Source organism: Paenibacillus sp. A3M_27_13, assembly GCF_024213315.1.
Classification (GTDB): domain Bacteria; phylum Bacillota; class Bacilli; order Paenibacillales; family Paenibacillaceae; genus Paenibacillus; species Paenibacillus polymyxa_B.
In genome coordinates, this window is sequence record NZ_JANAVE010000014.1 from 1 (window position 1) to 57671 (window position 57671).

At 46.6% G+C, this 57671-nt stretch carries 58 protein-coding genes, 1 tRNA gene, 1 other RNA gene and 1 riboswitch (1 of these 61 running past the window's edge); of the genes, 20 read left to right on the forward strand and 40 right to left on the reverse strand.

The window, feature by feature from the left end; all coding sequences use genetic code 11:
- Positions 1-306 precede the first annotated feature (306 nt).
- From NLX82_RS26445 to rpoE, 14 genes are all read right to left on the reverse strand, one after another.
- Positions 307-582, reverse strand: coding sequence for a pro-sigmaK processing inhibitor BofA family protein (locus tag NLX82_RS26445; RefSeq protein WP_025719099.1), 276 nt, complete (start codon positions 580-582; stop codon positions 307-309).
- The gene (locus NLX82_RS26450) at positions 579-890 is read right to left on the reverse strand and encodes a DUF2508 family protein (protein WP_025676300.1); all 312 of its coding nucleotides are present in this window, start codon (positions 888-890) and stop codon (positions 579-581) included. Before NLX82_RS26450 ends, NLX82_RS26445 begins: the two co-directional genes overlap by 4 nt.
- Before the next feature lie 214 nt (positions 891-1104).
- Positions 1105-1704 (reverse strand): recombination mediator RecR, encoded by a 600-nt coding sequence (recR, locus tag NLX82_RS26455; protein WP_013308227.1) that lies wholly within the window; start codon positions 1702-1704, stop codon positions 1105-1107.
- 27 nt (positions 1705-1731) lie between these two features.
- Positions 1732-2043, reverse strand: coding sequence for a YbaB/EbfC family nucleoid-associated protein (locus NLX82_RS26460; protein WP_013308226.1), 312 nt, complete (start codon positions 2041-2043; stop codon positions 1732-1734).
- 43 nt (positions 2044-2086) lie between these two features.
- The gene (dnaX, locus tag NLX82_RS26465; RefSeq protein WP_254349272.1) at positions 2087-3838 is read right to left on the reverse strand and encodes a DNA polymerase III subunit gamma/tau; all 1752 of its coding nucleotides are present in this window, start codon (positions 3836-3838) and stop codon (positions 2087-2089) included.
- Between the two features lie 158 nt (positions 3839-3996).
- Positions 3997-4263: signal recognition particle sRNA large type (ffs, locus tag NLX82_RS26470), an RNA gene on the reverse strand.
- Positions 4264-4373: 110 nt separating this feature from the next.
- Positions 4374-4571 (reverse strand): 50S ribosomal protein L31, encoded by a 198-nt coding sequence (gene rpmE, locus NLX82_RS26475; RefSeq protein ID WP_025719104.1) that lies wholly within the window; start codon positions 4569-4571, stop codon positions 4374-4376.
- Between the two features lie 156 nt (positions 4572-4727).
- The gene (locus NLX82_RS26480) at positions 4728-5999 is read right to left on the reverse strand and encodes a radical SAM family protein (protein ID WP_053324367.1); all 1272 of its coding nucleotides are present in this window, start codon (positions 5997-5999) and stop codon (positions 4728-4730) included.
- Positions 6000-6094: 95 nt separating this feature from the next.
- On the reverse strand, positions 6095-7432 hold the full coding sequence (gene rho, locus NLX82_RS26485) for a transcription termination factor Rho (RefSeq protein ID WP_028542569.1): 1338 nt from the start codon (positions 7430-7432) through the stop codon (positions 6095-6097).
- Positions 7433-7690: 258 nt separating this feature from the next.
- The gene (locus NLX82_RS26490) at positions 7691-8944 is read right to left on the reverse strand and encodes a UDP-N-acetylglucosamine 1-carboxyvinyltransferase (protein WP_013308220.1); all 1254 of its coding nucleotides are present in this window, start codon (positions 8942-8944) and stop codon (positions 7691-7693) included.
- A 227-nt stretch (positions 8945-9171) separates the two neighbouring features.
- Positions 9172-10026 (reverse strand): class II fructose-1,6-bisphosphate aldolase, encoded by an 855-nt coding sequence (gene fba, locus NLX82_RS26495; RefSeq protein WP_013308219.1) that lies wholly within the window; start codon positions 10024-10026, stop codon positions 9172-9174.
- A 247-nt stretch (positions 10027-10273) separates the two neighbouring features.
- Complete coding sequence (locus NLX82_RS26500) at positions 10274-10642, reverse strand: response regulator (protein WP_013308218.1); 369 nt, start codon at positions 10640-10642, stop codon at positions 10274-10276.
- 213 nt (positions 10643-10855) lie between these two features.
- Positions 10856-12457 (reverse strand): CTP synthase, encoded by a 1602-nt coding sequence (locus NLX82_RS26505; protein ID WP_028542570.1) that lies wholly within the window; start codon positions 12455-12457, stop codon positions 10856-10858.
- 403 nt (positions 12458-12860) lie between these two features.
- The gene (gene rpoE, locus NLX82_RS26510) at positions 12861-13412 is read right to left on the reverse strand and encodes a DNA-directed RNA polymerase subunit delta (RefSeq protein WP_013308216.1); all 552 of its coding nucleotides are present in this window, start codon (positions 13410-13412) and stop codon (positions 12861-12863) included.
- Between the two features lie 404 nt (positions 13413-13816).
- Here rpoE and NLX82_RS26515 point away from each other — a divergent pair, with 404 nt between their 5' ends.
- The gene (locus NLX82_RS26515; protein WP_053324366.1) at positions 13817-14977 is read left to right on the forward strand and encodes a S8 family peptidase; all 1161 of its coding nucleotides are present in this window, start codon (positions 13817-13819) and stop codon (positions 14975-14977) included.
- A 14-nt stretch (positions 14978-14991) separates the two neighbouring features.
- Here NLX82_RS26515 and NLX82_RS26520 read toward each other — a convergent pair whose 3' ends face one another.
- Genes NLX82_RS26520 through NLX82_RS26535 form a run of 4 tightly spaced genes read right to left on the reverse strand, consistent with a single transcriptional unit; the run spans position 14992 to position 20138 of the window.
- Positions 14992-16377 carry an MBL fold metallo-hydrolase gene (locus tag NLX82_RS26520; RefSeq protein ID WP_254349273.1) on the reverse strand — a complete coding sequence of 462 codons (1386 nt, stop codon included), beginning with the start codon at positions 16375-16377 and terminating at the stop codon, positions 14992-14994.
- Entirely contained in the window at positions 16374-18044 is a 1671-nt protein-coding gene (locus NLX82_RS26525) for an ABC transporter permease (RefSeq protein ID WP_254349274.1), read from the reverse strand. Before NLX82_RS26525 ends, NLX82_RS26520 begins: the two co-directional genes overlap by 4 nt.
- 4 nt (positions 18045-18048) lie before the next feature.
- Entirely contained in the window at positions 18049-19119 is a 1071-nt protein-coding gene (locus NLX82_RS26530; protein WP_254349275.1) for an ABC transporter substrate-binding protein, read from the reverse strand.
- A gap of 20 nt (positions 19120-19139) precedes the next feature.
- A complete protein-coding gene (locus tag NLX82_RS26535) occupies positions 19140-20138 on the reverse strand; it encodes an ABC transporter ATP-binding protein (protein WP_071559508.1) in 999 nt (332 codons plus the stop codon).
- 202 nt (positions 20139-20340) lie between these two features.
- On the opposite strand from NLX82_RS26535, the gene NLX82_RS26540 reads away from it, so the two are divergent.
- Both NLX82_RS26540 and NLX82_RS26545 read left to right on the forward strand, forming a co-directional pair.
- Positions 20341-21234: a LysR family transcriptional regulator gene (locus NLX82_RS26540; RefSeq protein ID WP_076295928.1), complete on the forward strand. Its 894-nt coding sequence runs from the start codon at positions 20341-20343 to the stop codon at positions 21232-21234.
- Between the two features lie 126 nt (positions 21235-21360).
- On the forward strand, positions 21361-22221 hold the full coding sequence (locus tag NLX82_RS26545) for a hypothetical protein (protein ID WP_071559510.1): 861 nt from the start codon (positions 21361-21363) through the stop codon (positions 22219-22221).
- Positions 22222-22333: 112 nt separating this feature from the next.
- Here NLX82_RS26545 and argS read toward each other — a convergent pair whose 3' ends face one another.
- The 3 genes from argS to NLX82_RS26560 form a co-directional block, all read right to left on the reverse strand.
- The gene (argS, locus tag NLX82_RS26550; protein WP_028542578.1) at positions 22334-24013 is read right to left on the reverse strand and encodes an arginine--tRNA ligase; all 1680 of its coding nucleotides are present in this window, start codon (positions 24011-24013) and stop codon (positions 22334-22336) included.
- A 2-nt stretch (positions 24014-24015) separates the two neighbouring features.
- A complete protein-coding gene (locus NLX82_RS26555) occupies positions 24016-24450 on the reverse strand; it encodes a YwiB family protein (protein ID WP_013308207.1) in 435 nt (144 codons plus the stop codon).
- A 92-nt stretch (positions 24451-24542) separates the two neighbouring features.
- Positions 24543-25433, reverse strand: coding sequence for a LysR family transcriptional regulator (locus NLX82_RS26560; RefSeq protein WP_028542580.1), 891 nt, complete (start codon positions 25431-25433; stop codon positions 24543-24545).
- 153 nt (positions 25434-25586) lie between these two features.
- On the opposite strand from NLX82_RS26560, the gene NLX82_RS26565 reads away from it, so the two are divergent.
- The 4 genes from NLX82_RS26565 to NLX82_RS26580 all read left to right on the forward strand — a co-directional run bounded on the left by NLX82_RS26565 (position 25587) and on the right by NLX82_RS26580 (position 30197).
- Entirely contained in the window at positions 25587-27341 is a 1755-nt protein-coding gene (locus NLX82_RS26565) for an ABC transporter ATP-binding protein (protein WP_254349276.1), read from the forward strand.
- A complete protein-coding gene (locus NLX82_RS26570; protein WP_071639059.1) occupies positions 27338-29077 on the forward strand; it encodes an ABC transporter ATP-binding protein in 1740 nt (579 codons plus the stop codon). The genes NLX82_RS26565 and NLX82_RS26570 overlap by 4 nt, the downstream gene beginning before the upstream one ends.
- Positions 29078-29287: 210 nt before the next feature.
- A complete protein-coding gene (locus NLX82_RS26575) occupies positions 29288-29602 on the forward strand; it encodes a MazG-like family protein (RefSeq protein ID WP_254349277.1) in 315 nt (104 codons plus the stop codon).
- A gap of 13 nt (positions 29603-29615) precedes the next feature.
- Complete coding sequence (locus NLX82_RS26580) at positions 29616-30197, forward strand: LOG family protein (protein ID WP_254349278.1); 582 nt, start codon at positions 29616-29618, stop codon at positions 30195-30197.
- 214 nt (positions 30198-30411) lie between these two features.
- On the opposite strand, the gene NLX82_RS26585 is transcribed toward NLX82_RS26580, so the two are convergent.
- Together NLX82_RS26585 and speE are read right to left on the reverse strand one after the other, a co-directional pair.
- Positions 30412-31704, reverse strand: coding sequence for an MFS transporter (locus NLX82_RS26585; RefSeq protein WP_053324353.1), 1293 nt, complete (start codon positions 31702-31704; stop codon positions 30412-30414).
- Positions 31705-31973: 269 nt separating this feature from the next.
- Positions 31974-32801 carry a polyamine aminopropyltransferase gene (gene speE, locus NLX82_RS26590; RefSeq protein ID WP_053324352.1) on the reverse strand — a complete coding sequence of 276 codons (828 nt, stop codon included), beginning with the start codon at positions 32799-32801 and terminating at the stop codon, positions 31974-31976.
- A 282-nt stretch (positions 32802-33083) separates the two neighbouring features.
- Between speE and NLX82_RS26595 the strand changes: the two genes are divergently transcribed.
- A complete protein-coding gene (locus NLX82_RS26595) occupies positions 33084-35141 on the forward strand; it encodes a transglycosylase domain-containing protein (RefSeq protein ID WP_076295924.1) in 2058 nt (685 codons plus the stop codon).
- A gap of 146 nt (positions 35142-35287) precedes the next feature.
- Here NLX82_RS26595 and NLX82_RS26600 read toward each other — a convergent pair whose 3' ends face one another.
- Positions 35288-35752, reverse strand: coding sequence for a hypothetical protein (locus tag NLX82_RS26600; RefSeq protein WP_028542587.1), 465 nt, complete (start codon positions 35750-35752; stop codon positions 35288-35290).
- Between the two features lie 109 nt (positions 35753-35861).
- Complete coding sequence (locus tag NLX82_RS26605) at positions 35862-36935, reverse strand: hypothetical protein (RefSeq protein ID WP_076295923.1); 1074 nt, start codon at positions 36933-36935, stop codon at positions 35862-35864.
- A gap of 118 nt (positions 36936-37053) precedes the next feature.
- Here NLX82_RS26605 and NLX82_RS26610 point away from each other — a divergent pair, with 118 nt between their 5' ends.
- Together NLX82_RS26610 and NLX82_RS26615 are read left to right on the forward strand one after the other, a co-directional pair.
- Entirely contained in the window at positions 37054-37446 is a 393-nt protein-coding gene (locus tag NLX82_RS26610) for a VOC family protein (RefSeq protein ID WP_076295922.1), read from the forward strand.
- Between the two features lie 118 nt (positions 37447-37564).
- A complete protein-coding gene (locus NLX82_RS26615) occupies positions 37565-38377 on the forward strand; it encodes a pentapeptide repeat-containing protein (RefSeq protein WP_053324349.1) in 813 nt (270 codons plus the stop codon).
- Positions 38378-38692: 315 nt separating this feature from the next.
- Here the strand turns inward: NLX82_RS26615 and NLX82_RS26620 are convergent, their stop codons facing one another.
- Together NLX82_RS26620 and NLX82_RS26625 are read right to left on the reverse strand one after the other, a co-directional pair.
- Positions 38693-39043: a YunG family protein gene (locus NLX82_RS26620; protein WP_028542592.1), complete on the reverse strand. Its 351-nt coding sequence runs from the start codon at positions 39041-39043 to the stop codon at positions 38693-38695.
- Between the two features lie 61 nt (positions 39044-39104).
- Positions 39105-39650: a histidine phosphatase family protein gene (locus tag NLX82_RS26625; protein ID WP_076295921.1), complete on the reverse strand. Its 546-nt coding sequence runs from the start codon at positions 39648-39650 to the stop codon at positions 39105-39107.
- Positions 39651-39791: 141 nt separating this feature from the next.
- Between NLX82_RS26625 and NLX82_RS26630 the strand changes: the two genes are divergently transcribed.
- Positions 39792-40541 (forward strand): MBL fold metallo-hydrolase, encoded by a 750-nt coding sequence (locus NLX82_RS26630; RefSeq protein ID WP_076295920.1) that lies wholly within the window; start codon positions 39792-39794, stop codon positions 40539-40541.
- A gap of 99 nt (positions 40542-40640) precedes the next feature.
- Here the strand turns inward: NLX82_RS26630 and NLX82_RS26635 are convergent, their stop codons facing one another.
- Complete coding sequence (locus NLX82_RS26635; protein WP_025723771.1) at positions 40641-41147, reverse strand: PTS sugar transporter subunit IIA; 507 nt, start codon at positions 41145-41147, stop codon at positions 40641-40643.
- A 304-nt stretch (positions 41148-41451) separates the two neighbouring features.
- Here NLX82_RS26635 and NLX82_RS26640 point away from each other — a divergent pair, with 304 nt between their 5' ends.
- Positions 41452-41811 carry a winged helix-turn-helix transcriptional regulator gene (locus NLX82_RS26640; RefSeq protein ID WP_025723772.1) on the forward strand — a complete coding sequence of 120 codons (360 nt, stop codon included), beginning with the start codon at positions 41452-41454 and terminating at the stop codon, positions 41809-41811.
- 9 nt (positions 41812-41820) lie between these two features.
- Here NLX82_RS26640 and NLX82_RS26645 read toward each other — a convergent pair whose 3' ends face one another.
- Both NLX82_RS26645 and NLX82_RS26650 read right to left on the reverse strand, forming a co-directional pair.
- The gene (locus NLX82_RS26645; RefSeq protein ID WP_028542595.1) at positions 41821-42372 is read right to left on the reverse strand and encodes an NAD(P)H-dependent oxidoreductase; all 552 of its coding nucleotides are present in this window, start codon (positions 42370-42372) and stop codon (positions 41821-41823) included.
- Between the two features lie 170 nt (positions 42373-42542).
- Complete coding sequence (locus NLX82_RS26650; RefSeq protein WP_028542596.1) at positions 42543-43049, reverse strand: YwhD family protein; 507 nt, start codon at positions 43047-43049, stop codon at positions 42543-42545.
- Positions 43050-43173: 124 nt separating this feature from the next.
- Between NLX82_RS26650 and NLX82_RS26655 the strand changes: the two genes are divergently transcribed.
- From NLX82_RS26655 to NLX82_RS26670, 4 genes are all read left to right on the forward strand, one after another.
- The gene (locus NLX82_RS26655; protein WP_076295919.1) at positions 43174-45186 is read left to right on the forward strand and encodes a M1 family metallopeptidase; all 2013 of its coding nucleotides are present in this window, start codon (positions 43174-43176) and stop codon (positions 45184-45186) included.
- Between the two features lie 11 nt (positions 45187-45197).
- Positions 45198-46025 carry a hypothetical protein gene (locus NLX82_RS26660; protein WP_069080576.1) on the forward strand — a complete coding sequence of 276 codons (828 nt, stop codon included), beginning with the start codon at positions 45198-45200 and terminating at the stop codon, positions 46023-46025.
- Between the two features lie 276 nt (positions 46026-46301).
- Positions 46302-46439, forward strand: a riboswitch (cyclic di-AMP (ydaO/yuaA leader).
- Between the two features lie 5 nt (positions 46440-46444).
- Entirely contained in the window at positions 46445-46945 is a 501-nt protein-coding gene (locus NLX82_RS26665; RefSeq protein WP_025723776.1) for a C40 family peptidase, read from the forward strand.
- Positions 46946-47248: 303 nt separating this feature from the next.
- Complete coding sequence (locus NLX82_RS26670) at positions 47249-47755, forward strand: GNAT family N-acetyltransferase (protein ID WP_069080575.1); 507 nt, start codon at positions 47249-47251, stop codon at positions 47753-47755.
- Positions 47756-47833: 78 nt separating this feature from the next.
- Here the strand turns inward: NLX82_RS26670 and NLX82_RS26675 are convergent, their stop codons facing one another.
- Together NLX82_RS26675 and NLX82_RS26680 are read right to left on the reverse strand one after the other, a co-directional pair.
- Positions 47834-48133, reverse strand: a complete 300-nt coding sequence (locus tag NLX82_RS26675) for a 4a-hydroxytetrahydrobiopterin dehydratase (protein WP_007428083.1) — start codon at positions 48131-48133, stop codon at positions 47834-47836.
- A gap of 117 nt (positions 48134-48250) precedes the next feature.
- A complete protein-coding gene (locus NLX82_RS26680) occupies positions 48251-48544 on the reverse strand; it encodes a hypothetical protein (protein ID WP_028542600.1) in 294 nt (97 codons plus the stop codon).
- Between the two features lie 187 nt (positions 48545-48731).
- On the opposite strand from NLX82_RS26680, the gene motA reads away from it, so the two are divergent.
- Positions 48732-49526 carry a flagellar motor stator protein MotA gene (motA, locus tag NLX82_RS26685; RefSeq protein ID WP_028542601.1) on the forward strand — a complete coding sequence of 265 codons (795 nt, stop codon included), beginning with the start codon at positions 48732-48734 and terminating at the stop codon, positions 49524-49526.
- On the forward strand, positions 49519-50346 hold the full coding sequence (gene motB, locus NLX82_RS26690; protein ID WP_025723781.1) for a flagellar motor protein MotB: 828 nt from the start codon (positions 49519-49521) through the stop codon (positions 50344-50346). The genes motA and motB overlap by 8 nt, the downstream gene beginning before the upstream one ends.
- 135 nt (positions 50347-50481) lie before the next feature.
- Here motB and rluF read toward each other — a convergent pair whose 3' ends face one another.
- Entirely contained in the window at positions 50482-51183 is a 702-nt protein-coding gene (rluF, locus tag NLX82_RS26695) for a 23S rRNA pseudouridine(2604) synthase RluF (RefSeq protein ID WP_028542602.1), read from the reverse strand.
- Between the two features lie 51 nt (positions 51184-51234).
- Positions 51235-53511, reverse strand: a complete 2277-nt coding sequence (locus NLX82_RS26700) for a PAS domain S-box protein (protein ID WP_028542603.1) — start codon at positions 53509-53511, stop codon at positions 51235-51237.
- A gap of 328 nt (positions 53512-53839) precedes the next feature.
- On the opposite strand from NLX82_RS26700, the gene tadA reads away from it, so the two are divergent.
- Together tadA and NLX82_RS26710 are read left to right on the forward strand one after the other, a co-directional pair.
- Positions 53840-54340: a tRNA adenosine(34) deaminase TadA gene (gene tadA, locus NLX82_RS26705; protein ID WP_069080574.1), complete on the forward strand. Its 501-nt coding sequence runs from the start codon at positions 53840-53842 to the stop codon at positions 54338-54340.
- Between the two features lie 60 nt (positions 54341-54400).
- Complete coding sequence (locus NLX82_RS26710) at positions 54401-54967, forward strand: GNAT family N-acetyltransferase (RefSeq protein ID WP_053324342.1); 567 nt, start codon at positions 54401-54403, stop codon at positions 54965-54967.
- Positions 54968-55082: 115 nt separating this feature from the next.
- On the opposite strand, the gene NLX82_RS26715 is transcribed toward NLX82_RS26710, so the two are convergent.
- The 6 genes from NLX82_RS26715 to serS form a co-directional block, all read right to left on the reverse strand.
- Positions 55083-56159: a hypothetical protein gene (locus tag NLX82_RS26715; RefSeq protein WP_028542606.1), complete on the reverse strand. Its 1077-nt coding sequence runs from the start codon at positions 56157-56159 to the stop codon at positions 55083-55085.
- A 198-nt stretch (positions 56160-56357) separates the two neighbouring features.
- The gene (locus NLX82_RS26720; protein ID WP_025720032.1) at positions 56358-56513 is read right to left on the reverse strand and encodes a small acid-soluble spore protein P; all 156 of its coding nucleotides are present in this window, start codon (positions 56511-56513) and stop codon (positions 56358-56360) included.
- Positions 56514-56585: 72 nt separating this feature from the next.
- Positions 56586-56756 carry a hypothetical protein gene (locus NLX82_RS26725; RefSeq protein WP_254349279.1) on the reverse strand — a complete coding sequence of 57 codons (171 nt, stop codon included), beginning with the start codon at positions 56754-56756 and terminating at the stop codon, positions 56586-56588.
- A 28-nt stretch (positions 56757-56784) separates the two neighbouring features.
- Positions 56785-57126, reverse strand: coding sequence for a hypothetical protein (locus NLX82_RS26730; RefSeq protein ID WP_013308177.1), 342 nt, complete (start codon positions 57124-57126; stop codon positions 56785-56787).
- A 144-nt stretch (positions 57127-57270) separates the two neighbouring features.
- Positions 57271-57359 (reverse strand) — tRNA-Ser (locus tag NLX82_RS26735).
- A gap of 88 nt (positions 57360-57447) precedes the next feature.
- Positions 57448-57671, reverse strand: the 3' end of a protein-coding gene (serS, locus tag NLX82_RS26740) for a serine--tRNA ligase (protein WP_069080573.1). 1060 nt of this gene lie beyond the right edge of the window; only the last 224 of its 1284 coding nucleotides appear in the window; the start codon falls outside the window, past its right edge; the stop codon is at positions 57448-57450.

A 57671-nucleotide genomic window follows, 5' to 3' on the forward strand; every position in this document is an offset into this window, starting at 1 on the left:
AGATAAAAATATCTCTTGTTTGATTTTGCGAACAAAATCGTTTTACTCACTCGTTGTTCAGTTTTCAAAGATCAAACCTGCATTATGTCTTACTTTGTTTCACCACCGCATCTCAGCGGCGACTTGATTAATATAACACACATTCAGGATTTAAGTCAACACTTTTTTTAAAATTATTTTTTAATTTCATTCAAATGTTGTTCTCACAAAAAATTCCCGGGCTTTAAGGGCCGAGAATTAATGTATCACATTTTTGAATTCGCCGTCAACTATATTTTAAAAATAGAAACAATAACATTTAAGTTTTCATATGGCCTGTCCGAATAATACTATTTTCAATCCCAGTAAAAGGACAATCCCAGGCAAACCTAATATCGTTACCGCCCCCATTGTCACTGGATTGATCGGGATGTACACCTGCGTAATCCACCCTGAATAATTGATAACATACAATGCGATGGCCGCCAGGCCCATATGCGCCCCGAATACTACAAGCCAGCCGATACCCAAACGTTTTTTTAAGATTAGAAATAGTAGCATCCCGACACAGGCAATCAGAACAAGCCAGACCGCCCCTTTCATTCAGCTCTCCGCTTGTGAACACGATCCGTATCATTGGCATACCCAGGTTCATCTGCAGGCAGATGGAAACGATGCAGGCCTTGCTGTTTCGCGCTTTTTAAATGTATCTGATATTTACGTTCTGCAGCTTCTAGAACAAATATAGCGTAGTCGATCTCATCTTTACCCGTAGCTTCATGAAATAAACGATGCGCTCTTAGCCATTCCGCATGCGAAGCCCGAATCTGGGCAAACAACTCCTGCCGATACTCCGCTTCTGATTTGCCATTCTCCTGACGACGGAAATTTTGTTTCATCCGTTCCCACATCCGTTCATCCTCCTCACAAGCTGAATTATGTGCACAGTCTGCAAGACTACCTTATTCATACTTATTGAACTAAGGACAAACTTAGAACCAGGAACGATCTATACTGCCATCTATCACGGCAAATAAAAAAGGAGCCGTAGCGGCTCCCCCAAGTAAGTCAAGAATGCCCAAAGGACATTTCAGACTCCCTATTTATAACGTATAAATACACCTATTAATTGAGCTCTCTACGGCCTTCCAACGCTTTGGACAGGGTAACCTCGTCGGCATACTCCAAATCTCCACCCACTGGCAATCCATGAGCAATACGAGTAACCTTGATTTCAAAAGGACGCACTAGCCGAGAAATGTACATGGCCGTGGCCTCTCCTTCAATGTTCGGGTTCGTAGCTAAAATCAGCTCCTTGACGCGTTCATCACTGAGTCTGTTCAGCAATTCCTTGAGTTTGATATCCTCAGGACCAATTCCCTCCATAGGAGATATCGCCCCATGAAGCACATGGTAAAAACCATTAAACTCTTTGGTACGCTCCATAGCCACCAAATCCTTGGAATCCTGAACAACACAAATGACGGAGGTATCCCTCGTCTTATCCTGACAGATCCGACAAGGATCTGTGTCCGTAATGTTGCCGCAGACTGAACAGAAGTGAAGATTGCGTTTTACATTGACCAGCGCTTTGGCAAAGTCAATCACATCATCTTCCTTCATTTTCAGTACGTGAAAAGCCAACCGGGCAGCCGTCTTCGGCCCTACTCCCGGCAGGCGCGTAAAAGCATCAATTAGCTTTGCAATCGGCTCCGGATAATACAATAGCGTGTTTCTCCTTTATGCAGCAGACTAGAACAAGCCCGGAATTTTCATGCCGCCTGTAAATTTACCCATATCATCATTAGCCAGTTCATCTGCTTTGGACAAAGCATCATTGACAGCAGTCAGCACAAGATCTTGCAGCATTTCTACATCATCAGGATCTACAGCTTCCGGTTTGATCGTGATGGACAACACTTTTTTATGTCCATTTACCTCCACCGTCACAACACCGCCGCCAGAAGTTCCTTCGATTACTTTTCCGCCAAGCTCCTCTTGGGCTTTCAGCATTTGTTCCTGCATTTTTTTCACTTGCTTCATCATTTGGTTCATATTGTTCATTTCAATCATCTCCTTTAATGAAGTATACATCTAGAAACTTGATTCAATCTTTAATGACTACTAGGTCTTCCCCGAAAAGTTGAATAGCTTCATCAATCCAGGGCTCCTTGGACTTTCCCGGCGCATCATGCTCCGGCTCCAGTTGCAATTCTTCGGCAGGCTGGTCGGAAACTCCTTCAATCGCAGCATTCCAATCCTTTTGCATCATCGTTACTAAACGATAAGGATGACCCAACTGCTCATGCAATACCTTCTCGATGACCTGCTTATTGGCAGGCTTTTCGGTAGTTTCACGATGAATATTGTTCTTAAATGCAACCAGCACACTGTCCTCTAACACAGAAACTGGCTCACCATCCATAAACCAAGCATGAACCGTAACTTTTGCCTCTTTTACCCCTTGCAAAATCTGGCTCCACTTACGTCCTGCTGCTGCGAATGCTTCGCTCGACTTCTCAGCGATATAGCGATCCAACTGAGAAGGAAGCTTGGCTGGCGCTGAAATCCGCGGAGCAGGGGCACGCCCCCCGGAAGCCTGACGACCACCCGACGATGCTTCCTGTCCCGCTCCAGCGCCCAATCCACCTTGCAGCACGCGCTCCAGTTTCTTTTCCAGCTCAGCAAGCTGACGCTTCAACATTACCACATCTTCCTGATCAGCTGCTGCGCCAGAGCGTTGTGCGGTCGGCTGAGCAACAGTTCCTGCTTCCCCCGGAATACTGCACAGCTTCAATAGAGCTACCTCAAACAAGGTTTGTGGCTGTACGGCATATTTCATCTCGCTCTGATAACGATTAAGGGTGTCAATCATCGCAAAGAGTTGCTCCTTGGTAAAAGCATCTGCCACTTCCTTAAATCGCTCTGGATCCAGCACTCGCTCCGTCATTTTGGTCGCCTGAGGCACCATCTTGATCATTAGCAGATCTCGGAAATAGTACAGAAGATTCTCCATGCACTTATCCGCACTTTTACCTTCCTGCATAAAGTTCTCGATCATTTGGAGCACCGTGCCCACATCTTCTTTCAGCAATGCCAAGGCAAGCTTACCGAATTGCTCGGACGCAATACCTCCCGTCATATCCAGCACCTGCTGATAAGTAACCCGACCATCTGTAAACGAGGATATCTGATCTAAAACGCTAACCGCATCTCGCATCCCACCATCTGAAAGACGCGCAATGTACTGCAGTGCATCCGAATCAGCCTGTATGTTCTCCTGTTGACATATCAGGTCAAGCCGCTCTGTCTGTTCTTCCAGCGATACCCGCCGGAAGTCAAACCGCTGGCAACGTGAAATAATTGTTGCCGGAATCCGATGTGGTTCAGTCGTAGCCAATATGAACATCACGTGTGGCGGCGGCTCTTCCAGCGTCTTGAGCAGCGCATTGAACGCTTCCGTCGTCAGCATGTGCACTTCATCAATGATATAAACCTTGTGCCGCACTTCTGTGGGCGCATATTTGACTTTATCGCGCAAATCACGAATCTCTTCAACGCCCCGGTTGGAGGCTGCATCAATCTCCTGTACATCCATGACCGCTCCGGCCGTGATCCGTTTACAGGCTTCGCATTCGTTGCAAGGTTCCGGCGCAGGTCCATGCTCACAGTTGATTGCCTTGGCCAAAATTTTGGCCGCACTCGTCTTACCTGTTCCTCGTGGACCGCTGAACAGGTAGGCATGGGACGTGCGATTTTCGCGGATGGCATTCTGCAATGTCTGGATAATATGCTGTTGTCCTACCATGTCCTTGAAAGCCTGCGGCCGCCAAGCACGGTACAACGCTATATGTTCCAATGCGCGTTACCCTCTTTCCCATTCACTTTCATGACCATTCATGGTCACTTCATTATACTATACTCCCGTCCGAATCTAAACCAGACACCTTCCAATTTATAAAACACAAAAAAACATCTTCGCAATGATTGCCAAGATGTTCTAATTACCAATATATACCGTGCACCTGTTATTGATCGTTGTGATCCGAGCGGCAATCCTGAACAACAACTCGGGCTAGGCAACCCTCCGGCACAAGAGTGGACCTGCTTATGGCTGCTTCCTTCCGGACCTGACCAGGTTCACAAGTACTCATTGCGGAGGACCCAGCCGTCAACATTGTGCGCAGGGACCAGCCTCACATCAACAACACCTCTAACAGGAATTCAACCTCGCTATAGCGGATTGCGAGTTACAGGGCACCGCTACCTCCCCATCTAGCACGGTGAAAATAAGTATATCTTAAGGCCGCATAAAAAGCAAATACACATTATTACAAAAAGAGCCCTCTGCAGTTGCAGAAGGCTCTAATAACTTTATAACCTGCGGTAATCCATTAGATACCGTATTTCTTTTTGAAACGATCCACGCGTCCACCAGCATCAATAAATTTCTGCTTGCCTGTGAAGAATGGGTGGCAGGCGGAGCAAATCTCCACACGCAGAGATCCTTTCACAGAACCAGTTTCAAACGAATTTCCGCAAGCACAAGTGACATTAGTTACGTTAAAATTTGGTTGAATAGCTTGTTGCATTGAACTTTCACCTCTTTCCGCCCTGAACGTCCTATCAGTCCAGAGTTGTATGAACACATGTTCACATTATAGCACTTGAATATGAGCGTTTCAACAACTCTTTTCTGCATTCAAAGATGGCATAAAATAGGTGTGTTTCAAGTTACATCGACCATTTTAGGCCTTGGCAAATTTGGGACGTGCCAGCCCTTGTGGCGGTACATGAGTGTAAGAACCGATGACTACATCAGGCAGCTCCTCACGATAAATCTCAAGCATTTGCTTCATACCAAGAATCTCACCTTGAGCAGGTGGAATCAACTCCAGATAGCTTTCAGGATCGATATTCAAGTTACGCATTTGAATCAGCTTGAGCTTAGTACGTTTGGCAAATTCAATCATTGCCTCAATTTCTTCCTCTCGGTCAGTTACACCCGGAAAAATCAAATAGTTAATCGACGTATATACTCCCTGCTCAGAAGCATAACGAAGTGATTTTTCCACATTAGCCAACGTGTAGCCGCGCGGCTTGTAATACGCATTGTAGTGATCGTCCAGTGCACTAATGGTACTGACGCGCATCAGATCAAGACCCGCATCCACGATTCCCCGGATATGATCGTTCAATCCCGCATTCGTATTAATATTGATGTATCCCATATCGGTAATGGAACGCACCTCTTTGATCGAATCAATAATCAGTTTGGCTTGTGTGGAAGGCTCACCTTCGCAACCTTGGCCAAAACTGATGATGGACTCCGGTGTCTTCAAATGTTCCAGCATAACTTCTACAATTTCTTCGACGCGAGGACGGAAGTTCATTCTTGTCTGCGGAGATACGAAACCACTGTCATCCGGCTGTTCAGATATACACCCAAAGCAACCCGCATTACAAGAATAAGATACCGGAACTCCTCCTTCCCAGCGATTCAGGAATGTGTTCGAGGAAGTAAGACATTCGTAGCCCAGCGCACAGTTAGACAAATGTTGGTACAGCCGATTTTCGGGATATTGCTCCGTCATCCGCTGCACACCCAATTTAACTTGATGACGGTCACAGTTTTCCGGATTCCACTTGGATGGACTGTCACTCTGCTCTGCCGTTACATAAAATGCCCCGTCTTTCCAGACTACGGCCGAATAACCGAACAAGGGAAGTTTGTACTCCTTATCGGTCTTCACATATCCCGGCAGGCACAAGCGTGTAAAACCTTGCGGCAATAAAGCCCCTACTGCTTGCATATCTCCGGGAAGAGAAACCATTTCCCCTGTTTCAGGGTTCATACCGACCGGGCGAGTGCTGGGTAGGCTTACCAATGTAGCTCCTTCCGGTAACGGAATAAGCTCATCCTCCATGATTTCAACAATCATGTCTGCACTACGGGCAAGCCCATACAAAGAAGCATGATCATATACATTGCCTTTTTCGTCGGCATACACCAAATACATTATGGAGCTCCTTTCGCTCCGTTAAGCCTACGCCATTAACAAAATGAATGGTAACGACTGTGTGCTTACGGAACAGATAAAATACATGAAGGGTTTTAGTTGGTTGTGGCCGGGACTGACGCTGTGGTAGAACGCGCCGTTCTCCGTTGTTGCCCACCAGAACTGCTTTGCGAGCCACTGGAAGAAGGTGCCGTCAAATCAAACGAAGCCAAAAACTCAGCATTAGTTTTGCTATTACGCAGCTTTTTGAGGAAGCCTTCCACAAATTCATGGCTTTCCGTCATATTTTTACGAATGGCCCAGATGGTATCCAATTCTTCCTTATTCAACAACACTTCCTCACGGCGTGTGCCGGAACGACGAATATCAATCGCAGGAAAGATACGACGTTCTGCCAGCTTGCGGTCCAAATGCAGCTCCATGTTGCCTGTACCTTTAAACTCCTCATAGATGATATCGTCCATGCGTGATCCTGTGTCAATCAGCGCTGTAGCAAGAATCGTCAAGCTACCGCCTTCCTCCACATTCCGAGCCGCACCAAAAAAGCGCTTTGGACGGTGAAATGCCGCCGGATCAATACCCCCGCTCAAAGTACGACCAGAAGGAGGGATAACGAGATTGTACGCACGAGCCAAACGTGTGATGCTATCCAGCAGGATGACAACATCCTTTTTATGTTCTACGAGACGCAGTGCACGCTCCAACACGAGTTCTGCCACTTTGATGTGATTTTCAGGAAGTTCGTCAAATGTAGAGGCCACAACTTCACCTTTAACAGAACGCTGCATGTCGGTCACTTCTTCGGGGCGTTCATCAATCAACAAGACAAAAAGCTCGATCTCGGGATTGTTGGTAGAAATGCTATTGGCAATTTCTTTGAGGAGAAGCGTCTTCCCAGCTTTGGGAGGTGCTACAATGAGTCCGCGCTGTCCAAGTCCGACAGGGGCCAGTACATCCATAATTCTCGTAGACAAATGGTTGGGGGAAGTTTCAAGGACTAATTTGGTTTGCGGATACAGTGGAGTCAGTGCAGGAAAATGTAGCCGCTCAGCAGCTTGCTCAGGACTTCTTCCATTGACGGCGTTAACTTGAAGCAATCCAAAATATCGTTCATTCTCTTTTGGCGTTCGGCATTTACCGGAAACAAGATCGCCTGTCCTCAAGTCAAACTTGCGGATTTGTGAAGCAGAGATGTAAATATCTTCGGTACTCGGGAGATAATTGATCGGCCTCAGAAAGCCGTAACCTTCGGGAAGGATTTCCAGAACCCCCTGCATAAACATCAATCCGCTCTTCTCAGCTTGTGCGCGCAGGATGGCGAAAATTAATTCTTTCTTTTTGAGCGTTCCGTAGTACGGGATCTGGTATTGCTTGGCCAGCTTGTACAGGTCGGTCAGCTTCATTTCTTCCAGATCGGAAATTTGCAGATCCATATAATAACCACCTATTCAATTATTAAGTCCATTCATACATCTAAATGATAGACAATGATATCATAAACACCATTAACATAATTTTAACCAAAACAAATAAAGTTATGCAGCCACCTGCTTGGATTATACCGAATTATTCCGGTTTTCCGATAAAAGATTGTTAGGTATGAACCACAATCTTTTATCAAGCAGCGGCTGCATAGGTGTTGCCCGTTCTATTGCTTTCGTCCGGGAGTTCGAAAAAATTGCATGGTTTAATTATTCAGTTTGCCGCCATACATCCGCGCCCAAAAGACGCAGGTTGGAGACAAGGTGATCATAACCACGGTCAATGTACTCGACACCCGTCACCTCGGTTACGCCTTCGCTTACTGTAAGTCCAGCAATGACAAGGGCCGCTCCGGCGCGCAGATCTGCTGCTTTTACTTTAGCTGCATTCAGTTGACCACCCTCTATAATGGCGGACCGACCCTCTACGCGAATTTTAGCCCCCATTCGCACCAGCTCAGGAACGTGCTTAAAACGATTGCTGTACACAAAATCGCTCAATACACTGACACCCTGTGCTTGGGTAAGCAAGCTGGTCATGGGAGATTGTAAATCTGTGGCGAATCCGGGGTATATCAAGGCTTTAACGTCGACATGTTCATAGGAAGGTGCACCCAGTACGCGAATACTTTCATCATATTCCTCGATGCCGATGCCCATTTCCTGCATTTTTGCAGTGAGAGCCTCCATATGTTTGGGAATTACGTTGTCAATCAATACATTTCCACGGGTTGCCGCAGCGGCAATCATATATGTGCCAGCTTGTATACGGTCAGGTATGATGGAATGACGGCAGCCATGCAGCTCCGACACACCTTCAATTCGAATCGTTTCCGTACCGGCGCCTTTAATAATGGCCCCCATGGAGTTTAAAAGGGTTGCTACATCTATAATCTCAGGCTCTTTAGCCGCATTTTCAATAATTGTGGCGCCTTTGGCACGTGCTGCCGCCAGCATAATATTAATGGTAGCGCCTACGCTGCTAACATCCAAATAAATTTTGGTTCCGCGCAGTTCTTTGGCGTGCAAATGAATAGCACCGTGCTCGTTCGTAACCGTGGCACCCAACGCTTCAAAACCTTTGATATGCTGATCAATGGGCCGGGGTTCGAAATTGCACCCTCCTGGCAAACCGATGATCGCTTCCTTGAATCTGCCCAGCATGGCTCCCATCATATAATAAGAGGCTCGTAATTTCTTAACAGGCCCATTCGGCATAGGAATGGATTTAATAGAGGAAGGATCTATTTTCATCTGGCTACCTTCCCAGGTAACCGTTGCACCAAGTTCCTCTAGTATTTCGGAATACACCGCCACATCACTCAACAGTGGCAAATTGTCCAAAATGACTTCCGACTCTGCCAGAATGGCTGCGGGAATCAAGGCGATGGCACTGTTTTTGGCACCGCTGATGGAAACTGTACCTTGAAGCGGCCGTCCACCGGTGATCATCAATTTTTCCATAAGCTTGAGGGTCCCCCTACGTGTTTTGCAGTCGGTCAAACAATAATCTCAAATCATAAACTTTTAACTTTTTTTAGTGGTGAAAATGGAAAGACACCGGCTAAGCGGTGTGCTTTCCATACCAAACTATTCAACTGTACAGATTTAAATATTTTGTGCAGTAGAACTACAGTTACAACTAAAAAATTCATCTAGCCTGTGCAGACGCACGACCAGTTGATTCATTATTACGCTTTGTTGTTGGAACCGAACTCACGAATTTTACCGATAACGGTTTGTTTAATCGCTTCACGACCTGGAGCGATGAATGTACGTGGGTCATAAGCATCCGGTTTCTCAGCAAGCACTTCACGAACCACTTTCGCAAATACGATTTGGTTCTCAGTGTTTACATTGATTTTGGAAGTTCCCAGGGAGATTGCTTTTTTAATGTCATGTGTTGGGATACCAGTACCACCGTGCAGAACGAGTGGAAGTTTGATTGCATTGCAGATCTCTTCCATTTCTTTGAATCCGAGGTTTGGCTCGCCTTTGTAAGGTCCGTGTACGGAACCCAGTGCGGGTGCCAGTGTATCGATACCTGTTTCGTTAACGATACGCAGACAGTCGTCCAACTTAGCGTACATTACGTCGCCGACAACATCATCCTCTTGACCGCCAACCATTCCAACTTCAGCTTCAACAGAAACGCCTTTGGAATGAGCATATTCTACCACTTTTTTCGTTGTAGCAATGTTTGTGTCGATCGGGCTGTGGGAATCGTCAATCATAACGGATGTGAAACCAGCGTCGATAGCTTCTTTACATTTTTCAAAGCTGGAACCGTGGTCCAAATGGATCGCAACTGGAACGGTGATTTTCATGTCATGAATAAGACCTTCTACCATTTTAACAACAGTGTAGAATCCGCCCATGTGACGTGCTGCGCCTTCAGAAACACCCAAGATTACTGGGGATTTTTCTTCTTCAGCAGCGCCCAAAATAGCTTGAGTCCACTCCAGGTTATTAATGTTGTATTGACCTACTGCATATTTTCCTTCGAGTGCTTTGTTCAACATGTCTTTCATAGATACCAATGGCATGGTTACAGTCCTCCTAAAGGTGTTTGGGTTTGTCTATATTTTAGCCGACATCACATACGGGCTTATTATACCACAACCCATGTTAAATACTAAACAAGCTTTTGCATATCAACACATACAAAAATCACGCCCAGGACGCCGTTTTTCCATAGAATTGTATAAGGAGAGGATTTACTTTCAGTATTTCCCATAATCACAAACAAAAAACCCTGTTGTGTTAACAGAGTTCTCAACCATAGTGACTCACCTAATCACCTCTGAGTTGTTTGTTCACAGCGATCCGCATTTCGTCAATATCAAAGGGCTTGGTAAAATGCATTAGCGCACCTAGCTCCGTCGCCTCTTTAATCATGTCCAGTTCTCCATATGCTGTCATCATAATAACCTTGATATCAGGATTCATGGTTTTTAGATGCTTCAGAATTTCGAGTCCGTCCATACCTGGAATTTTCATATCGAGCAGAACCAGATCAGGTGGTTCCTTCTCAACAATTTCAAGTGCAATTTTTCCGTTCGCCGCCTGAAAGGTCTCATAACCCTCACTTCCGAACACTTCCATCAATAAAATCCGTATTCCATTCTGGTCATCGACGATTAATACTTTCTTCTTTTCCAATGTTTTAACCTCCTAAGATCTTAAAACGAGGATCATGCAGCTATTGCCATAACAGCGTCCGATGACGTACAATATCCGTCCCATACTTAAAACTATATTCGCTCCTGCAAAAAGAAAATCCTGCTCTTATACATAATTGTGGAATATTCTTTCATAATCAGGAAGCATGGGATAAAAAAAGACCTCCCTGAGGAGGTCTTACAAGCCCAAACATTAACCTTGAAGCTGCAATGCTGCCTTTACAAATTCACGGAACAAAGGCTGCGGACGATTCGGACGGGAAGTAAATTCTGGGTGGAACTGTACCGCCAGGAACCACGGATGCTCAGGGAGCTCCACAATTTCCACCAAGCGTCCATCCGGTGAAGTACCGGAAATACGAAGACCTGCTTTTTCAATAACTTCACGATATTCGTTATTGAATTCGTACCGATGACGGTGTCTTTCGTACACCAGCTCGTCGTTGTAACAAGCCGAAGCCAAGGAACCTTCCGCCAGTTTGCATGGATACAAGCCAAGACGCATCGTACCGCCCAAATCTTCGATGTCTTTTTGGTCAGGAAGCAAGTCAATGACAGGATAATCCGTAGCCGGGTTAATTTCCGAACTGTTGGCTCCTTCGAGACCAGCCAGGGAACGGGCAACCTCAATGACAGATACCTGCATACCCAGACAAATGCCGAAGAACGGAATTTTTTGCTCCCGTGCATAACGAATGGTACTGATTTTGCCTTCAATTCCGCGATCGCCGAAGCCACCCGGTACGAGAATGCCGCCAATGCCGCCCAGCATGTCAGCTACGTTCTCGTCCGTCACTTCTTCAGCGTTCACCCAACGGATTTTTACGTCTGCATTCGCATCAAATCCAGCGTGGGAAAGTGATTCAACCACACTTAAATACGCATCATGTAATGCAACATATTTACCAACAATAGCAATCTCAACCGTTTTATCCAGCTTGCTGATTCGATCAACTAACCCTTCCCATTCGGTCATATCTGGTGCAGGTGTTGTCAGCTTGAGGTGGTTAACTACGATTTCATCCAAGCCTTCTTCACGCAGGTTCAACGGAACCTCGTAGAGGGTTGATGCATCGCGGCATTCTACCACTGCATTCGCATCAATATCGCAGAATAATGCAATTTTTGCCTTCATATCGGAGGACAGTTCATGCTCTGTACGGCAAACAATGACATTCGGTTGGATGCCGATGCTGCGCAATTCTTTTACACTGTGCTGAGTTGGTTTGGTTTTAACCTCACCAGCAGCTTTAATATAAGGAATGAGCGTTACGTGAATGTACATTACATTCTCGCGCCCAACTTCGCTTTTGAGCTGACGAATAGCTTCCAAAAATGGCAAGCTTTCAATATCGCCCACAGTACCGCCGATTTCTGTAATAATTACGTCCGAACCTGCTTCACGGCCTGCACGGTACACGCGCTCCTTGATTTCGTTCGTAATATGAGGGATAACCTGCACCGTACCGCCCAAATATTCTCCGCGACGTTCTTTGCTGATTACGCTGGAATATACCTTGCCTGTTGTGACATTGCTGTTCTTGGACAGATTAATATCAATAAAGCGCTCATAGTGTCCCAAGTCAAGGTCCGTTTCCGCACCATCATCCGTTACAAACACTTCACCGTGCTGGTAAGGACTCATCGTACCCGGATCGACATTCAGGTAAGGATCAAATTTTTGAATCGTTACCTTCAGTCCCCTGTTCTTCAAAAGCCTCCCCAGTGAAGCTGCCGTAATCCCTTTGCCCAAGGAAGACACAACCCCGCCTGTCACAAAAATATACTTTGTCACTGTTCAAAACCCTCCTAGATAAGATGCAAAATTCAGGCGACATTATGATGTTATCGTAACCCGTTTGCACGGATTATCATCCATGAAGAAGGCAGCGGAATCATTTTCCATGTCCGCCGCCCTTAGCCCTCTTTCATGAGTGAAAACACCCCTATAAAAAACAAAAAAGCACTCCCGTAGTACGGGGCACTTTTATACAAAAAGCAAACATATAAGTGAATCAATCATAAGCCCAAGCAATAGTTTACCCCGTGTCCAATCCGCTGTCAAGGAAGTTATCTGTGTTAATTTGTCCATTGAACCAGATTGGAGAGAATCCACCTGAAAGCTTTAAATCAGAAGAGGTTTTCAAGAAAACGGTCATGAAAAAGGGGAGAACGCATCTCCCCTTACAGCCTGTTTCCTAACGAAGCGAATCGTCGTCTTCCGTCGACTCATCGTCATTTTCATCTTCTGAATCTTCCTCATCACTGAGGTCTTCATCGTCTATAACCACGTCTTCATCACTATCATCATCATCTTCTTCTCCGTCGAACAGCTCATCTTCGCCATCCTCGTCTTCGCTATCTGCATCGAAGTCGTCATCAGAGTTGTATGTTTCTTCTTCCTCATGATAGTCATCTTCATCGTCATCGTCTTCGTCGTTAATAATGCGAGGACGCTTGGCGCCTGTCAGGGCATCTTCGGATTTATCTACCGGATACCAACGTTTCAAGCCCCACAGATTCGTACCGACACAGGCAAAACGCCCGTCAATGTTGATTTCAGTATATAGCTGAGCAATAACGTCATTAATTTCTTCGTCGGAAAAGCCACGCAATTTGGCGACTTCCTTCATCAGGTCACGGTAATAATACGGAGTATTGGCTGCTTTCAATACCATAAATGCCAAGTCCACCATTGGAGTCTCGTGGACTTTCTCCGGGTCAATCTTCAAGTTGAGTGGGGTACTCACCTAGGGACACTTCCTCTCACACGTAATTCACAAGAACATGTTTCAGAGCATACACGATACATGCAATACTAACATATCCATTATCAAAACTAAGTAAAACCTATTTGGAAGCAAATTGCAAGTTAAAGATGGGTATCGTCATAATTTCCAGTAATATCCCTCTAAACAAGACGGCACACATAAAAAGACGGGGTCCCCCCCGTCTTCGACTGTACCCGCTCCGGGAGAACCCCCCAAAGTTGTTGCACAAGAGCTTATGCCCTCCATGTATCGTATGTGTCCACAGCCACTTTGACACGACAAGCAGGCCTATTTCCATAAAAAAGGGGCAGGTTTCCCATGCCGCAGCTGACGCTTGCTCATACAATACCTCAGCATGGCTCATCGGAGGGGGACCGTCTCAAATGGACTATCCGGATTTTTTGCAGCGTTTGCATGAGGGTATTTCGGAGCCGTCCGGCAGTGGACGGAACAAACAGATCATCACGTTCGATAAGCCTCACCAATACCGGGAATGCCTGTCCTATCTCAGGAAGCTGAAACCCGAGCTTGCGGGATTACGGCAAGTACAACCGGCCCGACTAATCCGCGCTTTAATCGCTCCGCTTTCAGGGGGAGACAGGCTAGGCAAATATCACAACGGTGTTACCGTTGAAGAAGATACCCGCATGAAGGTCCACGCTGAAACTGCTCATATACCAAAAGCAGAAAAGAACCTTTCCATGCCATGGGGAGTCAAACAGGTACGTGCATACAAGGCTTGGCCTTCCTCGACAGGGAATCGGGTCAGAATCGGTGTGATTGACACAGGAGCGGATTTTCAACATCCTGATCTTCGTCATTCTCTCGCCAGAGGTATTAATTTGCTTAACCGAACCATGCTACCCTATGACGATAACGGCCATGGTACTCATATTGCTGGAACTATCGCGGCGTCCAACTATGACGAAGGTATGGTCGGCGTAGCACCACGGGCTTTAATTCATCCCGTAAAAGCATTTGATCATAATGGAGCTGCCTACGTCTCCGATATCATTCTTGGTATCGACTGGTGTGTATTAAATCGTGTCGATATCATCAATATGAGCTTTGGTATGAAGTCGCGCAGCAAGGCACTACTTGATATGGTGAATAAAGCATATCATAACGGCATCGTGATTGTAGCGTCCTCGGGAAATGAGGGCAAGCGCCGAAGTATTGACTATCCAGCCCGCTATTCCCAGACGATTTCAGTGGGGGCTACTGACAAATACAGACGCATCGCACCTTTCAGCAACCGAGGGCAATTTGTAGATGTGTACGCACCGGGCGAAAAGATCACCTCCTCCTGGATCCATGGCAAGCATCACGAAATGAGCGGTACCTCTATGGCTACTTCCCATGTGACCGGAAGCATCGCACTTCTCCTTTCACTGAGACCGGAACTGGAGCCTGGAGAAATCAAAGCGCTGCTTAAGCGTACCGCCACACCGCTACGCCTGCGTAAAAGCGCTGGACGCAGCTCTATCTCCACCAAACTTGGCGAAGTCGATGCCTTCCGATTGATGCAGGAGGGCACGAAGTAAATGATGATGTGATGCTAAACCTCTAGTGTAGCGCCCGGCTCCAAAGAATGAACTTTTCTGGCAGGACTTTCACACCCACGATTTCCTGCTCTTATCAACTCATCTCGTACCAGGTCAGTCTGCAGCTTTGGCGCATGAACGAGTACAACCTGTTTGCTAGGCAGCTCCTTCAGCATTTGCCGCACATCTGATAATCCCTGATGCACCTTGTAAATCAAATGCCGAGCTACACAGCTGTCATTTTGATCTGCACGTTCCAACAGATGTTTGCCAAAAGAACCATGTGGAGCATGCCCGGTCAATATAACACTGTTGCTAATGCTTTCTCCGCTATCTTCACCCTCCCCCATGTTGCGGTTATCCGATAGAAACTGATAGTACCAGCGCGCCTGTGGGGAATCCATCATGCCGTCTCTTGTTATGATAATAGCCGTTGGGTTCTGTTCCAGCAGACTCACTCGTTCAGCAGCATCACGAGGCACGAAGACCCTGTCACTGTTTAGCACATGTTTTATTCGCGCTGGAGCTTCTGGACGCAGCCATTCTTTCCAGCGGTTTAACTGTTTCAATCCCTGCCATATATCGTGCTCTACAATCATTGCCTGTGTAGGGAATTGCTCGCTAGCCCATACGATCAAGTCCTGTCCTCTGCCAAAGACAGGCACCGGCAACAACACATGACCACCAGACAATAATATCCGCTCCATCTCGACCCTCAGCCGCTCCAGCTTAACAGGCTGCGGGTCTATATCCATGCCATAGGCATTGTCCATAATGGATATGTCCGCTAGATTGGGCTCTGACTTCCATTCAGGCAGGTCATGCAACCCCTCCCCAACACCCAAGTCTGGCGCATCGGCAGCAAGAAGCTCAGATTCGCGGCTGTAATCTCCAGAAAAAAACAACCGCTTCCCTTCCATTTCTACCGCATACCACACTGCACCAGCCAAATGTCCACTGCGTCCCCACATGATTCTCACACCCGGACAAGCCTCAAGCCATTCTCCTGCTGGCGCTTCATCTTCTAGATAGCGATAAGCAATGGATTGGATATCCTGTACGTCGTATGGCAATTCGGCTCCTCTCGATTCAACATAAGTATGCCAGGAGCGAAAATAGGAGCCTAACTGCTCAGCGGTAGCCTTGGTCGTCCAGACCTCCCCCTGGTATCCATACTTGTACAGTAAGGGAAGCGCCATGGAATGATCCTCATGTGCATGAGACAGCAATACAGTGGTCAGTCCCTCCGCCTTTTGCGGCGGAAAAACCGGATATTGTCCAGTTCCTTCCTTTTTCACGCCACAATCCAGCATGACGCGATGCTGCGTTCCTTCAAAAACATAGCAGGAGCGGCCATGTTCGCCCGCTCCTCCCCAAATCCTAAGCTTGGTCATGATCATTTCCACTTTCTTTGCGAGTTTAAGCTTTCCATTAAGATTAGCAGCAGTGTGGTCATTCCGACCGATATGACGGCCATCGCCATCCCAAGTGACACCTGTCCCTGCTCAAATTGTGCAAATATGTAGGTTGCAGACGTCTGAACGGATGGCGGCAAAATCAGCAACGATCCTACCAGCTCGCGTGAAGCAATGGTAAATGTCATCATCCAACCAGCGAGCATTCCCGGTACAATCAGCGGCAGCACAATCCGGCGGAATATGTAAGACGGTCGCCCGCCAAATACCTGTCCCGCCTGAAAAAGACCAGTGTCCACCTGCGTAAAGGCGCTTTTGACATACTGCACCGTATAAGGAACAAACAAGATAACATACGTCAGAATGACCATGCCGTATGTGTTATACAAAGGGATCGGCATCCATGGTGAGTTCCACCACAAAATCAGGCCGACCACCATAACAATTCCCGGCACCGTATTCGGAAGCAAGCTAAATGCATCAACCGTCCGTTGGATTCTTGTGCGTGAGCCGCCAATGACAAGCGCAAACCAAGTGCCCAGCACCACAGCAAGCGTCGAAGCACCCAAAGAGAGAAATACACTGTTCAGGAGCGCCTCCATGCTCTCTGATCCCCAAGACAGCAGTTCCTTGTAAGAGTCGAGCGTCAAATTATCCCAGGCGAGCCCAATTCCCCTCAGCTTCATCGTCGAGGCTGAAAGAATTGAAAAATAAGGAATGCCAATGGACGCAATGAGCAACAATAGAATGTATGCAACACTCAGCCCCGTAGTCCAGCCGGATATACGAAGACGGGACGGACGCGAACCTTTACCACCTACCAGCCTGTACGTAAACTTTCGGTTGATCACCGATTGCGCATACCACATGAGCAGGCAGGCGGTTAACAGCACCGAGGCCATTGACGTCGCTTTGCCAAAATCTATGGGCCAGCTGGAAATATATTTGTGAATTTCCGAAGTCATGACCTCATACCCGATACGTCGCCCAAAGGTAGCAGGGGTGCCAAACTCGGCAATCGTTTTAACGAAAATGAGCAACGCGCCCATTCCGTAAGCTGAAAGCAGCAGCGGTAAAATGATTCGACGGAATCTGTACAGAAAGCCGCCGCCCATTACGGCACCCGCCTCTTCCAGGCTCCCGCCAATCCTCACCAGCGCCCCGCGCAGCAGCAGGTACAGGAATGGAAACAGATGCAGGCTCATGATCATCACCATGCCACCAAGGCTGAAGAAGGACGGCGTTAAGAAATGCAGGTCCGGGAACAACTGCTCCAGATATCCGTTTTTTTGCATGAACAGAATCCAGCCCATGGAACCGATATAGGGCGGGGTCATAAACGGAATCAGCAACACGACATCCAACCAGCGCCAGTGTGCAAGACGAGTGTTGGACATGATCCATGCTAGCGGAAGCGCAAGTACCGTCGTTCCTGCAATCACACAGATGCCTAGCCAAATCGAGCTGAATAGCACTCCTGCAAATGGTGAAGCAGCTAACGTTCGAAAAGGCGCATCCCATTGAAATTTTTCATCAACATACACACTTTGGATAAAGATTTGCAGCAACGGCAACACAATCAGGAAAAGAAGCGCGATCAGAGCCAGCGTCAGACACCACGCTCTGATGTGTTTAACGGATAAGCCTCCCATCGGCTTACTTGAACATTTGCGTGAACTTCTCCGTCACGTCTGATCCGTGCTCACCCATCCACTCCCAATTGGTTTTCAACAATGGAATCTCGTCCAGGTTGGCACGCTTGTCGGCTTTGACATCCGTGCGGCCCGGGAGTAAGGAGGCATCTGCTACTAGTTTCTGTGCCTCGTCCGACAACAGATAGTCAATGAATGCCTTCGCATTCTGCTCATGCTGCGTTGACTTGAGAATTGCGGCAGGACGTGGGCTGATGACCGTCCCCTCTGTCGGATAGACGATGTCAATCGGCTCGCCTTTGGCTTTTGCCTTGTAGGTCATGTAATCGACCGCAGCGACGACTATACCTTTAGCTCCGGTAATCACGGGGTCCAGCGCTTCCTGATTGGCACCAGCCATAGCAACACCGTTAGCCTTGTACTGCTCGAACAACGTCCAGCCTCCATCGCCCTTGGCGCTCAGATAGCCTGTCATAAAATCCAACGCTGAGCCGGACAGGGATGGATCGGGAATATTAACCTGATCCTTGTACTCAGGCTTCGCCAAATCAGCCCATGAAGTTGGTGGTGTTTTCACCAGCTTCGTGTTATACGCAATGCCCAGAGCAGAAGCACTGGTACTGAAGTAGTTGCCCTCCTTATCGGACCAGTCTGGATTTAGCTTGTCTGCTTTCTTGGCATCCGGGTAAGGCAGCGTAAGTCCTTCCTTTTTCAAGCCTTGTACAGACGGAAGCGATGCCAGCACAACCACGTCCGCTACCGGATTCGTCTTCTCGGCTTCCATGCGGGCTAAAATTTTTCCTGTCGTTCCCTGGAACAACTCTACCTTAACTCCGCTCTGCGCCTCATACCCTGCTACCAGCTTTTTCGCCAGTCCATCCGGGCCTGCGCTGTAGACCACCAGCTTCTGATCGGTGGATGCTGCCTCCGCTTGTCCTGCTGATCCATTAGCTGGCGCCCCATCCTTGGATGGCGTTGCTGTTCCGCAACCCGCCACAGCGAGTCCAAAAGTCAATGTTAATGCGAGCATCTTCCCTTTTTTCCATCCTGTACGAAAAACATGCCTATTCATCATCTTATATTTACCCCTTTTCCCTATGCTTCAAGTTGGTGGATGTGTTGCGGTGATACCCAAATGTGCATTTGTTGACCTATGGGCAAGCGGATGGAGTGATATGCAGTCCATTGCTCGCCGTTCTCGGCTAGTATACGAATTTCATAACGATCGCCGACATAGCTGACATGCAGGATCTTTACTGTAAAAGCGTGCTGATCCGCTTGCTCCTGTTCCCAACGGACATGTTCAGGACGAAATAGTGTTCGTTCCGACTCCAACCAGTTGGATTTGCCAATAAACCTCGCTACCTCTGGATGAGCTGGGCAACCGTAGATCACCTCTGGTGTTCCGGTCTGCAAAATATGTCCACTTTTCATAACAACTACTTCATCAGACATTGACATAGCCTCGATCTGATCATGGGTGACATATAGGGCGGTCAGCCCCAGATCGCGCACAAGCGATAGCATCTCAATGCGCATCTCCTCCCGTAGCACCGCATCCAGCGCACTGAGCGGCTCGTCGAACAAAACAAGTCGAGGCCGGATAGCAACCGCTCTTGCAAAGGCAACCCGCTGCTGCTGACCACCAGACAGCTGATGAGGATACCGATCCTCCATCCCTGACAATCTGACCATGTCGAGCGCCTCCAGCACCACTGTCCGCAGTTCCTTGTCTCGTACGCTGGCGAAGCCTTTCCCCCGCTTGCCCGCACGCAGGCCGAAGGCCACATTTTCAAACACCGTCATATGCGGCCACAACGCGAAATCCTGAAAGACCATGCCAAAGTGGCGGAGATGGGCGGGAATATCCTTTTTGCGTTCTGCCGAAAAAAGAATTTCCTCTCCCATCATGATTGTGCCGGTATCCGGTATCTCCAGACCAGCAATCAAGCGCAAGAGCGTTGTTTTCCCACAGCCGGACGGTCCGAGCAGTGTTGTGAATTTGCCCCGTCGTACTACCAGATTCGTCTCATGCAGCGCTGTTATTTGGCTGAAGGTTTTACTTAATCCGTGAATATATAGATCCTGATTCATCGCATTACCTGCCTGTTCTTCTGACTGACCCCAGTGTAAAACTTGAATTCGCAACCTGTGTTATTGGAAAGTTAAAACAAAATTAATTATTTCAATGAATTGTGTTAACACTCATAGATTTAATCTATATAGAGGGGATTGATGCTGCTCCCCAAAGAAGTAGGCATGATTGTTCGATTAACCTGAAAGCGAGGCATTCTAAGTGAACTTAAGTCTTCTAAAGTTACATATTGTAGAGCTGCTGAATAAGCACCATAAAATTACCACGGTCGCCGAGCTTCTTGGCCTAAAGCAACCAACCGTTACTTTTCATATGAAAAATCTGGAGCGTGAATTCGGAGTAAAGCTGTTTGACACACGTATGGGCAAAATCATCCTGACGGATGCTGGAAATGCGCTGCTGCACTATGCCACTAAAATTAATGCACTGGCTGCTGAAGCTGAGCGAGTCGTCCGCGAATTCGATACGCTCCAGCGGGGAAGTATACGTATTGGCGCAAGCTATGTACCCGCTACCTACCTGCTTCCTGCTGTGCTGCACCGCTTTGCCCGTGAGCATCCGGGCATTCACATCGCCTTGTCCGTGAAAACAGCGCCCGTGATCAAGGACATGCTCGCTCGCCACGAAATTGACCTTGGCATCATTTCGGCAGAGCCGTTTCAATCCCCAACGCTACTCTCCGAATCCTTGGGCGAAGATGAATTGATGCTCATCTGCTCACCCACTCATCCGCTCGCCAACGAAACCGATTTGACACCCGAGCTTATCGCTTCTTCCTCCTTCGTATTACATGGCAAGGAATCCAGCACACGCCACGTGACCGACAAATGGCTGGAGCGTGGGAGTCGGCGACTTCCTTCCTATCTGGAGCTGGATTCACTGGAAGCCATCAAACAGGCGGTTATGCTGGGAGAACACATCTCCTTTGTCTCTCGCATTGCCGTTCAGTCAGAGGTTGAGCGGGGCTTACTGGTTGTAAGACCTATTCCGGGACAGTCTGTTGAGCGGTACATCTATATGGTCAGCAACAAAGACCGCCATCGCTCGGCGCTCATTCACAGATTCACCGAATATTTATCATGGAACCAAGATTAAATCTTACCTGTCATATAGAAATTATGTAATTTTTTAACCGGAGTACCCTCTTGCTTTGACATACGACTGACAATACACCCGTAAAGTGTAGCGTGTAACCTATTCGGACGAACAGGAGAGGATGAAATGAAAACAGGCCTTCGTATCACCAAATTGATGTCGGTAGTAACTCTAAGTGCAGTGCTGCTCGTAACAGGATGGAAAGGAGCAGAGCCGGTACAAGCTGCCGCCAATGCCACACCAAGCTATGAGGTGAAGCTGCTACTGGATACGGCTCAGGTCCTCAATGCGGATGGCTCATTAAAAAGTGGCATCGTGAACGAGTTTCAAATTAGCGAAGATGCACAACGATTGAGCGTCGAGTATTTTGATACAAATTCATTGCAATTGAATGACGAGGGCTGGAACGTGAGATTTCGCAAAAAAGAGGACAAAAAGAATTATGAATTAACCTACAAAAAGCGCTATACGGTCACAAACGAAAATATCGACGCGGCGCTCACCCAAGCGAATAAAGAAGGGTTCAGCGCATCTGATGATAATTATGAGGCTGAGGTGGATTGGGGATACAGCAAGCAAACACTAAGCTTTTCCAATGATAAGAAAACAAACGCCTCCAAAGGATTGGCTCTGCCTTCCCCAGATCAAGCATTAAAGCAATTGCAGGATAATCTTCCGGGCAAGCTGCAAAACTGGAAAAACAGCAATTGGGGTAAACAAACCTTGGCAAACTCCAGAGTACGCGGTCCTGTACAGGTCAGTAAATACGAGGGTAGCTTTCAGGGATTGGATGCCGACGTTGAAGTATGGCCTATTCGCAGCGCAAACGGATCAGGTATAGAAAATATTATCGAAATCTCCTTCAAAACCTCGGATTACAGTGTTGCCGCCAGCAACCGCACCAAGCTGATGAACCTGCTGCAATCCAAAGGATGGCTGGTTCCCGCGGATTCCCTGAAAACGAATTTGGTACTGGAACGCTACTAAGCTAATCCAACATAAAAAAGGAACCGAGGCGCCACCCTGTTGAGGGTGATACGAACGGTTCCTTTTATTATTATTTATATGACTACAAGGTCATGATGTTAAAGTTGCTTGCTTACATACGTTCCGGTGCAGACACGCCCACCAGCTTCAGTACGTTGGCAATGGTAGTGCGCACCGCACCAAACAACGCCAAGCGTGCCTGCGTTTGAGCGGCATCCTCTGTGATGACGCGCTCTGCCTTGTAGTAGCTGTGGAACAATGAAGCCAGCTCGTAGACATAGCGAATCATACGGTGTGGTGCAAAGTTTGCAGCCGCCACCGATACTTCTTCCGGCAGCTCGCCGATTTTGCGTAACAGATCGTATTCATGCTCAGCCGTCAGCTTGGACAAGTCAACTTCTGCCAACGGCAGCACAGCAATACCTTGCTCTTCGGCTTGACGATATACGCTGCATGCACGTGCGTGCGCATATTGCACGTAGAATACTGGATTCTCATTGGAGGTAGAAATCGCCAAATCCATGTCAAAATCCAGGTGCGAATCCATGCTGCGCATAGTGAAGAAGTAACGGATCGCGTCTACACCCACTTCTTCCATCAGATCTTCCATCGTCACGGCCTTGCCGGTACGTTTGGACATTTTTACTTTTTCCCCATTTTGGAACAAGCTGACCATTTGGGCAATCAGCACTTTAAGCTTATCCGGGTCATTGCCCAGTGCTTCCATTGCTGCCTTCATCCGTGGAATGTAGCCGTGGTGATCCGCTCCCCAAATGTTGATGATCGTGTCATACCCACGAGCATATTTATCGCGATGGTAAGCAATATCCGGGGTCAGGTACGTGTATGTACCGTCATTTTTGATCAAGACGCGGTCTTTATCGTCGCCGTACTTGGTCGTATTCAGCCATGTAGCTCCGTCCTTCTCGTAGATCTCCTCACGGTCACGCAGCTCATTCAGCGCTTTAAGCACTTCACCGTTTTCATACAACGACGTTTCGCTAAACCAGGAGTCAAAAGGTACACGGAACAGTTCCAGATCGCGCTTGATCTTGTTCAGTTCCTTTTCCAGACCGTAGTCACGGAAATAAGCAGCGCGATCTCCCGGTTCCATAGACAACAGAGAATCTCCCTTTTCGGCCACCAGTTCCTTGGCAAACCCGATGATATCCTCACCATGGTAACCATCCTCCGGCATCTCCGCAGGCTGTCCCAGCTCCTGCAAATAACGCGCTTCAATAGAACGGCTCATGTTGTAAATCTGGTTACCCGCATCATTAATGTAGTATTCACGAGTTACTTTGTATCCAGCAAAATCAAGCACGTTGCAAAGAGCATCCCCTACGGCTGCACCACGCGCATGACCTAAGTGAAGGCTACCCGTCGGATTGGCGCTGACAAACTCGATTTGCACCTTTTTGCCCGCACCTTCCTGTATACGCCCGTAATCTGCCCCCTGCTCCTGCACCTGTCCAATAACAGCATAAAGGTAGCTCTTGTTCAGGCGGAAGTTAATAAAGCCCGGTCCAGCGATTTCCGCACTTTCAATAGAAGCAGAAGCTAAATCCATATTCGCGATCAAATCTTCAGCGATTTGCCGTGGGTTCTTCTTCGCAATGCGGGTGAGCTGCATCGCGGCGTTGGTAGCCAAATCACCGTGTGACTTGTCCTTCGGTACCTCCAGCGTAATGGTCGGCAACTCTTCGCGGCTCACGATTCCGGTAGCCAGCACCGCCGCCTCAATTGCTGAGGTCACCTTTTGATTAATAAGTTCCAGTGGATTGCTTGTCATGATTATTGCTCCTCCTGTATATGCAAACTGATGGCAAAATGCCCCGAGAAATCCTCAAATACGTACAGATCATAGGTCCAGCTCACATGTCCGGTGAATCCATCCATCCGAATATCGAGCTTCTGCGTATGCGCAGACATGTTCAGGTTTAAATAAGGCGAGCGGTAAAATCCAGGCAACCTGCGTCCCAGCGCAAACGACTGCTCTGATTGTACCTCACCGTGACGAATCAGCTTTAGCTCATCCGGTCCGATTTTGACTGTGTTCCGTGTCGTACCGCCCTCAGGACTTTCTTGCGGCTCATCGTACCTTATATATAGATGCTTCCCACGCACGATCGCTTCTCCGGGAAGTTCCTGTACCACATCTTCTCCGTCATGATGACTATGAAGACGGATTCGGACCTTTGCATTATGTGGCATGTATTCAAACTCCATTCTATTGCTATCCTACTGTACTACTATATCCAGTTCCCGATTGCAATTCAAATGAGTTTTTACAAAAAGATGCTTTCATCCAAAAAATTTAGCTACCTTAAGTCAGCTTCATCGGATGCTTGGCTAAAACTTTCAATGAATCGAGAGGCTAGAGAAGACATGTATTTATCCTTCAGCCAGACAGCTGCCACACGCGTATGTAATTCTTCACACATAATTTCCTTAACGATTAACTGGTTATTGCTTCCGAGTGACAACGCAGACCGCGAAATCATACCGATCCCTAGTCCTTCATTAGCCCAGTGAAGCGTGGTGCGGGCATCATCGTTTTTGCAAAAGAAATTTGGCTCAAAGCCATGCTTCATACAGGTATCGTGGATCAATTGTTCAAAGCGGCGATATACGATGAGCGGCCTGTTTTTCAAATCAGACAACGGGATGGTCTTCTGTTCGGGGTTCCAGTCATGTTCTTCTGTCATCACTGCTATCATCGGCTCGGAGGACGCATATCTGCACCCTAAATCGGTGGTATTAAAAGGGGTTCTGACGATACCGACCTCTACAATTCCTTTGTTCAAAAGATCGAGAATCATGAAGGTATTTCCCTCATGAATTTCGAATTTTACACCCGCATAGGTTTTATGAAATTCGGAAAGCCTGTCTTTCATCAGGGCTGCGCCGGAAGAAGAGACCGTTCCAATGGTGAGCGTACCCTTCATCCCCAAGGCAAAATCGTTTATTTCTCTCGTTGTGGCATCTGTCAGCTCCAATATCTGCTTGGCCCTGTTCTGTAAAATGATGCCGGCCTCCGTCAACTGGATACTTCGTGAGCCTCGATGCACGAGCTTTACACCAAGCTCTTCCTCTAGCTGCATGAGCTGCTGACTTAAAGGAGGCTGCGCGATTTGCAGCTTTTTGGCTGCCGCTGTAATCTGTCCGGCCTCTGCGATCGCCAAAAAATACTTGAGATGTCTCAATTCCATCCTTATGGACCTCCGGTACTGATATATGTAAAACCTATACCTCTAATATATATTAAATATTATTCATATGGTTGGGGATGTGCCATAATCAAATTCAGTTATGCTATTGCGGCATGAGGCTATATACATTATTTAGGTTAGGTGATGGTTTATTTGCTGAAATTTGCTGTTTTTTTGAAACCTTATAAAAAGGAAACGTTTCTTGGGCCTCTGTTTAAATTGATTGAGGCCATCTTGGAACTATTGCTACCTACTATGGTTGCTTTAATGATCAATCATGGCGTAGGTAAAGGAGACACCCATTATGTTTGGCAGATGGGTCTTTTGATGTTACTCATGACTATACTGGGCTTTGGCAGTTCATTAGTGTGTCAGTTTTATGCAGCCCGTGCCTCTCAAGGATTCGGAACTACACTGCGTAACACGATGTTTAAGCATATCTCATCGTTTTCTTATGCTGATCTCGATAAGTTTGGTACGCCCTCGCTCATCAACCGGATTACGAATGATGTCAATCAACTGCAAACGGCTGTAGCGATGCTGATTCGTCTGGTCATTCGTGCCCCTTTTATTTGTATCGGGGCTATTATCATGTCAATGATTCTGGATTTCCGCCTGGCTTTGGTGCTGTTGGCGGCTACACCAGTTCTGGCTTTGATCCTATATGTGGTCATTACGAAGGCTTCACCACTGTATCGTCGGTATCAGAAAAAATTGGATAAAATCGCCCTGGTGCTAAGCGAAAATCTTACAGGCGTACGGGTCATACGCGCATTTGCCAAAAGAGGAGCTGAACGAGTTAAATTCAACACTGCTTCAGATGACCTGACTCAGACCGCTATTCGTGTCGGACGTATTTCTGCTTTGCTAAGCCCTGCCACCTTGCTGGTGGTGAACGGAGCTATTATTGCAATCCTGTGGATCGGCGGCATCCATATCCAATATGGATCTCTTACACAAGGGGAGATTATTGCCTTTATTAATTACATTACGCAAATTTTACTGGCTCTGATTGTGGTGACCAATTTAATTATTTTGTTCACCAAGGCTGCCACTTCAGCAGCACGGATTCAGGAGGTCCTAGACACGCAAGCTTCGATTTCCGACACTGCTGCTACTTCTACACCTATAGACAGGGAGGGAACAACTGAGCATGGCGCTGTACCAGCCATCTCTTTTGATCATGTTTCCTTTGGATACAATACGACAGGGCAACTGGCGCTTAGCGATGTAGTGGTAAACATCTATCCCGGTGAAACGGTCGGCATCATCGGAGGAACAGGTTCGGGGAAATCCACCTTTGTGAATCTCATTCCCCGCTTCTATGATGTAGTAGAAGGTCGTATAGAGGTTGATGGCATTGACGTACGGCAGTATAAGCTTGAGCAATTGCGGCAGAAAATCGGTATTGTTCCTCAGAAGGCGCTGCTGTTCACTGGAACTATAGCGGATAATATCCGTTGGGGGCATGAACACGCCACCGATGAGGAAGTCGCTCAAGCCGCAGCAATCGCGCAAGCAGATGAGTTCATTTCCAACTTGCCGGAGAAATTCGATGCTCCGATCACCCGAGGGGGGCTTAATCTGTCGGGAGGACAAAAGCAGCGACTTACCATTGCCAGAGCTATTGTCGGCAATCCGCAAATTCTCATTTTGGATGACTCCTCAAGCGCACTTGATTTTGCTACCGATGCTGCCCTCCGTAAATCGCTACGGGAAAATAGCACCAGCATGACCGTCCTGCTGGTCTCGCAACGAGTAAGCAGCGTACAGCATGCTGATAAAATAATTGTGTTTGATGAGGGGCGGATTGTCGGTATCGGCACACATGAACAGTTGATGAGCAGCTCAGATGTATATCAGGAAATTAATCATTCCCAGCTCTCAACGCAGGAGGTAGACCAATGAGTGGCAAGGAAACCTGGAGAAGATTGTTAACCTATGTGGGTCGATATAAAAAAACAACATTTTGGGTCATCGTCAGTGCGTTTCTCAGCGTGCTTGCCAGTCTGATCGGACCCTACATGATTGGTCAAGCTATCGACCACATGGTGGATAAGGGAGCAGTGGATTTTAAAGGTATTGCGCAGATTCTAGCTGGATTAGGCATTGTATATGTAGTAGGAAGTCTATTTAGCTGGCTGCTCACGTATTTGACGAACCGGATTGCTTTTCAGACTGTAAATGATATGCGGCGGGAGTTATTTGATCATTTTAATATCCTTCCGTTAAGCTTTCATGACACTCATCCACAAGGAGACAGCATTAGCCGTTTTGTGAACGATATGGATGCTGTGTCGGATGGATTGCTACAAGGATTTTCCACATTGATTACCGGGATTATTACAATTATAGGCTCCATTGTACTCATGCTGTATATCAGTCCGATCATGACGTTGGTCGTATTGGTGTCTGCCCCGATCACATATGGCGTGGCACGGTTCATTACCACAAGATCGCAGCGTATGTTCCGCGAACAGGCCAAAATTTTAGGAAGCCTGAACGGTTACGTCGAAGAAATGATCGGCGGACAACGGGTAGTTACCGCTTTTCATTATGAAAACCGCTCGCTTGAGGAATTTTCCGCCAGAAACGAGCAATTGTATCAAGCTGGGGTGAAATCGCAGTTTTACGGATCATTGTCCAACCCCTCCACCCGATTGGTGAACAACATGACTTTTTCAGTCACCGCCATGATTGGCTGTATCTCCATCATTTTGGGTGGGATCTCAGTAGGCGGATTGTCGAGCTTTCTGATTTATACCAACTTGTTCGCCAAGCCCTTTAATGAAATTACGGGTGTGCTGACCCAGTTCCAGGCAGCTACGGCTTCTGCTCAGCGCATATTTGCTATTTTGGACTCACCGCCAGAGCAGCCGGAAAAATCGAACGCCGTACAGCTGGAGCGCAGCAAAGGCACGATTCTTTTTGATCATGTCAAATTCTCCTATAATCCTGAACGTACGCTCATTACGAACTTTAGTTTGGAGGTTAAGCCAGGCACTCGTGTGGCCATTGTCGGGCAGACCGGAGCTGGTAAAACCACACTCGTCAATCTGCTCATGCGGTTTTACGATGTGGACAGTGGCTCGATATCCATCGACGGGGTGAATATCAACGACATGAGCCGGGACAGCCTGCGGACTAACTTTGGTATGGTACTTCAAGATACTTGGCTGTTCAGCGGGACCATTCGGGACAATATCGCTTACGGGAAGCCGGAGGCTACAGACGAAGAAGTCATCGCGGCTGCAACAGCTGCCAATGCGCATAGTTTCATCAAACGACTGCCTCATGGCTATGATACGGTCATCAGCGGATCGGGCGATAGCCTGTCGCAAGGCCAAAAACAGCTGCTTACCATCGCGAGGGTGATCCTGGTCGATCCACCTATGCTGATCCTGGATGAAGCGACCAGCAGCATAGACACCCTGACAGAAGCGCGTATCCAAAAAGCATTTATGAAAATGATTGCCGGACGCACCAGCTTTGTGATCGCCCACAGACTATCGACCATCCGCGAAGCGGATTTGATTTTATACATGAAAAACGGCGATGTCGTCGAAAGCGGTACCCATGAGGGACTGCTTGCCAGCGGCGGCCATTATGCCTCGCTCTATAACAGCCAGTTCACTACGGCTTAAAAGACTGACCGGATACGGTCGCATCATTAAGGTCAACGTTCTTTTAAAAAGTCGGTTGCTTTTTAAGCAAACGGCTTTTTAAATTTTTCTTTGATAAATTCGCCTCTTATATTATATAATAAAACACGAACAAATGTTTCTGTTTCATCTAAACCTTATGGTTTGTGTATAGCCAACACCTATGCATGGGTTCCAGTTGGGAGGCTGAATATGGATATTAATGAATTTCAAAAGTGGGTCAAGCAATATTGTCAGGAGAGAAACTGGTCTGATTTGGATATCTTTGTCCGAATTGGTTTCTTGGCAGAGGAAACCGGGGAGGTTGCGAGAGCTATTCGCGCCCTGGAGATCGGCAGAGACCGGCCTGATGAGATCGATGGTTCATTCGAGGAGAACAAGGACCATTTAACTGAAGAACTTGGAGACGTACTGGGTAATCTCATCGTGATCGCCAACAAGTATGACATCACCTTGGAGGATATATTTCGAACACACCAGCAAAAACTTGCAAAAAGATATACATAAAGGAGAATCTCATATGAAAAGCATTGCTGTTTTTTGCGGTTCCAGTAATGGAGCGTCTGAGATTTATCGAGAGCATGCTGTTGCTCTGGGCAAGACACTTGCCGAACAGGAAATAAGCCTGGTTTATGGAGGAGCAAGTGTTGGTTTAATGGGTGCAGTGGCTGACGCTGCACTTCATGCAGGAGGTCGCGTCATCGGTGTGCTCCCTCACTTTTTGCAAAGCCGTGAAATTGCACATAATGGCCTGAGCGAATTAATCATTGTTGATTCCATGCACGAACGAAAATCTAAAATGGCAGAGATTGCGGACGGATTCATTGTTTTACCAGGTGGCCCAGGTACAATGGAAGAATACTTTGAAATCTTCACATGGGCGCAATTAGGCTTGCATGAAAAGCCATGCGGTCTTTTAAACATTAACCATTATTACGATCCTCTTATTACCTTGTTCGATCGTATGGCTGAGGAACAATTTATGCAGGAAAAATATCGTGCGATGGTAATTACGGATACCACTCCGCAAGGAATCCTACGGCAATTTACAAATTACACTCCTCCTGCCGTCAAAACATATCTCAAAAGCAAACGGACCTGACATTAGGAATGGCACATACTGCTCAACAGATATACCAATTAATTTAATAGTTATAAAAGGAACACCACCGTCAACGTTATTCCAGCGGTGTTCCTGTAAAATTGAGGAGAATTGCAGGCTTTTATTCTCCCCAATCGTCACGTTCACTTTTACAACTGCATTTAATTATGTAGTCATCCAATGAATGATGTCACGCCTAACGAGAACCCCAATTTTAAATCCCAGCGCCCGTAGCGGTTGGATGGTCCATTTGCTCACTTTCCTGAAAATCCCTGCGATACAACCAGCCGATCAAGATAGCAATGGTCGTCATAATCGCAGCCAACAAATACACCTGCACCATACCAAAACGGTCTGCATACCAGCCCATGAATAACAAGGACAGGCCGAAAGCGAGATTTGTAAGCACATCAATTCCCGCCATCACTTTGGGCAGCTGGGCTGCCGGTGCACTGGTTTGCAGCAAGGTACGGCGAATGATACCAGCCATTTGAACAGGTAAGCCTGATACAGCAAAAAGAATAAGTGCAGCAACGGGGATTGTATTCAGCGCAAATACAATTGTAATCAGTACATACACCAGTAACGCTCCGAGCATGTACAAAAAGCTGTTCTTTTGCAATCGCTTGACCAAGCCAACGACAATCAATCCACCCAAGATCGTGCCCGAGAAAAAGGACGCATTCATAAAGCCCCACCAGCTTGCATCCCGATGCAGCACTTGACTGACGTACGCCAAAATAAATACGCCGAGCCAGGAGACTCCCCCAATACTATCCACACTATCGACGATCATCAGAGAACGAATACGACGGTTGTGCCAAATGATTTTCCAGCCTTCCCCAAGCTCTTTCCAATGGGAGCCTTTTTCCTTTCCCTTTGCAGGTTCTACTAGATTTGTTGAGGAATCCGAAGCTTCAAGACTTAATTCCTTCTGATCCAGTGGATCGCGGACGAAGGACGTGACAGTTACAGCTACGAGATAACAACCGGATGCGATCACAAGCGTATTCAGGGAACCCAGCCAAGCCACAATAATTCCGCTCAACGCCCAGCCTGCACACCTGACCACCTGATCACTGACCGCTACCATGCCGTTGGCCCGCATCAGTCCTTCACCCGTAGCCAAACGGGGTACAAGCGCATTACGCGCAGGATTCGTCCAGCCATCCAGAAAAGACATACCAAACACCATCACAAAAATAAATAGAAACGACCTCTGCTCCGGTACGATCCACAAATAAAGCAGCAGCAGCGTAAAGATGACAAACTGCCCAAACTGGGAAAATAGCAACACGCGCGTCAGCCGAAATCGGCCGAGGACGATCGGTGCAACGAGCCCACTAAGCACTTGGGCAGACAATCGGAACAACGGGATTAAAATAGTCGTCATTAAGGAATTACTTGAACTGAACACCAATACCACTACACTCAACATGTAGATGATATCTGCTACGTTGGAGATCGTCTGAGACCCCCACAGGTAATAAAAAGAGCGTCTGATCAAAAAAGTTTCCCCCTCTTTGGTACATCGCCAATTTATGTATTTCCATAACCAAACCTCCCTTGTTGATATTACAAATCTGTTAATTGTCTGGTTTTTTGTATATTCTACGTACACCCTTAAATTTCCTTCTTTTATCTTAAAAGGAAATCCGGTGTCCAGTATGCTTTCATAGCCTTTTCCAAATCTTATCCAACACAAAAAAGCGCCTATAGCGCTCTTTCCCACCCAAAAACAGGCAATAAAGACCACTAAGGCGCTTCTTAAAATGTTTACTTCGTTAAATCTTCCACAAATTTAGGTAATACAAACGCCGCTTTGTGTAGACGCGGACTGTAATATCGGGTGTCCATCTCTGGAATTCGGGTCTCGTCTACTTCGAGCGGATCATACTTCTTACTACCCAACGTGAATGTCCAAAGACCGCTAGGATAGGTCGGAATGTTCGCACCATACACACGCACAATCGGGAAAATTTCCTTCACATCTTTGTTGACCTTCTGAATCAGGTCTGCCTTGAACCAAGGATTATCCGTTTGCGCAACGAAAATGCCGTCTTCCTTCAACGCTTCAAAAATACCTTGGTAAAACCCGCGCTCAAACAGCGGGGCTGCCGGACCTACCGGCTCCGTCGAATCGACCATAATGACGTCGTATTCATTTTTGTGTTCAATAATGTGCATGTATCCGTCATTGACCAGCACTTCTACATTAGGCTCGTCCAGCTTTCCTGCGATTTCAGGCAAATATTTTTTGGAATATTCAATCACCTTACCGTCGATCTCAACCAATACAGCCTTCTCCACTTCAGGGTGCTTGATAACCTCACGAATAACGCCGCCATCGCCACCGCCCACAACCAAAACTTTTTTCGGATTCGGATGTGTATTCAAGGCCGGATGTGCTACCATTTCGTGATACACAAATTCATCCTTAACCGTTGTCATCACCATGCCATCCAGAACAAGCATATTGCCGAATTCCTCAGTCTCGATCATAGCCAGATCCTGAAAATCTGTTTTCTCAGAGACGTAGGTTTGTTTGATTTTTGCTGTAATGCCGAAAGAGGGAGTCTGCTTCTCCGTAAACCACAAGTCCATCATTCCAACCTTCTTTCTGATCAAAGTATGTGTCCGGCAATCCGGTAGCATAAACGTTGACTTTCCTTATATCAGCAACACGCAAACGCCGAGTTTGCTATATTTATTGTACCAAACGCATTGGAATTTCACACTTTTTGCATTATAAGTGATACCTGAATGGACTGCAAAAGCAATTTGGAGATTTAATCTTGTTTAAAATAGACACGTGTGTGTATCTGATGAATAGACGCTTTCGGATTGACTATACTGAGAACATCAACTATGGAAGGAGGTGGCATGATGACCGATACGACCGGGCGATCCCCCAAGCGTAAACCGCTTTGGCTTCGATGCTTTCAAGGACTGATGTCTCTCACTATTCTGACGGTCATCGCCGCCTGCATCCTGCTCGCCTATTTGTACACGACCAGCCTTCCGCTCGCGGATACGGATCGGAATTCACGTCTGCTCGATAGTCAAGGGCAAGTCATCGCCACTTTCTCTGCTGGAGGCAAAGAATCCATTCCGGTCCAGCTTGATCACATTTCACCCGATTTGATTGCAGCTACCCTGGCTGTGGAAGATCGGAAGTTTTACGATCATTTCGGCTTTGATTTCAAAGGTCTGGGCCGGGCGGTAATCGTTAATCTGACCCGCTGGGATATGTCGCAAGGGGCCAGCACGCTGACTCAGCAGCTTGCACGGAATCTGTATTTATCTCATGAGAAAACATGGACTCGCAAGGCCAAGGAGGCCATCTATACCGCACAGCTTGAAATGAAGTACACCAAAAATGAGCTGCTGCAAATGTATTTGAACGAAATTTACTATGGTCATGGCGCCTATGGCATTGAAGCAGCTTCGCAAATGTATTTCGGTAAATCCGCAAAGGATCTGGATTTGGCCGAAAGCGCCCTGTTAGCAGGTATTCCGAAAGGACCGACCTACTATTCACCGTATAATCATATGAAAAATGCAAAGGATCGGCAGAAAATTGTACTGGACTCCATGGCGCTCACCGGCAAAATTACTCCGGCCGAAGCCACCAAGGCCTATGAGGAAATGCTGGCCCTGCGGCCCGAGAGCCAGCGCCGGACAGTGGAAGACGCTCCCTGGTTCCGCGATTACGTCCGCCAACTGGCGACTCATCAGCTTGGGATTAGCGAAGGGGTGCTTGAGCATGGTGGCCTGAGCATTTATACCACGCTGGACATGCACATGCAGCAAGCAGCCGAGGCGGCTGTAAACGAGGGCATGAAGAGCAGCAACGGACTGGAAACCGCGTTAATCTCCATGGACCCGCGCAACGGACATGTCAAGGCCATGGTCGGTGGAACGAACTATGTCGGGAATCAATATAATCATGCGCTGGCCACAACCCGGCAGCCAGGCTCCGCTTTCAAGCCGATTATGTATCTGAGCGCGCTGGATTCCGGCGAATTGACGAGTACGTCCAAGTTCGAAAGCCGACCGACGTTGTTTCACTACGATAACAATCGCAAGACCTATAAGCCCAAAAATTTTGGAGACAAATATTTGGGTGAAATAGATCTTCGGCGCGCAATTGCGGCGTCCGATAATATCTATGCCGTTAGCACCATTTTGAAGGTGGGAACGGATAAGGTCATGGACCTCGCCAGCAAAATGGGCATTACAAGCGAGCTCAAGCCCGTACCTTCGCTGGCGCTGGGCGTGTCGCCCGTCAGTCCGTTCGAGATGGCCTCGGCCTTCTCGGTCATCGGCAGCGGCGGGCAAAAGGTGGCTCCGGTGGCAGTGCTGCGCATCACCGATGCGGCCGGGCGGTCGCTGTACGAAGCGCCCCAAGCCGCGCCCGTGCAGGTGGTGAAGCCCGCCTCCGCCTACGTCCTCACACGCCTCATGGAAGGCGTGTTTGAAGAAGGCGGCACCGGCAACCGGGTCGCGAAGCTGATCAAGCGCCCGGTCGCTGGCAAGAGCGGCACGACCAACACCGATGCGTGGATGGTCGGCTTTACCCCCGAGCTGTCCACCGCTGTCTGGGTCGGCTACGACAAGGGCAAGGCCATCAGCACACAGGATGCCCGACGGGCGGCTCCGATTTTTGCGCAATATACGGAGAAAGCGCTGGAGAATGTGCCGCCCAAAATCTTCCCTATCCCTGACGGCGTAGTCAGCGCTTATATTGATCCGGCCAGCGGCAAGCTGGCTGCACCGGACAGCCCGGACAAGCGGCTGGAGGTATTCGTCAGCGGCACGGAGCCAAAGGAGACGCTGTCGGGGCAAAATAACCCACCGGCAGCAACGCCAACTGACCAAGCGGAGCGACAAGCCGAAAAGAAATCGTGGTGGGGCAATTTTAAGCGTTGGTGGATGGATTAATAGCAAAAAAAGACTGGGAGAACGCGATGAGCGCTCTCTCAGTCTTTTTATTTTCGCTTCACTTACCTCATTTACCTATTTACCTCTCTTGCCAGTGCCATCAGCCATCATCCCGTTAAGCCCCGCTCTTCCCTAAAGCTGCGCTATTACCAATAACAGCTAAACGACTCAATACGGTTAGTGTCTACACCATAATAAAACCAAAAACGACCACTCCACCGGAAACCCGCTACGGATGTCCTGCCTACAAAGACAGGGTACATCCAGAAACGCTCCCCGTTCGTCAGCCATACAAACGTGTTGCGGAACAAACAACCGAAAATGGCTCCAGGGTCAACCGCATACGCCGAAACCAGCGGCTTCGGTGGCGTAAATTGCGGTGGTGGGGAAGTTGGTGCTTGAGTTTGCTGCCCACCTTGCGGACCGAATGGCCCCTGCGGCGGCGGTGAGAACGGCTGTGGCGAAAATGGCCCTGGGCCTGGTGGCGGACCTATCGGAGATGGGAAGGAATCCTGCATATCAGGAAATTGTGGAATCGAAGGACCTGACGGCGTGAATGGACCCGGAGTACCCGGTTGCGTTCCGAAAGGAACTTGTGGCAGTAAAGACATGTGTTTCACTCCTTGTGTTCTAGGCTGATGTATCCTATGCGGGACATCAGCCCGCGGACTGGGCGAATCCCCATTTCGCCGCCGAACTTCGCTATTTCGTCCTTTTACATCAAAAATTATAATTTCCAGATACGATTATCCCTTTCTGAACATGCTCCAGCTCAATTTCATGCACCATTTTAATCTCGACTCGTTTCCTTAGCTCATGAAATCGTTCCAGCAGTCGGTGCTCACCCCCCAACTGTTCATTCATCCAACCTATAATAGAGTCATCGTGATGTTCGTTAGACCAGCTAAACAAATCGCTATATAGCTGACCAAATGATTCCTCATTGCTGCGAGCGAACCGGATCGGTCGCGCTGTATAGCTTAGCTTGAGTTCCAACATCTCATATAGCACGTCCAAACGGTATTCCAATGCCTGTACATCTTCTTTGGATGCATCGTAGCTTTTTATATCCTGAATAAGCTCCCTAAAGGTTAGGCCTACATGCTGCATAGCAAAATAAGACCACACACAACTGCCTGTAGCCGTTCCATGAGCCTCCCAAAACGGATTCCACAGGATAGAACGAATCGTATCCTTCTGCCCTTCTCCAAACAATGCTATTCCAGCAATAATTCCTGCATTACAGTCTACGGAAGCATGTTGCTCTCCCCAATGTACCAATCGCGGAATCATATCTTCAGTCGTGCATTTGAAACTTAACAGAGGTAAGAATTCATTAAACAAATTCTGATCCAGCGCTTTTTTCAATTCAGCCGCCAGTTGTTCACGATACGGTTCGCATGGAAGATGTACCAGTCCCAAACAGGCATCCACAGACATAGCTCCATACGGTCCGTTCACCAAAGCGACAAGATCAACAGCAGCTTCCACATAACCCAAATAACCTAGCACATGCAGCACACCGTCAGGTATATGTTCTGGGGATGCCTGATTTCGAACGTAACGCTCGTACATATCCTGCGCCAAAGTAACATCCCCGCATCTCATAATCGGCTGGAGGAGTAACCCCCGGATATAATGATGGGGATCTTCTACAAAAAGCCTGTATAACTCCCACGCATCCTCCATGGTCCCATATCGGGCTACCACATCCGTATAGGCGGAAATGATGCTGGCGTCCAGCTTCTTGCCTGAGCCGAACATATCAATAAGCCCTGCTGTCGCGTCCATCATCCTGTTTTCCCCTTTCACGAGTGCATTTCTTCATAAAGCAATTCTCTAATGCTGAATATTTCTATTAAAAAAGAGGAAAGATGTTACCATCTACGATCCAGTCTAGGGAGTTGATCTCATGCATGATTCCAGTCCAAAAATCACAACATTTTTCATGTTCTCTGGTCAAGCAGAAGAAGCCATGCAATATTATACCTCTGTATTTAAACCGTCTGGTATCATGAGCATTTTTCATCAGGAAGATGGGACCGTGTTACATGCCGTATTCAACCTCAAAGGGCAGACTTTTATGGCTATTGACCAAAATCATCACAACAAACACCCTTTTACCCCAGCTCTATCGCTACTCGTCACTTGTGATTCGGAAGAAGAAATCCATAGCGTGTTTGACCAGCTATCTCAGGAAGGCCGAGTTCTAATGCCCCTTGAAGCCTCTCCCGTAAGCCAACAATTTGGGTGGGTTGAAGATAAATACGGAGTCTCATGGCAATTGAACCTGGCAAAAGACTAAATTTCTTCTCTAAACGATCCAGCAGACTCTAGAAGTCTATGAAAAAACAATAGACCATGCTCCATCTTTTTTTGGTAATATTATATTTAATAGGTGCCAGTAAAAGGATGTGCGTTTATTGTATAGTGCAAATTGTGAACAATGTTTTGGTTTATGCTGTGTAGCCTTGCCTTATGCAAAATCAGCTGATTTTGCTTTTAATAAGGATGGAGGAACTCCTTGTCAAAACCTAAATGCGGATTATCGTTGTGATATTCATAAGAATCTAAGAAACAACGGCTTGCGAGGCTGTACGGTATATGATTGCTTTGGAGCAGGTCAAAAAATTTCCCAAGTTACATACAACGGAAAAAGCTGGCGAGACGACCCGGCAATAGCTGAGGAAATGTTCAGTATATTTCCCATCATGCAACAGCTTCATGAAATGCTTTATTACCTAAATGAAGCCCTTAACTTAAAAGAAACTCACCCCATCTATACAGACTTACAAAAAGCTATGGCGAAAACCGAGCAGCTTACGGATCAAGATCCAAAATCCCTCATAAATCTTCATGTACCAACCCATAGGGCGTTAGTCAATGATTTACTTTTACAAACAAGTGAGTTAGTACGAGAAAAAGGTAAGAAAAACTTAGAGCGCAATAAATATAATAAAAAAATCAGGAGTAGAGACCTTATCGGGGCAAATTTGAGAGGCGCCAATCTTAGGGGTGCCAATTTGAGAGGAGTTTTACTTATTGCTGCTGACCTCCGAGAAGCCGATATGAGAATGACCGACCTTATCGGTGCGGATTTTAGAGACGCTGATTTAAGTGGAGCTAATCTGGAAGGAAGTATTTTCCTTACACAAGCGCAATTAAATTCGGCTAAGGGCAATTGTAAAACCAAACTGCCCCCCTCTCTAAGCATTCCCGGCCATTGGCTGCATTAGTTTTTTTCTAAAGAAACATTGCTTACCTACATGAAAAAGAAATAGACCGCCCCCCACAAAGGTAACGGTCTATTGTTGGACCCTACTGCCGACTGCTCTTTAAGCAGTGGTTGTATACTGGAGTCGTGTTAGCGCACGACTCCTTTACTATTCTTACCTCAGTATAGCTCATTTTATAACGTAAATACAGCTTTTATCTTCAAAAATTTTACTGATTACTCAGCTCTTTAACGTATATTTGGCAACAAAAAGTACCTTCCATTGGATCAGGTTCAAAAATCACGTCTTTATGACTGCATCCAGATTTAAATCCCCTTATTCTTCTTCGTTCAGAAATTCCTTTAATCTCCGACTTAAAGCTGTATACTGCTCTGCATTGGTGTCCGAAAAAGCCTCCTCCCGGTTGGAGTATACATCCTGATACTGTGGAGGGATTGAAAATTGCGACCTCGTAAAATCTATAATGTCCTCACCAATGCGGTTGTAATAGTGCCAACCACTATCCAGCCATGTCCTCAAAATATCGCCGCCAAGCCTGTCCTGAACGACAAGCGCTGTGACACCACATTGTCCAGCCGCAGGATTATTTGCTATCCATTTAGAGCTAGACTCCAAAGACCAAGCTTGAAACAACGCCTTTTCTAATTCTAAAAAAACGGTTTGCATTCAACATGCGCCTCCCTCTTCGATTCCATTCTGCACTTATGATGAACGTACTTTATTTATTTCAACCCGTATTCCACACTCTATGAATCTTGGCTTCTGCTTCTTTCAGTTCTAGCAAATATATGTCTGGATTCGAAAGTTTTTTCCACTCCTCAAAACCAAACTGCGGATCGTAATGTCGAATGAGAAGAGATAGTAAAGCTCCATGAGTTACAATGATAACCGTTTTTTCCGCCCGCTCTATAAGCTCCTGGACAAGCTGGATTCCTCGATCTGCTGCTTCACGAGATGATTCTCCTCCCTCCAGCTTCAAGTCCTCGTCCAAATACGTCTGCTCCAGCACGTCCAGCCAATGATCCAGATGCTCACCGCTTAATACACGTTCCTGAAGACGTAGATCAGTATATACCTGCAACTGTCTACGCTCAGCCAAGGGCTGAATGGTTCGCACAGCCCGTATCCATGGGCTGGACACAATATATTCCACACCTACATTCTCCATAAAATCAGCCAACTGCTCAGCTTGTCGGGTACCTTCATCGGTGAGTCGGGCATCTGGTTCCTGTCCGGTTGCTTGGGCATGTCTGACAAAGTAAATTTTCTTCACATCATCGCTCCTAACCGTCACACAAATGTAGTATTCTGAATATTTACAAATAATTATTTTTATGTTATATTATAGGTTTACATATTTAGATTTAATGATACGATTCCTTTGTATTACATCAACTCTTATGGGAGGGATTCAATGCAATTAGACAAGGGAATACACATACTTCAGGTTTCTGCTAACATCATGGGAAGTATAGAGAGTATTCACCCCACTTTAATGTGGGACGAAGATAACATGATTTTAGTTGATACGGCTTACCCCGGGCAACTCTCACTTTTACATGAGGCTATTCTAGGCACCGGATTAGCAATCCATAAACTTACCTCCATATTAATAACACACCAGGATCTTGATCATATCGGCAGTTTAGCAGATATAATCCGGGCTTCCTCATCCCCAGTTCAAGTATTAGCCGGTTCTATCGAAAGGCCTTATATACAAGGAGAAAAACAGCTTATAAAGCTGACTCCAGAAGCAATAGACCAAGCTGTAAGCTCCATGCCCGAATCCGTTCCAGTAGAATGGAGACATGCATTCCGGCGTACACTTGAAAATCCCCCAAAGGCTATTGTAAACTCCACCATCGTTGCCGGAGAGGAATTGTCCTTCTGTGGGGGGATCATAGTTATAGATACTGCTGGTCATACACCAGGACACCTAAGTTTCTATCATAAATCCAGTCAAACCCTGATTGCAGGAGATGCCCTACGCGTAGTAAGCAGCAAATTATTGGCTCCAGACCCGCAATACTGCTGTGATTTCAATATGGCCAAAGAATCTCTTAAAAACCTGCTGCCTTATGATATTAAAAAAGTGATCTGCTTTCATGGAGGGCTGTACGAAGGCAATTGTAATCAGCGGATATCTGAAATATGTGAATCCTAGCTTTTGATCACATGATCATGCCCGATCCTTGACCGATCAGTGAATCATCTAAAGAAAAGACTAACCAGGAATTCCTGGTTAGTCTTTTCTGAATGAGAACTAGGCTTTTAAGTGAACTCTTAATACGGGTACTTCTGAAGAGGCAGATGTTCCTTCCAAGATCTCCACATGGCTGATCATCTCTTGCCCGTCTGGAACGATTACCGGAGTAATTACAGGCAATCCCCCCTGTTGAATCGCGTCTAGATCAAACTCCATCAGTAATTGCCCTGCTTTAATGTTATCTCCTGTTTGAACGTGAGGGTTAAACCCTTGTCCTTTGAGGGAAACTGTATTAATCCCGACATGTATCAAAATTTGTACACCAGATTCATGCTCAATGATCAGAGCATGCTTACTTTTCTCCATCACGTGGACGACTTTACCCGTAAAAGGAGCAGTCACTTTACCTTCAGTCGGATGAATAGCGATGCCTTCCCCCATAGCCTTCGTAGAGAACGCAGGATCTGGAACCTCTTCAAGGGAAACCACTTTTCCTTTGATTGGTGCTACCATGTCGAATTCTTCAATACGAGGAGCCGCCTTCTTTTTCAACCATTTAAACATAACGATGCCACCTTATTTAGAGATTACATTCATAAACAGTGAATAGGACTTAACTACATCTTTCAAGGAACCGGTTCCACAAAATGAATAAAAAGAGGAGTGGAAGCGATTTCTATCTGAATTATAGTGAATGCCTTTCCAGGATGTCAAGATGCTTCTCTCCGTTTCTAGAATCACTCCATTTAAAGATACAGAAACATTTTATAGCGAGCATACTTTACATCCTTTCACTAAAATTGCATAATGATCAGTTGTAAAGTATGCACATTCATATTATATACTTACCTAAAGGAGAGTGTAATTTATGAGTGAACCCTGTGTTCCGTCTGGCGTGGTCCTAAAAGACACTGGCTTTGGATATACGTTGTCCTTAATAAGCGGTAAATATAAAATGATCATTATATATTGGCTTTTTGAAAATAAGGTTATGCGACATAACGAGCTGAAGCGAAGTATCGGTACCATTTCCTTCAAAACACTAAGCATCATGTTAAAAGAGCTAGAGGCAGATGGCCTTATCATACGCAAGGAATTTCCCCAGATCCCTCCAAAAGTTGAATATTCACTATCTAAACGTGGCCTTTCTCTCATTCCATTATTAAATATGATGTGCGAGTGGGGAGAGGAAAATGGTTTGCCAGCTCTGGAGGACGGACAGCAATAGACATTCCTATTACAGGCTGTCAATAAAATTCAAATAATCTCGTGCGCTTTTCTCCAATTCGCTTTCGGACGTACCAATCTCATTTTCGCCAGACTCTTTTTCTGTACCATAAAACGCAAAGAACGAACGATAATCTGCATTGCAATATAGGAAGGTTGTTTCAAAAGGAGATAATAGCTGCTCAAGTGTATGGCGATATCTTCCTTCTTCACTATAATCTTCTTTTTTACTTCCGGCAGATACTGCTAAAGCAACCTTACGATTCTTTAATTTGTCACCTCCATTTGAACCATGAGCCCAGCCATAAACAAAAACATCGTCAAGCCATTTTTTAAGGAGAGGCGGACTGTTAAACCAATAAACTGGGAACTGTAAAATGAGATTGCTATGTGATTCAATGAAGTGCTGCTCTTTTTCCACATCAATGTTCCCGTCAGGGTAAACCTTATGCAATTCGTGGATAGTATACTTTTCTGGATATTTCTTGAGTTCTTCTACCCATCGCCTATTTATGACAGATGCCTCGATGCTTGGATGTGTAACGATAACAAGAGTTTTCAAAGAATTGTCCTCCTTAAGTATTATTTATTTTTGAGTATAAAGTGAGCGCTACAAATATGTAAGTATGCACTTTCAGGACAACTACTTACTAAAAGGTTAGTGTCAACTCAGATAAATAAAAAAAGCAGCCCACAGAAGTGGCTGCTTTTTTTACTGCGTTAACGCTGGGCCTATCCTTCCAGCGCCTGCTTCAATTCCTCAGGCGAAGCGTCCCACCATTCCTCGTTATGCGAAATTAGCAGGCTTTTAAGCGCTGCTCTATCTTCGCTGCCGAGATCATCCAGCATGAAACGACGCTTGAGCGCGTAATCCATACGGTTGACGTGATCGGCGAGGATTTTCCAGCCGCGTTTGGCTTCGTCGTCAATCAGCATCTCGCAGGCGGTGGCGCCGCCGTACATACGTCCTTCGGGCGTACGATCCACGGCTACCCATACGAGCCATACCTGCCGTCCATTCGGTACATCCTCTTTATTCGTAGAGAACTTGATACCACGTTCTACTTTACTTTTGGCATGCATGGCACCGATATCAATTTTCGCTTCTCCTCGGTCAATGATGACCGGGGACATGCTGTTCAGGTCAATTGAGCCTGCGCCGAAACCCTTATGTTTACTCTTGCCACTGACAATGTTCAGTGCAATCTGTTTTTTGCCGTCCGGCTGATTTTCACTCATGCGTCACTAGACCTCCATTTTCCGTCTTCACACTCATTCTACACTATAAATATTTTAACTAATAATCTCCTGAAAGCAAACATATACATGCTGTAGATGCTTGTCAACGGGAGGTATCCATTGTATGACCCCAGCACGCACTAAAATCGTTTTATTGTCTACACTAGCCCTCGGTCTCCTCGCAGGGACGTTATGGTTTGCCTGGCAGCCCCAATCGCAATCCGACCCGCAGTCCATAGGCCAACCACTATACGGCTCCCTGTCTGAGTCTGCGCTTGCCCCAAATATGGGCAAGCCTCTAGGGGCAAACATCCTGCCTGACCTGCCCAAGAACCCTCCACAGCCCGCTACAGAAATCCTCAGCAAACGGGTGGTAGAGTACCACATTGATGTGTCTCTGGAAAAAGGACAGGTTTTGCGAGGCACTGAGACACTGACCTGGAGGCATCCGGGCAAGAAAACCGTAAATGATCTGTATCTTCATCTATACCCGAATGCCTTCTCTTCCATGGAAACCACCTTTATGAAGGAATCCGGTGGAAAGCTGCGCGGAGACACCATGCCCAAAGACGGCTTTGGCTCCATGACGCTGACTGAACTAAAAACAGAAGACGGTTTATCTCTCATGCACCGCATCCAATATGTGCAGCCAGATGACGGTAACGCAGGCGACCGTTCGCTCATGAAGGTGCGTCTACCCAAGCCGGTACGAGGTGGCGAAGAAATCACATTATATATGAAGTTTGAGGTAAAACTGCCCGCCATCTTCGCTCGTATGGGTGCGACAGATGATTTTGTAATGGCAGGACAGTGGTTCCCGAAGCTCAGCGTCTACGAGACTGCAGGGCAGCGTGGACGCGCCGAAGAGGGCTGGAACCTCCACCAGTATCATGGTAACTCCGAGTTTTATGCCGATTTTGGAATTTACAGCGTACGGATTCGGGTGCCTGAAACTCATATCGTAGCAGCGACCGGATTTCCCACCCGTGGTGCCGTCCGACAGAACGGCCAAAAAATATATCAATTTTATGCCGATGATGTACACGATTTTGCCTGGTCCGCTTCACCCAACTTTGTAACCGTAGAAGAACCCTTTTCTTCTGCTGAAGTCCCTGGTGTCAAAATCAAGCTCTACCTTGACCCGTCGCACAAGGAGCTCAAAGGGCGCTATATGAGCGCAGCGAAGGCCGCTCTTTCGTACTACAGCAAATGGTACGGGCCTTATCCATATTCCACCCTATCCATCGTGGTTCCACCCAAATCAGGCAATGGAGCCGGCGGTATGGAGTATCCGACACTCATCACAGCCGCTGCTGCGGGTAATCTAAATCCTGGCTATAGTCTGGAACGAACATTAGTTCATGAGATTGGACATCAATATTTCTACGGAATGGTAGCCAATAACGAATTTGAGGAGCCGTGGCTGGATGAAGGCTTCACCTCCTATGCAGAGGAGCGGCTTATGGAGCAAGAATATGGGCTTACCCCCAACTTGCCATTACAATCGGGACAGATAGCCTCCCCACAGCCGCTAAACCGCGAGTCATGGAAGTACGGCTCGGCTGCTGAGTACGCGCAAAACGCCTACTCTCGAGGCAAGCTGGTACTACGGGGCATTGAACGTCAGGTGGGTATGAAAAAAATGGATCGGATTATGCGGACCTACGTCCAGACGTACCGATTCAAGCATCCATCCTCCCAGGATTTTCAACGTATCGTGGAGAGAGCCACCGGACGCTCATGGAGCCACTATTTTGAACAGTATGTATATGACGGCCAGATGGCGGACTTTTCGGTGGATCATATCACGAACCAAAAGCTGGAGAATGGATATGAAGCAGTCGTGACGGTCAGCAAAAAAGGGGCGGATTATCCCAAGATCCCTGTCCAATTTACCTTCAAGGATGGTACCACGATATTCAAGGCTTGGGACGGCGTGGGCAAAAGCACAACTTTTCGGATCAAAAGTACTTCTCCCGTTTCCTATGTAACCCTTGATCCTCTATATACCATTGCACTGGAGAACAAGCACATTAACAATAGCCTAAAAGCCGAATTGGACGAAAAGCAACAAACCCGTTGGAATGTAAGTGTAACCAAGCTGTTAGAAACACTGCTTGGAAGTCTGTCATGGTGAGGTGTCTATAGATGCGGACTGTTATAAAAGAGGGCTGGGCGCTGGTGCGCATACGATTCTATATCGTTATCATTTTATTTCTGTATCGACTACTGTGGGGGGTGTTTCTCTATCGGCTGGTGCAGTCTGCCGTTATCCCGCTACTGCTCCGTTATCCTGATCAGGGTCAAAACGAGCTGGGACAGACCTTGTTTTGGATGGAGAGCCAGATTGCTCTGATGGACAGCCGGGAAGTACATGTGTATTTGTGGATACTACTAGGGGCGACTGTACTACGCATACTGATCACTCCCTTCATTAGAGCCGGAATATATCAAAGCCTGCATACCGATGCGACTGAACCGCAAAGCCTGTCCTTTTTCAAGGGTATGAAACGCCATGGCATGTCGTCGTTGTTGTATTACACCATCGAGTTGGGACTGCTGCTGCTTCCCGCCTTTTGGGTAGTACCGAGACTCTACCCTATTGTAGCAGGAACGCTTCAATCTCCCTCTTACCTGCTGCATTTATTGCCCTATGCCATGGGGTGGATGGCTTACGGATGGTTCATTCGGCAGTGCATCCTGTATATGCAACTGGGGACTGTCGGTGGTCACGCCATACTATCGTCCCTGCTCGCCTTCTTTCGCCAGTTCCTCCCAGCTGTCGGTATATCCCTTTTGCTCGGTGCTTGTGTGCTGCTGGTCTTCGGTCTATTTGGCACCGTGGCGATGATTTGGACTGGTATGCTGGCGCTCATTCTCCAGCAATCGTATCATTTTGTTACTAGTCTGGTCAGGCTGTGGCATATCAGTTCGCAGTACAGACTATGGCATACCTATATCTCCAGTAGAAGTTAAGCCCTGCCTTTATGTTTTTTACTTCATTTCCGTCTGTCGAAAAATCTTGATTCATATCCGCGCAAACGACACATAACTGAATACTGTTAACAACATCTGTTCCTGGGACATTAGGAGCAGATTTTTTTTGTAACTTTTTGCAATGAAACATTTGCCAAAGCCAGCCGTCTTTGTTACAATAATCGCAGTGAACTGATAGTAACAACTTTGTAATCTTTATTGTAACCTTTATCTCAAAAATAACGTTATTGTGAATACTGCTCTCCAAGGTGCACATCTTAAGTTAAGCCTAATTCCTGGCACCTAGGAAGCGGGGGAACCAGTTTGGGTGAATTGATCTCGCAACAGAGTGGTCATAGGGGAACCTTCTACCGAATCCTTAAGCTAACCTCGCAGGCATTGGAAGGGGTATATTTTTTTTGAAGAAGAAGCTAACGATCGCAGCTATGGGTCTTGCCATTGCCTTTACATCTTTTACATTCGGTGGCGGCAGTGCATATGCAGACTCTAAGATGGACCAGGTCATTCAAGATGCCAAAGGAACGAGCTACAGAAGCGGAGGCACTACACTCGAGGGATTCGATTGCTCCGGCTTCACAATGTATGTATTCAACAAACTGGGAATTAAACTTCCGCATCAATCCGGATCACAATTCAAAATGGGATCTTCTGTATCCCGCGATGAAATGAGACCTGGAGACCTGGTGTTCTTCAACACCACAGGAAGAGGCATTTCCCATGTAGGTATCTTCGTAGGTGAAGGGAAATTTGCCCACTCCTCGACTTCACGTGGTGTAGTAGTTAGCTCACTGAACGAAAATTATTACGCTAACCGCTATGTCGGTGCAAAAAGAATTATGAGCACAGACGCTTACCATTCTGTAGCTTCAGAAATTCCTGATGACGACAACGTAGAATAACTAACGCACAGCAAGCTAACCCTAGCCGCAATTTGATTCTGGCCGGAATCGAATTGCGGTTTTTTATGTCCACAACATCAGCAATTATTATCATTACTGACGAACTGAAGCCTCAAAAGGTTTCAATTTTAGCGAACATCGTCGGTTTTACCGTCAGCGCTGGGGGAGCATATGAGCAGTAAATCCTTCTTATTCAATGTATACCCGACTTGAGTATGAAATAAACACGCTTGCCATTCCCCTGCAACTTGTCTACAATCTGTTGTTAATGATTGAAGTACCTGTAAAAGGAGGATGGAACACATGCCGGCCTCAATATTCAACTATCGGATCGTACCGATGGACGAGCATCAAGCGGCTGCAATCTGTGAGTGGCGCTATGATCCACCTTATAATATATACGGTTGGCTCCCCTGGGAACAAATGAAGGCGCTTGAAGTCGAATTTGGAAGTCCCACGCTTCGCCAAGAGCAATATGTTGCCGTACTGGATGAAGAGAATAAGCTGACGGGATTTGCTCAATATTTTCCTATGATCGGTGTGACCCGGCTAGGTCTTGGAATGCATCCTGAAAGATGCGGACATGGCAAAGGCGCTGATTTTGTCCGTGCCATTGCAGAGGAAGCACAACGACGCAACCCGAAGAATGAAATTGATCTAGAGGTACTCACTTGGAATGGGCGCGCTATCCGGGCTTACAAGGCGGCTGGATTTGAGCTTACAGATACCTATGAACGCCAGACTCCCGATGGCAAAAAACCGTTTTTTTGTATGGTATATCGTCCCGAACACCAAACCCAGGTTCTATGATAAAAGCGCCTTCGGCATACAACCGCGATGTTGTATAGCGAAGGCGCTTTTATCATCATACGACAGATCATTACAAGCTCAATGACTGCTGCGCATTTTTTCAAAAGCTTCATTATATTGTTGGGCTTCCTTAATATCCACGGCCATAATACCGCCGTCGTCCCAAGAGGTCAAACGCAGAGTCACGGTCTTGTAATCAATCGTAATAAATGGATGATGATTGAATGCTTCAGATATAGCGGCAACTTCATCCACGAATGCAATCCCTTTCATAAAACTGGAAAAATTATATTTCCGAACGATCCAACGTCCTTCCTCCAGTTCCCAGCCCTCCAGTTTCTCCAGATGTGCTTCAATCTCTTCTTGTGTAAAAGGCATGTTACGAACTCCTCCCCGTTTATACGGAAGCCTTTCGACCGCTTAAATACGGCCAAAACTACGATATATTGGTGTACATATTACCACGGCCCCGTTGATAAATCCATAAGACAGACCTCAAATCAAAGGGACTGACGTCAGCTCCTCGTCTCCAATGAGTACATAGATACGATGCTGCTCCGGCTCATAGATCACAACGCCACTGCCTACAGTGATTATGGGCTCTGTACCCAGTGCATAAAATAAGTCTTCTGCCAAAGCTTCATTGACTTCCTGGCGTCCCGCCGGGTCCAGCCTGTCCCAATCTTCTGCTTCCATCTCAAAAAATTCATAGCTGTCTGGGATGCGTCCCACAGCCTCTGTCAAATCGTTCAAAATTTGTTCATACTCACGCCCATGCTTTACTCCCATGCCATTTCCTCCAATGGTTCCGCCATTCAATACATAATCACCTTATTATACCGGAAATTCGCACTTAACAAAAAAGAGAGTTTTGTCGATAAATACTATAATCCGTCTTGTAATGACGCGCTTGGGGCAAGGACGACCCCGGCGGCATGAAAGGATTCAAAATCTATTCTCATGGATGAGGTGTATCATGCAAATTTCAACCATTATCGGACTTGTGCTCGGGATTATGTCACTGGTCGTCGGGATGATCTTAAAAGGCGCTCCGGTCGTCAATCTGGTCAATAATCCCGCTGCTTACATGATTATTTTCGTCGGAACGGCAGCGAGTATATTTATGGCCTTCCCGATGGCAGAAATCAAACGGATTCCGAAGCTGTTCAAGGTTATTTTCACCGAACAAAAACTGTTAGACCGCAAAGAGCTCATCGGTACGTTTACCGAGTGGGCATCCATTACCCGTCGTGAAGGTCTGCTCGCCTTGGAATCTAAGGTAGAGGAAATCGACGATCCCTTTATGCGTGGCGGCATGCGAATGATTATTGACGGAAATGATCAGGAATTCGTACGGGACGTTCTGATGGAGGATATCAATGCTACCGAGGACCGACATCGCTCTGGCGCGCTGATCTTCTCTCAAGCTGGTATGTACGCTCCAACGCTCGGGGTACTCGGTGCGGTTGTAGGTCTGATCGCCGCTCTGGCCGACCTTAGTGACATGGAAAAGCTCTCTCATGCCATTGCAGCAGCCTTCATTGCGACGTTGCTCGGTATTTTTACAGGTTATGTCCTGTGGCATCCGATGTCCAACAAGCTCAAACGGTTATCCAAAAAAGAAGTGGAGCTTAAATTAATGATGGTCGAAGGTCTGCTTTCCATTCAATCGGGGATATCGACGATTGCCATCAGTCAGAAACTGACGATCTTCCTGACTCCGACCGAACGGGCTACGTTGACCCAGAAGGATGGCGATTCCAGTGAGTAAAAAGAGACATGAACCGCATGAAGAGCATGCTGACGAAAGCTGGCTGTTGCCATATTCCGACTTAATGACCCTTCTGTTGGCTCTTTTCATTGTCTTATTCGGTATGAGCTCGCTCGACGCCAAAAAATTTGAAACTATGGCTCAATCCCTGAGTGCAGCTTTTAGTGGCGGCACTGGCGTGCTGGATCACTCGGCCGCGAATCCGTCGTCACAATCCATGGATATGGGCAAAAATAAAGAACAAGTATCACAACCCTTAAAATCGAAGGCTACTTCTACCTCTGAACTGCAAAAACAGTTGGCCCAGCGGGAAGAAGAAGATTTAAAAAAACTTAAAAAACAAATGGATCAATACATTCAAAATAACGGCCTGACCCCGTTGCTGAATACCAAGCTGAACCAATCACAGCTGATGATCACCATTAGTGATAATGCCTTGTTTTCATCCGGGCAGGCCGAAGTAAAGCCGGAAGCAAGAAAGCTGGCCAAGTCTATTTCTAGTATGCTTCAGCAGTTCCCTGGCTATGATGTTATCGTATCGGGTCACACGGATAATGTACCGATCTCCAACAGCCAGTTCCCGTCCAACTTTGATTTGAGCGCCAAGCGCTCTCTGAATTTCTTGCGTATCTTGTTGCTCAATCCAGATCTCGATCCAACCAAGTTTGTATCCATCGGTTATGGCGAGTATCGTCCATTGGCAAGCAATCAAGATGGTCAAGGACGCTCCAAAAACCGTCGTGTTGAAATATCTGTTCTCCGCAAATATCAGAACGGGACACAAGTCATCAGTCCTACCTCAAGCTCGAGTGAAGGTTGATTATGCATATGTTATATGAACAAAGGCACCGCCGCATTTTTATGCAGCTGGTGCCTCTTTGTTTATGCTTCCTGTACTTCTGGCCCTGTCAGGTACACGATCATACGCTGTAGGCTATACGAAACTCCTCTGGCATTAGCTAAGCGTATAATCGAGCATCTGGCCAAGCTCCTGCTTCTCAGCCTCTGTCAGATCACGCCAGGCACCTTTCTGAAGGGACCCCAACCGAATATTCATGATTCGCAGCCGTTGCAGTTTTTTTACTTCATAACCGAAGGCAGCACACATACGCCGGATCTGACGATTTTTCCCTTCAGTCAGGATAATACGGAATACATACTCAGATACACGCGTCACCTCACAAGGTAGCGTCCGCTGGCCGAGTATTTTCACCCCGCTGGACATGCCCTGCACAAAAGACGGTATGACAGGGCGATCCACTGTTACGATATATTCTTTCTCATGCTTGCCTTCTGCCCGTAAAATCTTATTCACAATGTCTCCATCATTGGTAAGTAAAATGAGACCTTCCGAATCCTTATCCAGGCGTCCAATCGGGAATATCCGCTGCGGGTGCCCCACAAAATCAACAACATTGCCTCTAATGTGGCTCTCCGTTGTACTTGTAATGCCCACCGGCTTGTTCAATGCAATATAGACGTGATCGGACTTCTCGCGCAGTGGCTTGCCGTTCACGCGAACATCATCGCCTTCCTCCGCTTGACTACCCAGCACGGCCACTTCGCCGTTAATCGTCACGCTGCCGCTCTCTACCAGCTTGTCCGCCTCCCGACGCGAGCAAAAACCGGTTTCGCTGATAAACTTGTTAATGCGCAACCTGTGTACCCTCCATTTCTACTAACACACTTCCTCCTGCGCCCCTGCCCGTTACTCCGGCTTGGCAATCGGAAGCTGCACCAGGGCTGTCGTTCCCTCTCCCTCTGTGCTTTCAATATCCAGTGTGCCTTTATGACTCTGTATAATACGCTGGCTGACCATAAGTCCTAGTCCTGTCCCTGTTTCTTTGTTTGTGAAAAAAGGTTCTCCTAGCTTGGACAGCATTTCTGCAGGAATACCCGTTCCCTGGTCCCGTATGAAGATTTTAACGCTTTCTCCCTCCAAGAACAAATGAATCGTGATGATACCACCTTTACTCATAGCCTCCATGCTATTTTTAAGTAAATTAATGAATACCTGTTTTAACTGATTTTCTTCGGCGTATACCAGGGCAGGCTCGTCCGTGACCTGAAGATTGAATACAATGCCCAGCAGATGCGCCTGACTATCTAGTAAAGAAATCACATCGCTCACAATATAGCGAACATCTTTTTTCTGAAAATGCACCGCCTGTGGCTTCGCCAGAATTAAAAACTCGCTTACGATCAAATTAATGCGATCCAGCTCAGACATCATAATATCGTTGTGTTTCATATTCAACACTTGATTTTGCTGCTGTAGTTGGAGAAAGCCACGTAGCGTGGTTAGCGGATTACGAATCTCATGCGCTACGCCTGCTGCTAGTTGTCCGACGGTTGTCAGTTTCTCTGATCTGCGCAACAGCTCCTCCATCCGGTTGCGACCCGTGATATCACGCGACACGCAGATAAACCCCAAAATCTGGCCTTCTTCATCCAGAATAGGCGACGTGCTCATACTAATCTCTACCGTACTTCCATCCTTACGCATTCTAAGGGACTCACTTGATACGATGCTCTCTCCCTGAAGCAGGCTCTTCTTCTGAAATTCATACTCCTCCTGTTGCTGCGGAGGTACAAACTCCAGCTTACGACCAACCAACTCTTTCTTGGTCCAGCCGTACAAAGCTTCGAAGGCATGATTGACCCGAACGACACGATCCTCTTCATCAGTCACATGAATCGCATCTGCTGTCTGATTAATAACCGATTCCAGATGCTCCTTTACAGAACGGTTCTCTTCATACATTTGTTCGAGTCTTCTCGTATACACCCCCAAATTGTAGGCCATCGCATTGATGCGCTCACCCAACTGTGCAAGCTCATGACCACCCTTGATTTCTAGCCGTGTATCAAAATGACCATCAGCCATCTCGTTCACTTTGCCCAGAATCGACTGAATTGGACGGACAAACAGACTGGCAAGCACATAGCTTCCAATGATCACAACCTCTAAAAGGACAATAGAAATGGCAATTAAACTAATCAATTGCTTGGAAATAACAGAAGTGATCGTATCATAATTCATAACAATACGGATAACATAGGCATCACGGTTAGCCGGATAAAAAGGTATGTAACTGACGAGAACCCGTTCGCCTTTAATATAGCAGTCTTGTACAATACTCTCCCCCGAGATGATAGCCCTGGACACGGCCAAACGATCCTCCTGCACTCTCGTTAGTTGATACGTGCCGAATTGGATCGGTTTGTTGTACATGTAATAGTATTTCCAGTCGTTCCCGTTCTTGTCCATCGTAGCGCCACCAAAGGTTGCAGGGTTAATTCCTGTAATCTCCATGATGCGATAATCCACTTGTTGGGTTTGCTTTACGATCTCATCGGGACTCAGGATGGTTATGAAATTTTGTACTGAAGTATCCTGAAAGGAAATTCGAATTAAGTAGTTACGTTTTTGGTCATAATAAAATCCCCATTTATTAATATGTGAGGAGTCTGAACCCGTGTAGTCAAATGATCCGGTCCAAAAATGATCCAGTTTCTGACCTTGCGCCATTGCAGCCTGTCCATGCTCATATAATTGGTCAACTGCATTTTTCCAATGCCCGGTCAATGGATCGGATGGCGTTACTTCTTTAGGATCGGAGGATTTGACAACCTTATACCCCTGCCCGTCTCGAATCATCAAAGAAATATTAATATCCCTGTGGAGTGTGGCTATCTGTTGAAGCTGTTCCTGCTGAATATTTCGGATGTCAGGATCGAGCTGATTGGCAGCCAACGTGGCAGAAAGCCACAGATTATATCCGAGCTGTTTGTCAACGGCCTCCCAGCTATGTTGGGTTTGTTCGATAGCTCCTCCGATAATTTTAGCGGTCAGAACCATTTTAGTTTCACTGTCACTTCTTAGATTTTCGTGGGTCGTGTAATAATTGAGTGCGATGTTTAACAACAGGATAAACAAGACGGACCCCGACAAAATGATCGTTATTCTGATTTTTATCGACACACTGATTTCTCACCTCTTGCCGTATGCTGGCGATTACTGGCAATTGCTAACTCAATGATACCGTAATAGCGCCTCTGATACCAGCATTTACATTTACCGGATATACATAAATACACACCTTGTGTACAGTATTGTCAATAGACGATCGTTTGCCTACAATATAAGAAGATAATCATCCACAGGTAGTCCACAAATACACAGATTTTATTATAAACTGTGGATAAACCTGTGGACAAGTGCCGTGTTATCCACAATTTTATTCACATCATGTTAACAACGGAATATTTGTTCGTTGGATAATTCCGCGTTTGAAAGGAGCATTTTCCCAGTGACCACTATGGATCACGCCTATTGGATGAAAGAAGCCATTCAGGAAGCGTACAAGGCAGAAGCGTTGGGTGAAGTTCCTATCGGAGCTGTCATCGTAAAAGATAATGAAATCATCGGTCGCGGCTACAATTTGCGCGAGACGGATGCTGACCCAACCGCACATGCAGAGATGGTTGCCATTCGTCAGGCCAGTGAGCACTTAGGCGCTTGGCGCCTGCTGGATTGTAGGCTGTATGTCACTCTGGAGCCGTGTCCAATGTGCGCCGGAGCCATTGTTCAATCACGGGTTCCCCATTTGATATACGGAACTACAGATCCCAAGGCAGGCTGCGCAGGCACGCTGATGAATTTATTACAGGAGCCTCGGTTTAATCACTGTACAGAAGTAACTAGTGGTGTACTGCAGGAGGAATGCGCCTCGCTGCTAACGAGCTTTTTTCGGCATCTCCGGCAAAAAAGAGCGGCAGCCAGATTGTCTCCTCCCCCATCCTCATCCTGAGGGGGAAAAGTCCAAAACACTTCATCTCATTGCTAATTCCCCATGGAAGGAGACCAACCCATGCCTATGAGCTTGTATAATACGCCTCAAGGTATCTTTTTACGGCCATTTAGCTTAGCGGATAGCGAAGCCCTTCTCGCCCTTAGGCACCGTAATAGGGATTCCCATGCGCCTTATGAGCCGCTTTACGAGGATTCATTTTTCACATTAGAGAAACAGCAGGATTATATCCGTCAGAAATTGCGTCAGGCCGAAGAGGATCGAGGTTACGTGTTCGGTATCTTTCTCTTAAAGGAAGAACGGCTCATCGGTTATATCTCTATTTCCAATCTAGTACGTGGAGTTGGACAATTCGCTGATATCGGCTACATGATGGATCATCATGAACAGGGTAAAGGGCATATGACCGCTGCCTTAAAGTTGATCATACAATATGCCTTTCGTGCCTTATCTCTACATCGTCTCCAAGCGGGTACCCTTTTGCATAATGATCCCTCACAACGTGTATTAAAAAAATGCGGCTTCCAGCCAGAAGGCATTGCTCGCAAGCTTATACAGATTCAGGGCGCATGGCAGGATCACCAGATGTTTGGACTTTTGGCTGAGGATGACGTGTGGCAGAGCTAAATGACTGCACAGGGACAACATTAACAGTAAACAAAAAACCGCCCGGCTTATGCCGAGCGGTTTTCTTACATCATATACGAAAAAAATGATGTTTTGCAATCATGTCATCCCATAATTAAGGAGCAACAGTTTGCATTTTTTGTTGCAGTTGTTCCATAGTCAGGACTTGATCACCTGTTGGAATACCCACTTTAAATGCTGCTTTAGCATTGATTTTGCTGTATTGCGTGTAGCCTGTTACGGACAATTTCACATTGTCTTTTGTAGCCGGATCATTCATCTCTACATTCGCATTCAGGTCTTGATACACAGGAATGTTATCCTTGTTCAAAGCTGTGTTAATGTCAAATTGTTTCACCGTCAAATAGTTTTTCAACTCATCCAGCTTTTTGCTAACTTCGCTGGTGTTGGATTGCAGTTCTTTCTTCGCTTCAGCCAGCTCTTCCTTCTTCACTTGAAGCATGCCAGCATATTCATCTTTAGACATCACATCAAGGACTTTAGGAAGCGCCTTAGTGATAAATGTATTGGTCGCTTGCTTCACATTGTCGTTCGTTATTTTGAACTGAACTACTTGTTTAGCTTCAACGCCTTGTGGCAATTTAGCGTCTTTAGGATCAATATCAAAGAAGTACGTAGCTTGATCATACTCGTTCATAATAGCAGCAATCACTTCATTCGCAAATTTCTGCGATTTTTCCTGATCCATGGCTGCAGGATTAAATTCTTGTCCTGATTGTTTAGCCAGTTCTTGTGGATCAATGATCAGGAATTTACCTACAACATCCTGTGGAAGCGGGTAAAATGGAATATTAGGAATTTTAACGTACAGTTTATCTTTAGTCATTACCATTGGAATCGTGAAGCTGGTGGAAAGATCACCTTTCAAATGAATGCCGAGCGTCATTTCAGATTGGAAAGGTTCTTTTTGGTATACACCATCCAGCGTAATATCAGCATTTTTCAGCATGCTAGTTACCATTGCACTTTGCTCACTTGGAACAGAAGCGGATGTAATGGTCAGTTCCTTAATCGTGAATTGACTTTTGGATTCATAAGAGTTCAACTTCATTGCATTAGCTGTACCGGTCGTAACAGCTTCCTTCGGTTCTAACTTCTTGCTACAACCTACCAGGGCTACCGTCAAAAGCAACACCATAGTGAGTACCAAGACGGATAACTTTTTACTCATTGTGTAGATTCTCTCCTCTCGTAATTAACCCCTTTTTTATGCTAACAAAAAAAATACACACCTTCTATTTTAACTCATATTCTCAAACGGCGAAACACTTATTGGAAAATTTTCTTACAATAAGCACAAAGACACCCTGGCTCTCTAACCAGGGTGTCTTACACTATGCAATATATTTTAGGAGAAAGGTCTGCCTGCTTATGAGCCTTCTCTATTATGGTGATCTACGTGATTCCGCTGTTTCACCTTCTTGGAACCGGATAACGGCTCCTGCTGATGACTACGCTCACGCTTTTCGTTACTTCCACCAGAATCCTGTGCTTCGGGAACAGGAATGGCTTTAGGCTTGCTCATTTATGCATCCTCCATTCTCAGTCTATATTTTTGGTACATCAACGAATCCGTTTATTACCATTAAAAATAGGACTATAGATGGTGTAGATCTTCCGTTTTATCGTGATTTAGTGAATCCTGATGACGGCGATCATTACTATCCTGCTGCACTTGCTGTGCCTGATGACTATTAACTGGACGTTGCTCCAAATCATCAACAATGTTAGACAGGTTTTTATCCAGTCCGTTTTTGGCTTTTGTCATGTAGCCTTCCTCCTCATTCCTTCATGACCTACGAATGCGTCAACGACTGTAATGTTTGGGCACATTGGTGAATATGCCGAGTATAATCGGACACTAACTGCTGAATGATATCTGTTCGTTCATCCACAGACTGTCCGTCCCGCTCTACATCGACTAAGCTAACCTGTACTTCCCGGGAGTCTACATAAGTACATGCAAAATCAAAGGAGTACATTTGTCGGCCTTCAACCTCGATGTGGATTCGTATAGCCCGGTTATTGGCTTCATCTGCCTGTACCTGTGATTTGTCCCCTGAATTCAAAAGAATCGGCAGTTGTTCCTGCCAGGCCTCTACCAGCTTTTGCTGGTCTACTGTCATTTCTCGATTCATGCCAGCACCTCCACATCTGATAACGTGTGAAAAAAACGAGCTTTTTATACAACAAAAAAGCCATTCTCCACGATTCCTGATCATTAGCTTATAAAGGCCAATGTATCAGCTATCGTATTTGAATGACTTTGTTTATTTAAAATATGGCGGAGAGGATGGGATTCGAACCCATGTGAGCTTGCACTCTAACGGTTTTCAAGACCGCCCCGTTATGACCGCTTCGGTACCTCTCCAGGTGGTAAATGGATAAAGCTGCTTCCCTTTTAACATACTCAGGCGCAACAAAATTATTTTACCACAGGATTTCTAAGAATGCAACACTTACTGCTTAGGAGCAATAACCTCAACACCTCGCATGTATGAACGCAGGACTTCTGGGATCACGATGCTTCCGTCCTCTTGCTGATAGTTCTCCAAAATAGCAGCCACAGTCCGACCCACTGCCAATCCTGAACCGTTCAGCGTATGTACAAATTCAGGCTTCGCCTTCGAATCTGGACGGAAACGAATGTTTGCACGACGCGCTTGGAAGTCTTCTGTGTTTG

Coding starts and splice junctions, on each gene's coding strand:
- NLX82_RS26445 (WP_025719099.1), bottom strand. CDS start 582: ATGAAAGGGGCGGTCTGGCTTGTTCTGATTGCCTGTGTCGGGATGCTA.
- NLX82_RS26450 (WP_025676300.1), bottom strand. CDS start 890: ATGTGGGAACGGATGAAACAAAATTTCCGTCGTCAGGAGAATGGCAAA.
- NLX82_RS26460 (WP_013308226.1), bottom strand. CDS start 2,043: ATGAACAATATGAACCAAATGATGAAGCAAGTGAAAAAAATGCAGGAA.
- rpmE (WP_025719104.1), bottom strand. CDS start 4,571: ATGCAACAAGCTATTCAACCAAATTTTAACGTAACTAATGTCACTTGT.
- NLX82_RS26480 (WP_053324367.1), bottom strand. CDS start 5,999: ATGTATTTGGTGTATGCCGACGAAAAAGGCAATGTATATGATCATGCT.
- rho (WP_028542569.1), bottom strand. CDS start 7,432: ATGGATCTGCAAATTTCCGATCTGGAAGAAATGAAGCTGACCGACCTG.
- NLX82_RS26490 (WP_013308220.1), bottom strand. CDS start 8,944: ATGGAAAAATTGATGATCACCGGTGGACGGCCGCTTCAAGGTACAGTT.
- fba (WP_013308219.1), bottom strand. CDS start 10,026: ATGCCATTGGTATCTATGAAAGACATGTTGAACAAAGCACTCGAAGGA.
- NLX82_RS26515 (WP_053324366.1), top strand. CDS start 13,817: ATGGACTATCCGGATTTTTTGCAGCGTTTGCATGAGGGTATTTCGGAG.
- NLX82_RS26520 (WP_254349273.1), bottom strand. CDS start 16,377: ATGATCATGACCAAGCTTAGGATTTGGGGAGGAGCGGGCGAACATGGC.
- NLX82_RS26525 (WP_254349274.1), bottom strand. CDS start 18,044: ATGGGAGGCTTATCCGTTAAACACATCAGAGCGTGGTGTCTGACGCTG.
- NLX82_RS26530 (WP_254349275.1), bottom strand. CDS start 19,119: ATGATGAATAGGCATGTTTTTCGTACAGGATGGAAAAAAGGGAAGATG.
- NLX82_RS26535 (WP_071559508.1), bottom strand. CDS start 20,138: ATGAATCAGGATCTATATATTCACGGATTAAGTAAAACCTTCAGCCAA.
- NLX82_RS26545 (WP_071559510.1), top strand. CDS start 21,361: ATGAAAACAGGCCTTCGTATCACCAAATTGATGTCGGTAGTAACTCTA.
- argS (WP_028542578.1), bottom strand. CDS start 24,013: ATGACAAGCAATCCACTGGAACTTATTAATCAAAAGGTGACCTCAGCA.
- NLX82_RS26555 (WP_013308207.1), bottom strand. CDS start 24,450: ATGGAGTTTGAATACATGCCACATAATGCAAAGGTCCGAATCCGTCTT.
- NLX82_RS26560 (WP_028542580.1), bottom strand. CDS start 25,433: ATGGAATTGAGACATCTCAAGTATTTTTTGGCGATCGCAGAGGCCGGA.
- NLX82_RS26570 (WP_071639059.1), top strand. CDS start 27,338: ATGAGTGGCAAGGAAACCTGGAGAAGATTGTTAACCTATGTGGGTCGA.
- NLX82_RS26575 (WP_254349277.1), top strand. CDS start 29,288: ATGGATATTAATGAATTTCAAAAGTGGGTCAAGCAATATTGTCAGGAG.
- NLX82_RS26580 (WP_254349278.1), top strand. CDS start 29,616: ATGAAAAGCATTGCTGTTTTTTGCGGTTCCAGTAATGGAGCGTCTGAG.
- speE (WP_053324352.1), bottom strand. CDS start 32,801: ATGGACTTGTGGTTTACGGAGAAGCAGACTCCCTCTTTCGGCATTACA.
- NLX82_RS26595 (WP_076295924.1), top strand. CDS start 33,084: ATGACCGATACGACCGGGCGATCCCCCAAGCGTAAACCGCTTTGGCTT.
- NLX82_RS26600 (WP_028542587.1), bottom strand. CDS start 35,752: ATGTCTTTACTGCCACAAGTTCCTTTCGGAACGCAACCGGGTACTCCG.
- NLX82_RS26605 (WP_076295923.1), bottom strand. CDS start 36,935: ATGATGGACGCGACAGCAGGGCTTATTGATATGTTCGGCTCAGGCAAG.
- NLX82_RS26610 (WP_076295922.1), top strand. CDS start 37,054: ATGCATGATTCCAGTCCAAAAATCACAACATTTTTCATGTTCTCTGGT.
- NLX82_RS26620 (WP_028542592.1), bottom strand. CDS start 39,043: ATGCAAACCGTTTTTTTAGAATTAGAAAAGGCGTTGTTTCAAGCTTGG.
- NLX82_RS26630 (WP_076295920.1), top strand. CDS start 39,792: ATGCAATTAGACAAGGGAATACACATACTTCAGGTTTCTGCTAACATC.
- NLX82_RS26635 (WP_025723771.1), bottom strand. CDS start 41,147: ATGTTTAAATGGTTGAAAAAGAAGGCGGCTCCTCGTATTGAAGAATTC.
- NLX82_RS26640 (WP_025723772.1), top strand. CDS start 41,452: ATGAGTGAACCCTGTGTTCCGTCTGGCGTGGTCCTAAAAGACACTGGC.
- NLX82_RS26650 (WP_028542596.1), bottom strand. CDS start 43,049: ATGAGTGAAAATCAGCCGGACGGCAAAAAACAGATTGCACTGAACATT.
- NLX82_RS26655 (WP_076295919.1), top strand. CDS start 43,174: ATGACCCCAGCACGCACTAAAATCGTTTTATTGTCTACACTAGCCCTC.
- NLX82_RS26660 (WP_069080576.1), top strand. CDS start 45,198: ATGCGGACTGTTATAAAAGAGGGCTGGGCGCTGGTGCGCATACGATTC.
- NLX82_RS26670 (WP_069080575.1), top strand. CDS start 47,249: ATGCCGGCCTCAATATTCAACTATCGGATCGTACCGATGGACGAGCAT.
- NLX82_RS26675 (WP_007428083.1), bottom strand. CDS start 48,133: ATGCCTTTTACACAAGAAGAGATTGAAGCACATCTGGAGAAACTGGAG.
- NLX82_RS26680 (WP_028542600.1), bottom strand. CDS start 48,544: ATGGGAGTAAAGCATGGGCGTGAGTATGAACAAATTTTGAACGATTTG.
- motA (WP_028542601.1), top strand. CDS start 48,732: ATGCAAATTTCAACCATTATCGGACTTGTGCTCGGGATTATGTCACTG.
- NLX82_RS26710 (WP_053324342.1), top strand. CDS start 54,401: ATGCCTATGAGCTTGTATAATACGCCTCAAGGTATCTTTTTACGGCCA.
- NLX82_RS26715 (WP_028542606.1), bottom strand. CDS start 56,159: ATGAGTAAAAAGTTATCCGTCTTGGTACTCACTATGGTGTTGCTTTTG.
- NLX82_RS26720 (WP_025720032.1), bottom strand. CDS start 56,513: ATGAGCAAGCCTAAAGCCATTCCTGTTCCCGAAGCACAGGATTCTGGT.
- NLX82_RS26725 (WP_254349279.1), bottom strand. CDS start 56,756: ATGACAAAAGCCAAAAACGGACTGGATAAAAACCTGTCTAACATTGTT.
- NLX82_RS26730 (WP_013308177.1), bottom strand. CDS start 57,126: ATGAATCGAGAAATGACAGTAGACCAGCAAAAGCTGGTAGAGGCCTGG.